The 57447-nt window shown below is 59.1% G+C and carries 54 protein-coding genes (2 of these 54 running past the window's edge); 20 read left to right on the top strand and 34 right to left on the bottom strand.

Annotation, left to right across the window (positions count from 1 at the left end; translation table 11 throughout):
- The 5 genes from ACI77D_RS11230 to ACI77D_RS11250 form a co-directional block, all read left to right on the top strand.
- Nucleotides 1-1129, top strand: partial view of an RNA polymerase factor sigma-54 gene (locus ACI77D_RS11230; RefSeq protein WP_064450721.1) — the 3' portion only. 365 nt of this gene lie to the left of the window's left edge; the window shows 1129 of its 1494 coding nt (coding positions 366-1494); its start codon lies beyond the left edge, outside the window; its stop codon occupies nt 1127-1129.
- A gap of 75 nt (nt 1130-1204) precedes the next feature.
- Nucleotides 1205-1510: a ribosome hibernation-promoting factor, HPF/YfiA family gene (hpf, locus tag ACI77D_RS11235; protein ID WP_017138237.1), complete on the top strand. Its 306-nt coding sequence runs from the start codon at nt 1205-1207 to the stop codon at nt 1508-1510.
- 12 nt (nt 1511-1522) lie between these two features.
- Nucleotides 1523-1987 (top strand): PTS IIA-like nitrogen regulatory protein PtsN, encoded by a 465-nt coding sequence (gene ptsN / locus ACI77D_RS11240; RefSeq protein ID WP_407016576.1) that lies wholly within the window; start codon nt 1523-1525, stop codon nt 1985-1987.
- A gap of 2 nt (nt 1988-1989) precedes the next feature.
- A complete protein-coding gene (gene rapZ, locus ACI77D_RS11245) occupies nt 1990-2847 on the top strand; it encodes an RNase adapter RapZ (protein WP_053254418.1) in 858 nt (285 codons plus the stop codon).
- A gap of 16 nt (nt 2848-2863) precedes the next feature.
- Entirely contained in the window at nt 2864-3136 is a 273-nt protein-coding gene (locus ACI77D_RS11250) for an HPr family phosphocarrier protein (protein WP_221293958.1), read from the top strand.
- Nucleotides 3137-3173: 37 nt separating this feature from the next.
- Here the strand turns inward: ACI77D_RS11250 and ACI77D_RS11255 are convergent, their stop codons facing one another.
- From ACI77D_RS11255 to pmbA, 6 genes are all read right to left on the bottom strand, one after another.
- Nucleotides 3174-4067, bottom strand: coding sequence for a ZIP family metal transporter (locus tag ACI77D_RS11255; protein ID WP_262667034.1), 894 nt, complete (start codon nt 4065-4067; stop codon nt 3174-3176).
- Nucleotides 4068-4098: 31 nt separating this feature from the next.
- The gene (locus tag ACI77D_RS11260) at nt 4099-4710 is read right to left on the bottom strand and encodes a superoxide dismutase (protein ID WP_064450718.1); all 612 of its coding nucleotides are present in this window, start codon (nt 4708-4710) and stop codon (nt 4099-4101) included.
- A 1-nt stretch (nt 4711) separates the two neighbouring features.
- Nucleotides 4712-5155 (bottom strand): hypothetical protein, encoded by a 444-nt coding sequence (locus ACI77D_RS11265; RefSeq protein ID WP_128588501.1) that lies wholly within the window; start codon nt 5153-5155, stop codon nt 4712-4714.
- A 27-nt stretch (nt 5156-5182) separates the two neighbouring features.
- Complete coding sequence (locus tag ACI77D_RS11270; RefSeq protein WP_064450716.1) at nt 5183-6559, bottom strand: lyase family protein; 1377 nt, start codon at nt 6557-6559, stop codon at nt 5183-5185.
- Nucleotides 6552-6947, bottom strand: coding sequence for a FagA protein (locus ACI77D_RS11275; RefSeq protein WP_262667031.1), 396 nt, complete (start codon nt 6945-6947; stop codon nt 6552-6554). The genes ACI77D_RS11270 and ACI77D_RS11275 overlap by 8 nt, the downstream gene beginning before the upstream one ends.
- Nucleotides 6948-7094: 147 nt before the next feature.
- Complete coding sequence (gene pmbA / locus ACI77D_RS11280) at nt 7095-8441, bottom strand: metalloprotease PmbA (RefSeq protein WP_064450714.1); 1347 nt, start codon at nt 8439-8441, stop codon at nt 7095-7097.
- Between the two features lie 108 nt (nt 8442-8549).
- Here pmbA and yjgA point away from each other — a divergent pair, with 108 nt between their 5' ends.
- Complete coding sequence (gene yjgA, locus ACI77D_RS11285) at nt 8550-9071, top strand: ribosome biogenesis factor YjgA (protein ID WP_064450713.1); 522 nt, start codon at nt 8550-8552, stop codon at nt 9069-9071.
- 45 nt (nt 9072-9116) lie between these two features.
- On the opposite strand, the gene tldD is transcribed toward yjgA, so the two are convergent.
- From tldD to mreB, 8 genes are all read right to left on the bottom strand, one after another.
- A complete protein-coding gene (tldD, locus tag ACI77D_RS11290) occupies nt 9117-10559 on the bottom strand; it encodes a metalloprotease TldD (RefSeq protein ID WP_064450712.1) in 1443 nt (480 codons plus the stop codon).
- 16 nt (nt 10560-10575) lie between these two features.
- Entirely contained in the window at nt 10576-11424 is an 849-nt protein-coding gene (locus ACI77D_RS11295; protein ID WP_407016577.1) for a carbon-nitrogen hydrolase family protein, read from the bottom strand.
- Nucleotides 11425-11472: 48 nt separating this feature from the next.
- Nucleotides 11473-15288: a YhdP family protein gene (locus tag ACI77D_RS11300; RefSeq protein WP_407016578.1), complete on the bottom strand. Its 3816-nt coding sequence runs from the start codon at nt 15286-15288 to the stop codon at nt 11473-11475.
- Nucleotides 15289-15364: 76 nt separating this feature from the next.
- Nucleotides 15365-16822, bottom strand: coding sequence for a ribonuclease G (gene rng, locus ACI77D_RS11305; protein ID WP_053254407.1), 1458 nt, complete (start codon nt 16820-16822; stop codon nt 15365-15367).
- Between the two features lie 70 nt (nt 16823-16892).
- The gene (locus ACI77D_RS11310; protein ID WP_064450709.1) at nt 16893-17489 is read right to left on the bottom strand and encodes a nucleoside triphosphate pyrophosphatase; all 597 of its coding nucleotides are present in this window, start codon (nt 17487-17489) and stop codon (nt 16893-16895) included.
- Between the two features lie 51 nt (nt 17490-17540).
- Nucleotides 17541-18029: a rod shape-determining protein MreD gene (mreD, locus tag ACI77D_RS11315; RefSeq protein WP_017138250.1), complete on the bottom strand. Its 489-nt coding sequence runs from the start codon at nt 18027-18029 to the stop codon at nt 17541-17543.
- Complete coding sequence (gene mreC, locus ACI77D_RS11320) at nt 18029-19174, bottom strand: rod shape-determining protein MreC (protein ID WP_082895824.1); 1146 nt, start codon at nt 19172-19174, stop codon at nt 18029-18031. The genes mreD and mreC overlap by 1 nt, the downstream gene beginning before the upstream one ends.
- Nucleotides 19175-19313: 139 nt before the next feature.
- Nucleotides 19314-20351, bottom strand: a complete 1038-nt coding sequence (gene mreB / locus ACI77D_RS11325; protein ID WP_002555108.1) for a rod shape-determining protein MreB — start codon at nt 20349-20351, stop codon at nt 19314-19316.
- A 210-nt stretch (nt 20352-20561) separates the two neighbouring features.
- On the opposite strand from mreB, the gene gatC reads away from it, so the two are divergent.
- The 6 genes from gatC (at nt 20562) to ACI77D_RS11355 (ending at nt 25787) form a co-directional block, all read left to right on the top strand.
- A complete protein-coding gene (gene gatC / locus ACI77D_RS11330) occupies nt 20562-20849 on the top strand; it encodes an Asp-tRNA(Asn)/Glu-tRNA(Gln) amidotransferase subunit GatC (protein WP_053254404.1) in 288 nt (95 codons plus the stop codon).
- A gap of 16 nt (nt 20850-20865) precedes the next feature.
- Nucleotides 20866-22317, top strand: a complete 1452-nt coding sequence (gene gatA, locus ACI77D_RS11335) for an Asp-tRNA(Asn)/Glu-tRNA(Gln) amidotransferase subunit GatA (protein WP_053254403.1) — start codon at nt 20866-20868, stop codon at nt 22315-22317.
- Between the two features lie 10 nt (nt 22318-22327).
- Nucleotides 22328-23773 carry an Asp-tRNA(Asn)/Glu-tRNA(Gln) amidotransferase subunit GatB gene (gatB, locus tag ACI77D_RS11340; protein ID WP_407016579.1) on the top strand — a complete coding sequence of 482 codons (1446 nt, stop codon included), beginning with the start codon at nt 22328-22330 and terminating at the stop codon, nt 23771-23773.
- A gap of 159 nt (nt 23774-23932) precedes the next feature.
- Entirely contained in the window at nt 23933-24304 is a 372-nt protein-coding gene (locus tag ACI77D_RS11345) for a septal ring lytic transglycosylase RlpA family protein (RefSeq protein WP_407016580.1), read from the top strand.
- 56 nt (nt 24305-24360) lie between these two features.
- Nucleotides 24361-25407 carry a calcium/sodium antiporter gene (locus ACI77D_RS11350; RefSeq protein ID WP_407016581.1) on the top strand — a complete coding sequence of 349 codons (1047 nt, stop codon included), beginning with the start codon at nt 24361-24363 and terminating at the stop codon, nt 25405-25407.
- The gene (locus tag ACI77D_RS11355; RefSeq protein WP_064450704.1) at nt 25404-25787 is read left to right on the top strand and encodes a carboxymuconolactone decarboxylase family protein; all 384 of its coding nucleotides are present in this window, start codon (nt 25404-25406) and stop codon (nt 25785-25787) included. The genes ACI77D_RS11350 and ACI77D_RS11355 overlap by 4 nt, the downstream gene beginning before the upstream one ends.
- A 109-nt stretch (nt 25788-25896) precedes the next feature.
- Here ACI77D_RS11355 and ACI77D_RS11360 read toward each other — a convergent pair whose 3' ends face one another.
- The 5 genes from ACI77D_RS11360 to kdgD all read right to left on the bottom strand — a co-directional run bounded on the left by ACI77D_RS11360 (nt 25897) and on the right by kdgD (nt 32547).
- Nucleotides 25897-26838 (bottom strand): AEC family transporter, encoded by a 942-nt coding sequence (locus ACI77D_RS11360; protein ID WP_064450703.1) that lies wholly within the window; start codon nt 26836-26838, stop codon nt 25897-25899.
- A gap of 186 nt (nt 26839-27024) precedes the next feature.
- Nucleotides 27025-28578: a galactarate dehydratase gene (gene garD / locus ACI77D_RS11365; protein WP_262667027.1), complete on the bottom strand. Its 1554-nt coding sequence runs from the start codon at nt 28576-28578 to the stop codon at nt 27025-27027.
- Between the two features lie 11 nt (nt 28579-28589).
- Complete coding sequence (locus ACI77D_RS11370; protein WP_407016582.1) at nt 28590-29954, bottom strand: MFS transporter; 1365 nt, start codon at nt 29952-29954, stop codon at nt 28590-28592.
- Nucleotides 29955-30135: 181 nt separating this feature from the next.
- On the bottom strand, nt 30136-31581 hold the full coding sequence (locus tag ACI77D_RS11375; protein WP_064450700.1) for an aldehyde dehydrogenase family protein: 1446 nt from the start codon (nt 31579-31581) through the stop codon (nt 30136-30138).
- A gap of 54 nt (nt 31582-31635) precedes the next feature.
- Nucleotides 31636-32547, bottom strand: coding sequence for a 5-dehydro-4-deoxyglucarate dehydratase (gene kdgD, locus ACI77D_RS11380; RefSeq protein WP_064450699.1), 912 nt, complete (start codon nt 32545-32547; stop codon nt 31636-31638).
- A 235-nt stretch (nt 32548-32782) separates the two neighbouring features.
- Here kdgD and ACI77D_RS11385 point away from each other — a divergent pair, with 235 nt between their 5' ends.
- Complete coding sequence (locus ACI77D_RS11385) at nt 32783-33940, top strand: phospholipase (protein ID WP_407016583.1); 1158 nt, start codon at nt 32783-32785, stop codon at nt 33938-33940.
- 139 nt (nt 33941-34079) lie between these two features.
- Here the strand turns inward: ACI77D_RS11385 and ACI77D_RS11390 are convergent, their stop codons facing one another.
- The 8 genes from ACI77D_RS11390 to rplM form a co-directional block, all read right to left on the bottom strand.
- The gene (locus ACI77D_RS11390) at nt 34080-34829 is read right to left on the bottom strand and encodes a FadR/GntR family transcriptional regulator (protein WP_407016584.1); all 750 of its coding nucleotides are present in this window, start codon (nt 34827-34829) and stop codon (nt 34080-34082) included.
- Between the two features lie 158 nt (nt 34830-34987).
- Nucleotides 34988-35407: a ClpXP protease specificity-enhancing factor gene (locus ACI77D_RS11395; RefSeq protein WP_064450696.1), complete on the bottom strand. Its 420-nt coding sequence runs from the start codon at nt 35405-35407 to the stop codon at nt 34988-34990.
- A gap of 17 nt (nt 35408-35424) precedes the next feature.
- Complete coding sequence (locus tag ACI77D_RS11400; RefSeq protein ID WP_017138266.1) at nt 35425-36042, bottom strand: glutathione S-transferase N-terminal domain-containing protein; 618 nt, start codon at nt 36040-36042, stop codon at nt 35425-35427.
- A 149-nt stretch (nt 36043-36191) separates the two neighbouring features.
- Nucleotides 36192-36971, bottom strand: a complete 780-nt coding sequence (locus ACI77D_RS11405; protein ID WP_064450695.1) for a cytochrome c1 — start codon at nt 36969-36971, stop codon at nt 36192-36194.
- Nucleotides 36971-38182: a cytochrome bc complex cytochrome b subunit gene (locus ACI77D_RS11410; RefSeq protein WP_053254390.1), complete on the bottom strand. Its 1212-nt coding sequence runs from the start codon at nt 38180-38182 to the stop codon at nt 36971-36973. Before ACI77D_RS11410 ends, ACI77D_RS11405 begins: the two co-directional genes overlap by 1 nt.
- Nucleotides 38182-38778: a ubiquinol-cytochrome c reductase iron-sulfur subunit gene (gene petA, locus ACI77D_RS11415; protein WP_003216040.1), complete on the bottom strand. Its 597-nt coding sequence runs from the start codon at nt 38776-38778 to the stop codon at nt 38182-38184. The genes ACI77D_RS11410 and petA overlap by 1 nt, the downstream gene beginning before the upstream one ends.
- Nucleotides 38779-39043: 265 nt before the next feature.
- The gene (gene rpsI, locus ACI77D_RS11420) at nt 39044-39436 is read right to left on the bottom strand and encodes a 30S ribosomal protein S9 (RefSeq protein WP_003216038.1); all 393 of its coding nucleotides are present in this window, start codon (nt 39434-39436) and stop codon (nt 39044-39046) included.
- 14 nt (nt 39437-39450) lie between these two features.
- Nucleotides 39451-39879: a 50S ribosomal protein L13 gene (rplM, locus tag ACI77D_RS11425; protein WP_003171742.1), complete on the bottom strand. Its 429-nt coding sequence runs from the start codon at nt 39877-39879 to the stop codon at nt 39451-39453.
- 248 nt (nt 39880-40127) lie between these two features.
- Here rplM and ACI77D_RS11430 point away from each other — a divergent pair, with 248 nt between their 5' ends.
- Complete coding sequence (locus ACI77D_RS11430; RefSeq protein ID WP_064450694.1) at nt 40128-41168, top strand: NADP(H)-dependent aldo-keto reductase; 1041 nt, start codon at nt 40128-40130, stop codon at nt 41166-41168.
- A gap of 116 nt (nt 41169-41284) precedes the next feature.
- On the opposite strand, the gene ACI77D_RS11435 is transcribed toward ACI77D_RS11430, so the two are convergent.
- Nucleotides 41285-42421 carry an acyl-CoA dehydrogenase family protein gene (locus tag ACI77D_RS11435; protein WP_407016585.1) on the bottom strand — a complete coding sequence of 379 codons (1137 nt, stop codon included), beginning with the start codon at nt 42419-42421 and terminating at the stop codon, nt 41285-41287.
- Nucleotides 42422-42641: 220 nt separating this feature from the next.
- On the opposite strand from ACI77D_RS11435, the gene ACI77D_RS11440 reads away from it, so the two are divergent.
- The gene (locus ACI77D_RS11440) at nt 42642-43562 is read left to right on the top strand and encodes a GlxA family transcriptional regulator (RefSeq protein WP_208604459.1); all 921 of its coding nucleotides are present in this window, start codon (nt 42642-42644) and stop codon (nt 43560-43562) included.
- 270 nt (nt 43563-43832) lie between these two features.
- A complete protein-coding gene (locus ACI77D_RS11445) occupies nt 43833-44084 on the top strand; it encodes a hypothetical protein (RefSeq protein ID WP_064450691.1) in 252 nt (83 codons plus the stop codon).
- Nucleotides 44085-44147: 63 nt separating this feature from the next.
- Here the strand turns inward: ACI77D_RS11445 and zapE are convergent, their stop codons facing one another.
- The 3 genes from zapE to ACI77D_RS11460 form a co-directional block, all read right to left on the bottom strand.
- Entirely contained in the window at nt 44148-45242 is a 1095-nt protein-coding gene (gene zapE, locus ACI77D_RS11450; protein ID WP_012722199.1) for a cell division protein ZapE, read from the bottom strand.
- 79 nt (nt 45243-45321) lie between these two features.
- Nucleotides 45322-46677 (bottom strand): tryptophan--tRNA ligase, encoded by a 1356-nt coding sequence (locus ACI77D_RS11455; protein ID WP_221293943.1) that lies wholly within the window; start codon nt 46675-46677, stop codon nt 45322-45324.
- 24 nt (nt 46678-46701) lie between these two features.
- The gene (locus tag ACI77D_RS11460) at nt 46702-47331 is read right to left on the bottom strand and encodes an alpha/beta hydrolase (protein WP_064450689.1); all 630 of its coding nucleotides are present in this window, start codon (nt 47329-47331) and stop codon (nt 46702-46704) included.
- A gap of 147 nt (nt 47332-47478) precedes the next feature.
- On the opposite strand from ACI77D_RS11460, the gene ACI77D_RS11465 reads away from it, so the two are divergent.
- On the top strand, nt 47479-47916 hold the full coding sequence (locus tag ACI77D_RS11465) for a YhcB family protein (RefSeq protein ID WP_064450688.1): 438 nt from the start codon (nt 47479-47481) through the stop codon (nt 47914-47916).
- Nucleotides 47917-48110: 194 nt separating this feature from the next.
- On the opposite strand, the gene ACI77D_RS11470 is transcribed toward ACI77D_RS11465, so the two are convergent.
- From ACI77D_RS11470 to ACI77D_RS11480, 3 genes are all read right to left on the bottom strand, one after another.
- On the bottom strand, nt 48111-49835 hold the full coding sequence (locus ACI77D_RS11470; protein WP_064450687.1) for an ABC transporter ATP-binding protein/permease: 1725 nt from the start codon (nt 49833-49835) through the stop codon (nt 48111-48113).
- A 99-nt stretch (nt 49836-49934) separates the two neighbouring features.
- A complete protein-coding gene (locus tag ACI77D_RS11475) occupies nt 49935-50495 on the bottom strand; it encodes a response regulator transcription factor (RefSeq protein ID WP_003171731.1) in 561 nt (186 codons plus the stop codon).
- Nucleotides 50488-51750, bottom strand: a complete 1263-nt coding sequence (locus ACI77D_RS11480; RefSeq protein ID WP_407016586.1) for an ATP-binding protein — start codon at nt 51748-51750, stop codon at nt 50488-50490. The genes ACI77D_RS11475 and ACI77D_RS11480 overlap by 8 nt, the downstream gene beginning before the upstream one ends.
- A gap of 205 nt (nt 51751-51955) precedes the next feature.
- On the opposite strand from ACI77D_RS11480, the gene ACI77D_RS11485 reads away from it, so the two are divergent.
- From ACI77D_RS11485 to ACI77D_RS11495, 3 genes are all read left to right on the top strand, one after another.
- Nucleotides 51956-52669, top strand: coding sequence for an SIMPL domain-containing protein (locus ACI77D_RS11485; protein ID WP_064450685.1), 714 nt, complete (start codon nt 51956-51958; stop codon nt 52667-52669).
- A 189-nt stretch (nt 52670-52858) separates the two neighbouring features.
- Nucleotides 52859-56191, top strand: a complete 3333-nt coding sequence (locus ACI77D_RS11490) for a dermonecrotic toxin domain-containing protein (RefSeq protein WP_407016587.1) — start codon at nt 52859-52861, stop codon at nt 56189-56191.
- A 116-nt stretch (nt 56192-56307) separates the two neighbouring features.
- Nucleotides 56308-57447, top strand: partial view of an ABC transporter substrate-binding protein gene (locus ACI77D_RS11495; RefSeq protein ID WP_064450684.1) — the 5' portion only. 462 nt of this gene lie beyond the right edge of the window; only the first 1140 of its 1602 coding nucleotides appear in the window; the start codon lies at nt 56308-56310; its stop codon lies beyond the right edge, outside the window.

Genomic DNA, 57447 nt, shown 5'->3' on the forward strand with positions numbered 1-57447 from the left:
TGATGATGACGAGTGGGATTTCACCACCCGCACCTCCGTCGGCGAGAGCTTGCAGAGCCATTTGCTGTGGCAATTGAACCTGGCGCCGATGTCCGACACCGATCGCCTGATCGCGGTGACCCTGATCGACTGCATCAATAACCAGGGTTATCTGGACGAGACTCTCGAAGAGATCCTTGAGGCTTTCGATCCGGAACTGGACATCGAACTGGACGAAATCGAAGCCGTCCTGCACCGCATCCAGCAGTTCGAGCCCGCCGGTATCGGCGCGCGCACGCTGAGTGAGTGCCTGTTGCTGCAACTGCGCCAACTGCCTGCCAAGACCCCGTGGCTCGCCGAAGCCCAGCGCCTGGTCACCGACTACATCGACCTGCTGGGCAGCCGCGACTACAGCCAGCTGATGCGCCGTATGAAGCTCAAGGAAGACGACCTGCGCCAGGTCATCGAGCTGGTGCAGAGCCTTAACCCTCGCCCGGGCTCGCAGATCGAGTCCAGCGAAGCCGAATATGTCGTTCCCGATGTGATCGTGCGCAAAGACAACGAACGTTGGCTGGTGGAGCTGAACCAGGAGTCGGTGCCTCGTCTGCGGGTCAACCCGCAATACGCAGGTTTTGTGCGCCGTGCCGATACCAGCGCCGATAACACCTTCATGCGCAACCAGTTGCAGGAAGCGCGCTGGTTCATCAAGAGCCTGCAAAGCCGCAACGAAACCCTGATGAAAGTGGCCACTCAGATCGTCGAACATCAACGCGGCTTCCTGGAATACGGCGACGAGGCCATGAAACCCCTGGTCCTGCACGATATCGCCGAAGCGGTAGGCATGCATGAATCGACAATTTCCAGGGTGACCACACAGAAATTCATGCATACCCCACGGGGTATTTATGAGCTGAAATACTTTTTCTCCAGCCACGTAAGCACCTCCGAAGGCGGCGAATGCTCGTCCACGGCGATCCGCGCGATCATCAAAAAACTGGTTGCCGCGGAAAATCAGAAAAAGCCGTTGAGTGACAGCAAGATCGCTGGTTTACTGGAGGCACAAGGCATTCAGGTCGCCCGTCGAACCGTCGCCAAGTACCGCGAGTCCCTCGGGATCGCGCCTTCCAGCGAGCGTAAGCGTTTGATGTGACGGGCGGGCCATAGCGTTCCAGTGGCAGGCGCTTTTGCCTGTCGCTTTATGCACTGGCAACGAAGGAGAAGCTGTATGCAAGTCAACATCAGTGGACACCATGTAGAAGTCACCCCTCCATTGCGCGAATATGTCGAGCAGAAGCTGAAACGACTCGAGGGTCATTTCGACAAGATCACCAATGTGCAGGTCATCATGAAGGTCGATAAGCTTCAGCAGAAAATTGAAGCGACCTTGCAGATACCCGGTGGCGAAGTGGTCGCCAATGCCGAGCATGAAGACATGTATGCATCGATCGATGCCTTGACTGACAAGCTTGACCGCCAACTTAAAAAGCATAAGGAAAAGCAGCAGAGCCTTCTTCAAGGCACTGGCCGCTAACACTCCCCACCCATGATTCGACTTGAAACCATCCTGACCCCCGGCCGTTCCCTCGTGAACGTGCCGGGCGGCAGCAAAAAGAAAGCCCTCGAACAAATTGCCAACCTGATCAGCCGTGAAGTGCCTGAGCTGGATGAGCAAGTTGTCTATGAGGCGCTGATTGCCCGTGAAAAACTGGGTTCAACCGGTTTTGGTAACGGCATCGCCATTCCCCATTGCCGCCTGCAAGGCTGTGAGTCTCCAGTCAGCGCCCTGCTGCACATGGAAAAACCTATTGATTTCGACGCCATCGACGGCGCCCCGGTCGACCTGCTGTTCGTCCTGCTGGTCCCGCAAGCCGCCACCGATGCGCACCTGGAACTGCTCCGGCAGATCGCCAGCATGCTCGACCGCAAGGAAGTACGCGACAAACTGCGCAGTGCCAACAGCAATGAGGCGCTCTATCAGGTTGTCCTGGATGAACAAAACGGGCAGTAATCATGCGTTTGATCATCGTCAGCGGCCGCTCCGGCTCGGGTAAAAGCACCGCCCTCAACGTCCTTGAGGACAACGGATTTTATTGCATCGACAACCTGCCCGCCGGTTTGCTGCCCGAGTTGGCGGAACGTGCACTGATCCACACCGAACTGGCGCAGCCTCTGGTTGCCGTCTCGATTGACGCCCGAAACCTGCCCAGCCATCTTCAGCGCTTCCCGCAATTGCTTGAGGAAGTACGCGCCAAGCATATTAATTGCGATGTGCTGTACCTGGACGCCGATGAGGAGACGCTGCTCAAGCGCTTCTCCGAAACCCGTCGACGCCACCCCCTCAGCAGCCCTCACCGCTCGCTGGCCGAAGCCATCGAGGACGAGACCACGCTGCTGGGACCGATCATTGACCTCGCCGATCTCAAGATCAACACCACCGGCCTGAACCTGTATCAATTGCGTGATGCGATCAAGCTGCGTTTGCTGAATCAGCCGGAGCCTGGCACCGCATTTCTGGTCGAGTCATTTGGCTTCAAGCGTGGGATGCCGGTGGATGCCGACCTGGTGTTTGATGTGCGCTGCCTGCCCAATCCTTACTGGAAGCCGGAGTTGCGTGATCAGTCAGGCCTTGATCAACCGGTGGCCGAGTACCTGGCTGCACAGCCGGATGTCGAGGAGATGTTCCAGGACATCTCCAGCTACCTGCTCAAATGGTTGCCGCGCTTTGCGGCAAGCAATCGGGCCTATGTCACCATTGCCATCGGCTGCACCGGCGGCCACCATCGCTCGGTCTACCTGACCGAACGCCTGGGCCAGGTGCTGCAACAAACCCTCAAGAACGTTCAGGTTCGCCACCGCGACCTTAGCTGAAAGGAACACCCCCGCGATGCCCGCTCTGGAAATTGAAATCATCAACAAGCTGGGCCTGCACGCCCGCGCTTCAGCTAAATTTGTCGGTGTTGCCGGGCAGTTTCCTTGCCAGATCCGCGCCGGGCGCACTCCGGATTCCATGGTCGACGGTAAAAGTATTATGGCCATGATGATGCTGGCCGCCGGCAAGGGCACCAGGATTCATTTAAAGACGGAAGGCGAACAAGAGCAGGAAGCGATGGACGCGCTGGTGAAGCTGATCAATAACTTCTTTGATGAGGGTGAGTAAACTCACCCTTTGAGGCGGGTGTGAGGCTGCAATGGCCTCACCCTAAAGCAGTATCCATCACCATCATCAAACAGAACCCGACGCACAACCCCAGGCTGGCAAGCTTTTCGTGACCATTACGGCGCGACTCGGGGATCACTTCGTGCGTCACCACCAGCAACATCGCCCCAGCCGCCAACGCGAGCCCCAGCGGTAACAAAACCTCCGCCAGGCTCACCAACCACGCACACAGCACAGCAAATACCGGTTCAACCAGGCCCGACGCCGCGCCGATCAGGAACGCTTTGACTCGCGACATCCCCGCCCCGGCCAAGACCAGTGCGATCACTAAACCTTCCGGCACGTCCTGCAGGGCAATCCCCATGGCCAAGCTGTCGGCATCCGGCATTCCTCCACCTGCCGAAACGCCTACCGCCATGCCTTCGGGAATGTTGTGGGCAATGATGGCAAATACGAATAGCCAGATGCGTGGGGGAATCACCGGTTTATCCGGCGTGCCCACCAGCATCTCCGGGCTAGCGCCTGATACCTTGCGGTCGACCAGATAAAGACCGAACGCCCCGAGCATGATCCCGAAGCTGATCAAACCACTCGCGCCCCAAGGCGAAAGCCCAAGGCTTTGGGCTGCTGCAATGCCCGGCACGATCAGCGAAAAGGCCGTCGCCGCCAACATTACCCCGGCACCAAAGCCCAGCAAGGTATCGCTCAGCGCCACCGGCATCCGGCGAATCACCAACACCGGCACCGCGCCCAGTGCCGTGCCGAGCGCGCAGATCGCGCCGCCCTGCAAGGCGCGCAAGATACGCGGTTCAAGGTCCAGCCAGGTCAGCCCGTGTGCCACCAGCAACGCAGTCCCTGCCAATAGCAGCAGCGAGCCAAACGCGTAACGAAACATTCGCCCACTGCTGATCGCCAGTGTTTCAGTGCCCATAGTCGGCCTTAGATCTTGCTATAAATAAATGTCAGGCCACGGCGGCCTGGTAGCGTGCAGCGACTTCCGGCCAATGGATGACGCTGTAGAAGGCATTGATGTATTCCGGGCGACGGTTCTGGTAGCGCAGGTAGTAAGCGTGCTCCCACACGTCCAGACCCAGGATCGGCGTGTTGCCGCTCATCAGCGGGCTGTCCTGGTTACCGCTGCTTTCCACCACCAGGGTCTTTTGCGGGGTAACGCTCAGCCAGGCCCAGCCGCTGCCAAACCGGGTCAAGGCCGCTTTGGTAAAGGCCTCCTTGAAACTGTCGAAGCCACCCAATTGCTCGTCGATGGCTTTGGCTAACGCACCTTCTGGTTTGCCACCGCCCTTCGGCGACATCACCGCCCAGAACAACGAGTGGTTAGCATGACCGCCGCCCTGGTTGATGACTGCAGCACGCAATTTTTCCGGCAATTGCTGAACGCTGGACACCAGTTTCTCAACCGGCCAGCCGGCGAACTCGGTACCTTCGACCGCTGCATTCAGGTTATTGATGTAGGTCTGGTGATGCTTGGTGTAGTGAATTTCCATGGTTTGCGCATCAATATGCGGCTCCAGGGCATCGTAGGCATAAGGCAAGGCCGGCAAGGTGTAGGACATATCAATGTGCTCCGTAATAGGGGCTGTTGCGGGTCGACGTACCCGGTTGCGCAGCAGTGCCACCCAGCAAGCGATGGGTACGCGGGTACTCGCCGTGATCGCTGATGAAATTCAACAGCTCGACATAAGTTTTGCTGCTCTGGCGCAGCGCCGCCTCGCGTAATTGCGGGCTCATGCGCGGGTCTTGCAGGGTCTGCAGGAGGCGCTGGTGGATAGCACAAAGGTATTCCGCGCTTTCTTCAGGCTGGTTCAGGCGCAGGTGCAGGTCCGCCAGGTTGTGATGGGAAATGACGCAGGCCGCCACTGCTTCGTCGGCATCCGCCCAACGCTCGAATAACACTTGAGCCAGGGCCAGGGCTTGCAAATAGGCTTCGCGAGCGTCGACCAGCTCGCCTTGCATAAAGCAGCGATTGGCCCGTTCGATCGTGCGTTTCCAATGCTCCATGGTGAACCTCCAAAGCAGAGTCGGTGATTACACGCCGCCGGCCGTGAGCTTTTCCGGATCCAACAGGATTTCCAGTTGGCTACGTGGCAAGTCGGTGTGCTCGAGGGCGACATCAATCACCGGGCGGCCTTGCTGATAAGCCTTCTTGGCAATTTCAGCGGCTTTTTGGTAACCAATGATCGGGTTGAGTGCAGTGACCAGGATCGGGTTACGCGACAGCGCTTCCTTGAGCTTGGCCTCATTGACCTTGAAGCTGGCGATCGCCTTGTCCGCCAGCAGCCGGCTGGAGTTGGCCAGTAGTTCAAGGCTGCTCAGCAGGTTCTGGGCAATGATCGGCAACATCACGTTCAGTTCGAAGTTACCGGACTGGCCGGCGACGGTAATGACCGTGTCATTGCCAATAACTTGGGCGGCGACCATGGCGGTCGCTTCCGGGATCACCGGGTTGACCTTGCCCGGCATGATCGAAGAGCCTGGCTGCAGGCCTTCCAGCTCGATTTCACCCAACCCGGCCAATGGTCCGGAGTTCATCCAGCGCAGGTCGTTGGCGATTTTCATCAGCGACACGGCGGTGGCTTTCAGTTGGCCGGAGACAGCGACGGCGGTGTCCTGGGAGCCGATCAATGCGAACAGGTTTTTGCCCGGCGTGAATTTCACGCCGGTGAGGCTGCTCAGTTGTTGGCTGAAACGGGCCGCAAATTCCGGGTGTGCGTTGACCCCGGTGCCGACCGCCGTGCCGCCCTGGGCCAACGCCTGCAAGCTCGGCAGCAGATCCTGCAAGTGACCGATATTGGCCTTGAGCTGTTGCGCCCAGCCATTGAGCACCTGGCTCATGCGCACGGGCATCGCGTCCATCAGGTGCGTGCGGCCGGTCTTGATGAAGGGGTGGACTTGTTCAGCCTTGTGTTCAATCACCTGAACCAAGTGCAGCAGGGCCGGCAAGGTTTGCTCATGCAGAACCAGCGCTGCGCTGACGTGAATGGTGGTGGGAATGATGTCGTTGCTGCTTTGGCCGCAGTTCACGTGGTCATTGGGGTTGACCGGCTCGCCCAGCAGGCGTGTGGCCAGGGTCGCAATGACTTCGTTGGCGTTCATATTGGAACTGGTGCCGGAGCCGGTCTGGAAGATATCCACCGGGAAGTGCGGCATGAAATCGCCTTCGAGCAAGCCTTGGGCAGCGTCGACAATGGCCTTGCCCTGCCCTTCGCTGATTTGCTTAAGGTCGACGTTAGCCTTGGCAGCGGCAGCTTTGGCCAGGATCAGTGCGCGAATGAATTGCGCCGGCATGCGTTGGTTGCTGATCGGAAAATTATTCACCGCACGCTGGGTTTGCGCACCATACAAGGCCTCGGCAGGTACTTGCAGTTCGCCCATGCTGTCGCGTTCGATACGGGTGTTACTCATCGGAAGATCCTTGCACCAGGTCAGAAACAGAAAGGGAAGGCAGTAATTCACAGGTCGCCAATTGCCAGGCAAAGGTCTGCCAGCGCTTGAGGCGGCAGGCGCAGTGGGAAAGTTTTTCCAGGTCGCGTAATGGACGCCACGCCTGGTCCAGACACATGGATCGCCAGTGCCAGGGCAAGGCAATATCGCTGGCGGTGTCGATCAGCAGGTGGAAGGAGGTTTCAGCGATCGTCCACGGATGGGTCGCGGTGCAGCACGCCAGGTATCGACCTTCATTGAGGTAATGTTCAATCAGGCGAGGTTCGTTTGGATCGAGGCCGCAGCGAATCTGACGACTCATCCAGCGCCAGCTCTCCAGGTAAGGATCCTCATGCAGGACAGAACTCATGGTCCACACTCATTCGATAATGAGATTTATTATTAAATGATATTAAGAATCAAAACAAGAGCGGCACGTCAATCCGCTAATGGCTCAGCCACAAAAAAGGCGCGCCATCGATAAGATGGCGCGCCTTTTTCGTTAACTTCCGAGGGGTTAGCTGCCAGCGACAGTCATCCGCTCGATCAATACAGAACCCGTGCGAATGTTACTGCGCAGTTCCAGGTCATTACCCACCGCGACGATCTGCTTGAACATATCGCGCATGTTGCCAGCGATGGTCACTTCCTGAACGGCGAATTGAATTTCACCGTTTTCCACCCAGAAACCTGCCGCGCCGCGTGAATAATCACCGGTAACCATATTCAGGCCACTGCCCATCAATTCGGTCACCAGCAAGCCGCGACCCATGCGACGCAACAGCGCCGCCTGATCTTCGTCGCCATGGGTGACGAACAGGTTGTGCACGCCACCGGAGTTGGCTGTGCTTGGCAGGCCAAGCTTGCGGCCGGCGTAAGTGCCCAGTACGTACGACACCAACTCACCCTTCTCGACAAACGGCTTGGCATAAGTGGCCAGGCCATCACCGTCGAACGCTGAGCTGCCCATGGCACGCATCAGGTGCGGGCGTTCATCGATGGTCAACCACTCAGGGAACAGTTTCTGGCCGATAGCGCCTTCAAGAAACGAAGACTTGCGGTACAGGTTGCCGCCGGAAATCGCGCCCAGGAAACTGCCGAACAAGCCACCGGCCAGTTCAGCCGAAAACAGCACCGGCACTTCGCAAGTCGGTACCGGGCGGGCGCCCAGACGGCTTGCTGCACGTTGCGCCGCGCGCTGGCCGATGCTGGCTGGGTCGGCCAACAATTCGCCCTGGCGGCTTACGTCATACCAATAGTCGCGCTGCATCTGGCCGTTGGCTTCGGCGATCATCACACAGCTCAAGCTATGGCGAGTGGAGGCGTAACCGCCGATAAAGCCATGGCTGTTGCCATATACGCGACAGCCTTGATGCGTGCTCAACGTAGTGCCGTCAGCGTTTTTAATGCGGGGATCGGCATCAAATGCCGCCGCTTCGCAAGTCAACGCCAGTTCGATTGCCTGTTCGGGCGTGATATCCCAGGCGTGAAAAAGATCGAAATCCTTTAAGTCCTTGGCCATCAGCGCCTTATCTGCCAGGCCCGAGCTTTCATCTTCGGAGGTGTGCTTGGCAATTGCCAACGCCGCGGCGACAGTCTCGCGAATCGCTTCCGGCCCACTGGCCGAGGTACTGGCCGACCCTTTGCGCTGCCCCACATACAATGTGATGCCAAACCCCTGGTCGCGGTTGAATTCGACGGTTTCCACTTCCCGCTGGCGTACCGACGTCGACAGCCCCTGCTCCAGCGAGACCGCCACTTCACAGGCACTGGCCCCCTGGCGCTTGGCCTCGGCAAGGATCTGCTCGACTTGTTCCTGCAGTGCCGGTAACGCTTGCGGACCGACGCTTTGGGCTGCACTCATGGTTTTCTCCACTCAAATTCTGCTTTCGGTTAAGGCCATCGAGCGACCGGGCCGGACAAGCGGCCCCCGACTGGTTATCATGGCGGCGTTTCTTTGCGGACTGCCACCATGGTTGATTCTTACGACGACTCCCTCGATGGGGAGAAAAGCAAAACCCAGGTCAAACGCGAGCTGCATGCTCTGGTTGATCTTGGCGAGCGCCTTACAACGCTCAAGCCTGACTTGGTTGCAAAACTGCCACTGACCGACGAAATGCGCCGGGCCCTGGCTGATGCGCCTAAGCACACCGCGAATATCGCGCGTAAACGGCACATCATGTTTATCGGCAAACTGATGCGCGATCAGGACACTGACGCCATTCTGACCTTGCTCGATCAACTCGATGCCTCCACTCGCCAGTACAACGAACGCTTCCACAACCTGGAACGTTGGCGTGACCGCCTGATTTCGGGCGATGACGCTGTGCTGGAGAAGTTCGTGTTGGACTACCCGGACGCGGACCGCCAGCAACTGCGCTCCCTGATCCGTCAGGCCCAGCACGAACTGGCGCAAAACAAGGCTCCGGCCACCAGCCGTAAAATTTTCAAATACATCCGTGAGCTGGACGAGACTCAACGCGGCCTGCGTTGATCCTCTTCCCCGGGTGGCGTTCTGCGCCACCCGAAGCTCCGGCTCTTACGAGCCCGTGCCACCCACGGTGATCGCATCAATCTTCAAGGTTGGCTGGCCAACGCCGACTGGCACTGATTGCCCATCTTTGCCGCATGTGCCCACGCCACTGTCCAGCGACAGGTCGTTACCGACCATCGACACCTTGCTCATGGCTTCCGGCCCGTTACCAATCAACGTTGCCCCTTTGACGGGCGCGGTAATCTTGCCGTCTTCGATCAGGTACGCTTCGCTGGTGGAGAACACGAACTTACCGCTGGTGATGTCCACCTGACCACCGCCGAGGTTGGCGCAGTAGATCCCGCGTTTTACCGAAGCGATGATTTCCGCCGGATCGCTTTCGCCACCGAGCATGTAGGTGTTGGTCATACGCGGCATCGGCAGGTGCGCGTAGGACTCGCGGCGGCCGTTACCGGTACGCGCCACGCCCATCAGGCGAGCGTTGAGCTTGTCTTGCATGTAACCCTTGAGCACGCCGTTTTCAATCAGCGTGGTGCACTCGGTCGGTGTACCTTCGTCGTCGACGCTCAGCGAGCCACGGCGACCGGCCAGGGTGCCATCATCGACAATGGTGCACAGCTTGGATGCGACCATCTCGCCCATGCGCCCACTGTAGGCCGAACTGCCCTTGCGGTTGAAGTCGCCTTCCAGGCCATGGCCAACGGCTTCGTGGAGCAACACACCGGACCAGCCCGAGCCCAACACCACCGGCAATGTACCGGCCGGCGCCGGAATCGCTTCGAGGTTGACCAGTGCCTGACGCAGCGCTTCACGGGCATAGCCCATGGCACGGTCTTCAGCGAGGAAATAACGGTAGTCGGTGCGCCCACCACCACCATGACCACCACGCTCACGGCGACCGTTCTGCTCCACAATCACGCTGACATTGAAACGCACCAGCGGCCGTACATCCGCCGCCAGGCCGCCGTCAGTGGACGCCACAAGGATGCGCTCCCACACACCGGCCATGCTCACGGTGACTTGCTGGATACGCGGGTCGAGGGCACGGGTGGCAGCGTCGATACGCTTGAGCAAGTCGACCTTCTCCGCACGGCTGATCACTTCCAGGGGGTTATCCGGAGCGTACAACTGGGCTACGTCCTGGGTGCTGAACGCCTGCACCGTGCCGTTCTGGCCTGCCCGGGAAATCGAGCGCGCCGCACGGGCAGCCAGGCCAAGGGCTTCAAGGGTGATAGCGTTGCTGTAGGCAAAGCCGGTCTTTTCACCGGATTGCGCCCGCACGCCCACGCCTTGGTCAAGGTTGAAACTGCCTTCCTTGACAATGCCGTCTTCGAGAGCCCATGACTCCGAAATCTGGCCTTGGAAATACAGATCGGCCGCGTCGATGCCCGGCCCGGCCAGATCACCGAGCACGGTTTGCAAACTTTCGATGGTCACGCCACCGGGTGCCAGGAGGTGTTCACTGACTGAGGACAACAACTCGCTCATAGGTTTGGCCTTAAATTCATCGTTCCGAAGCAGGTCGCTGTGCGCCCTGCGAGAAAAAGCGCCGATGGTTGACCACCGGCATGCGCGCCCGTATCGACGCCTGTTCACTGCTGTCGCGTTCGGCCAACAACACCGCCTCGCCTTGATCCTGTTGGGTCAGCACTCGCCCCCAAGGGTCGACAATTGCCGCGTGGCCAAAGGTTTCCCGTTGGCCTGGATGCACACCGCCTTGAGCGGCCGCCAGCAGGTAGCACTGGGTTTCAATGGCGCGCGCGCGGATCAGTACATCCCAATGCGCGGCACCGGTCACCGCCGTGAAGGCCGAAGGCGCGGTAATCAATTCCGCCCCCGCCGCGCGCAATTCGCTGTACAGCTCCGGGAACCGCAAGTCATAACACACCGTCAGGCCCAAGCGGCCCACCGGCGTATCCGCCACCACCACATTGCTCCCGAAAGCATAGTCGTCGGATTCACGATAACGACCTCGCGCGTCCGCTACGTCCACATCGAACAGGTGCAGCTTGTCGTAACGGGCAACGATTTCACCCCGATCATCGATCAGCAGCGAACAGGCGTTGGACTTGGCGTCAGGTTGGTCCTTGGGCGGCAGCGGCAAAGTGCCGGCCACTATCCATAAGGTGAGGTCGCGGGCGGTCTGTTTCAACCATGGGAGGATCGGGCCTTCGCCCAACGCTTCAGCGCGGCCAATATCGGCCACGTCACGACGCCCCATGGCAGCGAAGTTCTCAGGCAGAACTGCCAGCTTCGCACCACCTGCCGCCGCCTGCTCCAGCAAGCGCCGGGCCTGTGCCAGGTTGGCCAGCACATCACTCTGGCTGACCATTTGAATTACCGCAAAGGACATAGGCCGACACTCCGTAAAAGGCATGCGGCCATGCTACTCCACAGGCTCTCAGTTTGGCTTTTCAAATGGCTTGTCGAAGGTGATTTTGGGATCCTTCCAAGGGCCTTCCACTTTGTATTGCACACTGGCGAAGCGCGAAACACGATCACCGATCAGCTTGTCGATCAGGAACAATGCGCCACCAATGGCCGGCGCACCCACGATCAGCGCGGCAATCGGCAGGTTATTGGTGACCGGCAATGTGACCAGCAACTTGGCGTCGACACGGTCAGCCACCAGATCCAAGGTGCCATTGAGCTCCAGGTTGGTAGAAGGCCCCGTCATGGTGATCGGCTCACGGGTCACAAACACACCATTACTGGCGGCCAGCAAACCTTTGACCCGGTCATAACTCAAGCCTTTGCCGAGCAAGTCGGAAAAGTCCAGGCGTAAACGGCGGCCAATGGAGTTGAAGTTCAACAACCCAAACACCCGCAAGGCCTGGGCGCCACCATCCACCTCAACGAACTGACCTTTGCGGAATGCGGCATCCAGACTACCGGAGAAACGCTTGGGCCCGACCCACGCCGGCGAACCCGGCCAACGACCATCCACGTCCAGGTGGAATTCATCGCTGGTCACCGTCGGCGCAAAGCCCCAGCCCTTGAGCACATCGGCGATATTCTTGCCATCCAGGCGGCCCTTGTACCAACTGCTGCTGGCACCGGGTGCACCTTCCCAGCCACCGGCGCCTTTGAGCTGCATCCCCTTGAGGCCCAAGTCCAGGTTGTTGAAGGCCAGGCCTTTGGCGGTCGGTCGAATCTTCAGCGACCAGGCGCCCACCAAGTCAGGCCCCTGGAACAGTTGGTTGATAGCGATATCCAGTGCCGGGATGTCTTTGGGGTCGATATCCGCCAACGGATCCGGCGCATTTTCGTCCGCCTGAACGGTAGGGTCTACGGCCGGCAATTTCACATACTGCAGGTTGATCGCAATGGGTGCGCCCTTGGCGTCCGGCAAATTTACCGCGCCTTTGGCCTGCTGACTGTCCAGCTGCAAGCCCCAGGCTGCCGGCTTACGGTCAAGCTGCAAGTTGACCTGGTCAAACTGAGTACCAAAGCCGGTCAGCTTGCCCACCTTGAAGTCCGCACCACTGAGCAGCTGCTTGGCACTCCCGCCGGGGTCATTACCCGCGTAGCGGTCGACCAGTTTTTTCCACGGGTCGATGTCCAGTTCAGAAAGCACACCGCGAATACGCAAGCCTTTGGCGGCAGGCAGCACGGCGTCACCATTGCCGAGGAACAGCTCCCCGCGACCGTCATTGAATTTATCCGCCGGCGCAGCAAAGGTAAAACTCGCCAGCTCGCCGTAACTGAACCAGTAACGCCGCTCGGCACCCTGCAAGGTCATGCGGAATACGCTGTCGCGGCCCTGGCTGGCGGGCATACCGAAAGGCGCCGGCAGGTCCACCGCTACGCCTTTCATATTGGAGCTGACCATCAGTTGGCTGTCCGCGCCGTCCAGGGTCAGTTGCAATTGGTAAGGAATATCGCCGGACACCGGCAACGGTTGGCTGATTTTCAACCAATCCGTCAGCCGCTTGACCGTGACCTGGCCCTTGGCAGTGACCCGCGTACTGATACTGCCCGGCTTGCCATCGGCAAGGATCTGCGCTGTGATGGGGCGATCGAACGCCTTGGCCGAGATGTTCTGGCCGCTCAGGCCTTTGGCGCTGTCGAAGCGGAAATCGCCCTTGAGCTGGGTCAGATCCAGGGTCGGCTCCGCCAATTGCAGGCGAGCCTTGTCAGTCTGGAAGTCCACGACAATATTGGGCTCCGTGCCCTTGGCCAAAGGAATGTCCAGATCCAGCTTGCCTTGCAGGTCACCTTCGCCTTTCCAACCGGCGAAAGTCGAGCCAGTGCCTATCGGCGCGTCCTGAAGGATTTTCAGGCCATCGCCCAAACCACCCGCAAACCCGCCGGTGATCAGCAGATGGCTGTCCTTGCCGGCCGGCGCGTGAGGGATGTTGACATAGACGTCCTTGACCTTGGTGTCGAGCAATTGGCCCTTGCTGGCCAGGATGCGCACACCGCTCTCCTCGACAAACACTTCGCCATTAACCTTGCTCACATGGGGCCAACCCGGCTGGAACGCCAGTTCGGCGTCATGCACCTTGAAGAACAGGCTGATATTGCGCGCAGCGGGCAACGCGTCGTGGTTCAACGACCCCTGGTACTGGAAGAAACCTTGGTCCACCGCACCTTTGAGAATCGCCGTGCGCAACCATTCATCCAGTGAAGGGCTCAATACCGCCGGCAGATATTTGGGTGTGAAACGCCCATCGCCATCGACCATGCCGACCCGCAGGTCCATATAGTCTTCTTGGGCATGGTCGAAATGCAGGCGAATCAAAAAGTCTGCGGCGACCTTGCCCTCTTCGCCCAGCACCTTGATATACGGGGCGATCAGGGTGAAGCCTTCCTTATCCAGCGTCCATGTCAGGCGCGCGTTGGCCTGCATGTACTGCCAGGGCTTGGCGAAGATCGGGTACAAGTGCAAGGAAAAATCCTTGCTGTCCATGCGCAACTCGCCATGGCCAAGGTTGCCGCTGATGCTGCCGGAAACATTACGCGCGGCCGGCGCGCCGAAGTACGCATCAAAGCCGATGCGCTCAAGGTTGGCGGCGAAGCTGACTTTCTGATCGGTCGTGTCCTGCGGGCGGAAATCCACCAGCACATTGCGCAGCAGGCCCGTGGCTTTCAGGTGTTCGACCGCTTTGGCAAACCCTTCCGGCAACGGCGCAAGGGCATTCAGCAGCGGGGTAATCGGGGTCAGGTCCAAACGATCGGCCTGAAGCTTCCAGGTTTCCTGTTCTTTATCGGTGGCCAGGCTTTGCTGCAATTGCAGCTGCGACTCCCAACGGGTCTCGCCGATGTTCATCGCCAGCGAATCGAACAGCACCTTCAGGCCGCTATCACTGCGCTGCAGGTAAGCGGTAAGGGCGAGGTTTTCGATATGTACCGGCTTACGGTCCGCGTAGCTGCCCTTCACCTGGGGTGAGTTGAGGTGCACCACGGCGCTTTGCACGTTGCCCTTGGCCCACGTCAGCCAGAACTCCCCGCCCGCCTTCAATTGCGTGAGCTTCCATTGCTGGGTCAGCTCTGCGGGAATCCATTTGGCCCAGTCGCTTTGAGGCAGGCTGAGGTAGGCCTCGACTTCGCCTTCCTTCCATTGGCTTGCGCGAATTCGGCTACGCAGGCTCAAGGCAAGCGGCTGGCCGTCGGGCAGGGTCAAGCGTGCGTCCAGGCGTTGGCGCGAATCACCGGTGTGCAGGCTCAGGCCCACGTAGGTCAGGGTCAGCGGCGCCTCGCCGAACGGTTGCAAGGTGACTTGGCTATCCAGCAACGACACGCGCTCGACGATCTGCATGCGTGTCAGCAACTGCTCCGGGTCCAACGGCTGGTCGTCCTGCACCGGCAGACCTTGCAGTGCCCAGTGGCCGTCCTTGTCTTCCTTGACGCTCAACTGCAACCCGCTGACTTCCAGGTGAGCAATACGCACTTCACGGGCCATGAGGCTGGCCCAGATATCCGGCACCACTTCGACCTGATCCAGGCGCAAGGCGCTGTTGCCTTCGCCGACCATCACGTCGTGGGCCAGCAATACTGGCGCAAAGCCGCTCCAGCGCCCTTCCAGGCTGCCGATTTGCAGGGGCACATCCACCGCAGCCTGGGCCTTGGCTTGGATTTCGGCGCGATATTCGGCCACCAGCGGGACCAACTCACGACCCAGGCTCACGTACACCGCCGCCAACACCAGCAGTAAGGCGCACACGCCCAGGCTCCAACGGGTCAAAGCGGCAAAAAAGCGTTTCAGACGCTCCATGTCAGGCGACCCTCAAGGCAATTAGCGGACGGAAGATCAAGGTCTGCCGGTCTCGAAGAAAGAAAGCGATTGGGGATCAGAGCAGCACCACGTCGTATTGTTCCTGGGAATACATGGTTTCGACCTGGAAGCGAATCGTGCGCCCGATAAACCCCTCCAGTTCAGCAACGTTGCCCGACTCCTCATCCAGCAATCGATCGACCACTTTCTGGTTGGCGAGCACTCTATAACCTTCGGCCTGGTAAGCACGCGCCTCCCGTAAGATTTCCCGGAAAATCTCGTAGCAAACAGTTTCCGGGGTCTTCAACTTGCCGCGCCCCTGACAACTGCTGCAAGGTTCGCACAGCACTTGCTCAAGGCTTTCGCGGGTGCGTTTGCGGGTCATCTGCACCAGGCCCAACTCGGTAATACCGATGATATTGGTCTTGGCGTGATCGCGCTCAAGCTGCTTCTCGAGCGTGCGCAGCACCTGGCGCTGGTGTTCTTCGTCTTCCATGTCGATGAAGTCGATGATGATGATGCCGCCCAGGTTGCGCAGGCGCATCTGACGCGCGATAGCGGTGGCTGCTTCGAGGTTGGTCTTGAAAATGGTTTCTTCGAGGTTGCGATGGCCAACAAATGCACCGGTGTTGACGTCGATGGTGGTCATGGCTTCCGCCGGGTCCACCACCAGGTAGCCGCCGGACTTGAGTGGCACTTTGCGTTCCAGGGCTTTCTGGATTTCGTCTTCAACGCCATACAGGTCGAAGATCGGCCGCTCACCTGGATAGTGCTCCAGGCGGTCGGCAATTTCCGGCATCAGTTCGGCAACAAACTGCGTGGTGCGCTGGAAGGTTTCCCGCGAGTCGATGCGGATTTTCTCAATCTTCGGGCTGACCAGGTCACGCAGCGTGCGCAGGGCCAGGCCCAGGTCTTCATAGATGACGCTCGGAGCACCAATGGTTTTGATCTGTGCACCGATCTGGTCCCACAAGCGCCGCAGGTAGCGAATGTCCATCAGGATTTCATCGGCGCCGGCGCCTTCTGCGGCGGTGCGCAAGATAAAACCGCCGGCTTCCTTGATGCCCTCAGCGGCCACGCAGTCGCTGACCACCTTTTTCAGGCGTTCACGCTCGGCTTCGTCTTCGATTTTCAAGGAAATGCCGACGTGGGCAGTCCGCGGCATGTACACCAGATAACGCGACGGAATTGACAGTTGCGTCGTCAAGCGAGCGCCTTTGGAACCGATAGGGTCCTTGGTGACTTGCACCACCAGGCTCTGCCCTTCATGCACCAATGCGCTGATGCTCTCGACCGCAGGGCCTTCGCGCAGGGAGATTTCCGAAGCGTGGATAAACGCGGCACGGTCCAGGCCGATGTCAACGAACGCGGCCTGCATCCCTGGCAGTACGCGCACAACCTTGCCTTTATAGATGTTGCCAACGATCCCGCGCTTCTGGGTGCGCTCGACGTGCACTTCTTGCAGAACACCGTTTTCTACCACCGCCACGCGCGATTCCATCGGCGTGATATTGATCAGAATCTCTTCACTCATGGCTGGGTCTCGTTCAGGCGTTTTCACAATAGTGACCGATCGCTTAAGGCTTGGCGCGCAAGTAAGGCGTTCAGCGCGCGGTAAGGTTTTGCCAACAGGGTATGCCGAATTGGCCAAGCAGTTGCGCGGTTTCGCACACCGGCAGGCCAACCACAGCGGAATAGCTGCCATTGAGTCCGGCAACAAACACAGACCCAAGCCCTTGGATAGCATAGCCGCCAGCTTTGTCCTGTGGCTCACCACTGTGCCAGTAGGTTGTAGCCTCCTCGACAGAAATCCCACGAAACCGTACGCGGCTGCTTACACACCGAGTATCGCAGCGCTGGCCGTCGGTGACGGCGATGGCAGTGAGCACTTCATGTTCTCGATCGGAAAGAGCCAGCAACATCGCCAGGGCATCAGCCTGGTCCACGGGCTTGCCCAAAATCTGACCATCAACGATTACGGCCGTGTCGGCGCCCAGTACACAGACGCCGGAGGTTTGTTCAAGCGCAGAAAACCCCGCCGACGCCTTACCCCGAGCAAGGCGCTCGACGTAGGCAACGGCGGATTCGTTTGTAAGAGGAGTTTCGTCAATAGCGGCGCTGACCACGGTAAATGGCACACCGATCTGGGTCAGCAGTTCACGCCGCCTTGGGGAGCCCGAGGCCAGATAAAGCGAATTCATTCCAGACTCTCCCTGTAGGGTTCGATAACCAGGCAGAGCCTCGCAATCCATTCAATTGATTTTATAGCGACGACGTAACCCACGCAGACCGAAACTGACCCAAGGCCACAGCAGTGCGCTGACCAGGGCAGGCAAGACCAACGCCAAGGTTGGCTGACGGTTACCGGTCAAGGCGCTGAGCCACAGTTGCACCAACTGCGCCAGGCCGAAGATCACCAGGATCACCAGGCACTGCTGCCACATCGGGAACATCCGCAGGCGCTGTTGCAGTGACAGCACCAGGAACGTAATCAAGGTGAGGATCAACGCGTTCTGGCCCAGCAAGGTGCCATAGAGCACGTCTTCCGCCAAGCCCAGGCACATCGCCGTGACCATCCCGACTTTATGCGGCAAGGTCAGCGACCAGAAGGCAAGCAACAACGCGAGCCAGAGCGGTCGCAGGATTTCCATGAATTGCGGCAGCGGCGAAACGCTTAGCAGCAAGCCGATGGCGAAGGTCAGCCAGACGATCCAGCCATTACGCGAATGAGTACCGGCCATTATTCCTCCCTCTGCCGCGTGGTTGCCGGGGCGGCGGCCGGTGACCGGGTTGCCGGGGTCGCAGCCGCAGGCGGTTTAGCCGCCGGGGTTGTGGCGGCGGGCGCCGACACAGGTGGTTTGGTTGCAACCGGCTTGGCCGCGCGCGCGCTGTGAGCCGCTGGCTTGACCGGCGTCGCCACGGGGGCTGCCGGGGTTGCTGCGGGCGCAGGCGGCCCCACGAACGCCGGTTTCGGCACCGTGGCAGGAATGACCGGCGCAGTACCGTTCTGTTTGTCTTCCGCCTCCTGGGCCTGGGCGGCGTCGTTGGCGCGCTCTTCCGGGGTACGGTTGTCGCTGAATACCAGCAGCAGGTAGCGGCTGCGGTTCAGGGCGGCAGTCGGTACGGCGCGGACGATCGCAAACGGCTGGCCGGAATCGTGGATCACTTCCTTGACCGTCGCGACCGGGTAACCCGCCGGGAAACGCTGACCCAGGCCGGAGCTGACCAGCAGGTCGCCTTCCTTGATGTCGGCAGTGTCCGCCACATGACGCAACTCAAGACGCTCCGGGTTGCCTGTACCGCTGGCAATCGCACGCAAGCCGTTACGGTTGACCTGCACTGGAATGCTGTGGGTTGTGTCCGTGAGCAGCAACACCCGTGAGGTGTAAGGCATCAGCTCAACCACCTGGCCCATCAGGCCACGGGCGTCGAGCACCGGCTGACCGAGGACCACACCGTCGCGTTCACCCTTGTTGATGATGATGCGATGGGTAAACGGATTGGGGTCCATGCCGATCAACTCGGCCACCTCGACCTTTTCGTTGACCAGCGCGGAAGAATTGAGCAACTCGCGCAGCCGAACGTTCTGCTCGGTGAGGGCCGCCAGCTTTTGCATGCGCCCCTGCAACAGCAGGTTTTCAGTCTTGAGTTTTTCGTTCTCGGCGACCAGCTCGGTGCGGCTGCCGAATTGGCTGGCCACGCCCTGGTAGAGACGTTGCGGCAGGTCGGTGATCCAGTAAGTCTGCATCAACACCAGCGACATCTGGCTACGCACGGGCTTGAGCAGTGCAAAGCGGGCATCGACCACCATCAGCGCGACCGAAAGCACGACCAGCACCAATAAGCGCACGCCCAATGAGGGGCCTTTGGCGAAAAGCGGTTTAATAAGCCGCTCCTCCCAGGCAAATGTTCTCTTTATTCATACGGCATCAAACCGGCCTGGATGCAGATTGAAGAAGATAAACGCCAACAGGCAGCACTGCAAAGTGCTGCCTGCGGGCGAAGCATGAACTAACCAAGCAATCTTATTCGCTGGAGAGCAGGTCCATGGTGTGTTTATCCATCATTTCCAGTGCACGGCCACCGCCACGGGCGACGCAGGTCAGCGGGTCTTCGGCAACGATCACCGGCAGGCCGGTTTCCTGTGCCAGCAGCTTGTCGAGGTCGCGCAACAAGGCACCACCACCAGTCAGCACCAGGCCACGCTCGGCGATGTCGGAAGCCAGTTCCGGCGGCGATTGCTCCAGGGCGCTCTTCACAGCCTGAACGATAGTGGCCAGGGACTCTTGCAGAGCTTCCAGCACTTCGTTGGAATTCAGGGTGAAGGCACGTGGAACGCCTTCGGCCAGGTTGCGACCGCGAACATCGACTTCGCGAACTTCGCCGCCCGGGTAAGCGGTGCCGATTTCCTGCTTGATGCGCTCAGCAGTGGATTCACCGATCAGGCTGCCGTAGTTACGACGCACATAAGTGATGATCGCTTCGTCGAAGCGGTCGCCGCCTACACGGACGGATTCGGCATACACCACACCGTTCAGGGAAATCAGGGCGATTTCAGTGGTACCACCACCGATATCGACCACCATCGAACCGCGCGCTTCCTCAACCGGCAAACCAGCGCCGATAGCGGCAGCCATGGGTTCTTCGATCAGGAACACTTCGCGAGCACCGGCACCAAGGGCCGATTCACGGATGGCACGACGCTCCACCTGGGTGGACTTGCATGGAACGCAGATCAGCACACGAGGGCTGGGCTGCAGAAAACTGTTTTCGTGAACTTTATTGATGAAGTACTGCAGCATCTTCTCGCAGACGCTGAAGTCGGCGATCACGCCGTCTTTCATCGGACGAATGGCAGCGATGTTGCCTGGTGTTCGGCCGAGCATGCGCTTGGCCTCGGTGCCAACGGCAACGACACTTTTCTGATTACCATGGGTCCGAATGGCCACAACCGATGGCTCATTCAGAACGATACCGCGCTCGCGCACGTAAATAAGGGTGTTGGCAGTGCCCAGGTCAATGGAAAGATCGCTGGAAAACATGCCACGCAGTTTCTTGAACATGGGGAAAGGACCCTAGGCAACGCGTGGGTAAAAAAGTGCGGCAAACTCTAACAACGACAGGGATTTTGGGCAAGGCGCCAATGTGCTAAATTGGCCGACTTTCTGTGCACCAACCCCCACAATCGCGGCCTTATGACCGTAGAAATGCGGTAGTGTTCCGACAATCTAACACACGGACGCCCTCCGTTCTGTTTTCCACTGGAGAATCCCATGGCGCTTGAACGCTCCGACGTGGAAAAAATCGCTCATCTGGCCTCGCTTGGCCTGAATGAAGCCGATCTTCCACAGACCACCGCAGCCTTGAACAGCATTCTCGGGCTGGCTGACCAAATGCAGGCCGTCAATACCGACGGCATCGAGCCCCTGGCTCACCCACTGGAAGCCAGCCAGCGCCTGCGTGCAGACGTTGTGACCGAGCGAAATAATCGCGAGGCCTACCAGTCCATCGCGCCAGCGGTCGAAAACGGCCTGTACCTGGTTCCGAAAGTCATCGACTAAAGGGAAAGAGCCTGCAATGCATCACATGACTCTGGCCGAGATCGCCCGCGGTCTCGCCGACAAAAAGTTTTCTTCCGAAGAGCTGACCAAGACCCTGCTTGCGCGTATCGCCGAGCTCGACCCCAAGGTCAACAGCTTCATCAGCCTCACCGAAGAGCTGGCCCTGAGCCAGGCCAAGGCCGCCGACGTGCGTCGCGCCAACGGTGAAAACGGCGCACTGCTGGGCGCACCGATCGCCCACAAAGACCTGTTCTGCACCCAGGGCATTCGCACCAGCTGCGGCTCGAAGATGCTCGACAACTTCAAGGCGCCCTACGACGCCACCGTGGTGTCCAAGCTGGCTACCGCCGGGGCCGTGACCCTGGGCAAGACCAACATGGACGAATTCGCCATGGGTTCGGCCAACGAGTCGAGCTACTACGGCGCGGTGAAAAACCCGTGGAACCTGGAACACGTGCCCGGCGGTTCGTCGGGTGGTTCGGCTGCCGCCGTTGCCGCGCGCTTCCTGCCGGCCGCCACGGCAACCGACACCGGCGGCTCGATCCGTCAGCCTGCCGCGTTCACCAACCTCACCGGCCTGAAGCCGACCTACGGTCGTGTTTCCCGTTGGGGCATGATCGCCTACGCCTCCAGCCTGGATCAGGGCGGCCCGTTGGCACGCACTGCCGAAGACTGCGCAATATTGTTACAAGGTATGGCCGGGTTCGATAAACAGGACTCCACCAGCATCGATGAGCCAGTGCCGGACTACAGCGCCAGCCTGAATACGTCGATCAAAGGCCTGCGTATCGGCGTGCCGAAAGAGTATTTCAGCGCCGGCCTCGACCCGCGCATCGCCGAACTGGTGCACAACAGTGTCAAAGAGCTGGAAAAGCTCGGCGCCGTGATCAAGGAAGTCAGCCTGCCGAACAACCAGCACGCGATTCCTGCGTACTACGTGATCGCGCCGGCAGAAGCCTCCTCCAACCTGTCGCGTTTCGACGGCGTACGTTTCGGCTACCGCTGTGAAAACCCGAAAGACCTGACCGACCTGTACAAACGCTCCCGGGGCGAAGGCTTCGGTGCCGAAGTACAACGCCGCATTATGGTCGGTGCCTACGCACTGTCGGCCGGCTACTACGACGCGTACTACCTCAAGGCGCAAAAAATCCGTCGCCTGATCAAGAACGACTTCATGGCTGCTTTTGAAGAAGTCGATGTGATCCTCGGCCCAACCACGCCGAACCCGGCCTGGAAGATTGGCGCCAAGACCGGCGACCCGATCGCCGAGTACCTGGAAGACCTGTACACCATCACCGCCAACCTCGCGGGCTTGCCGGGCTTGTCCATGCCAGCCGGTTTCGTCGATGGCCTGCCGGTCGGCGTGCAATTGCTCGCCCCGTATTTCCAGGAAGGCCGCCTGCTCAATGTGGCGCACCAGTACCAGTTGAACACCGACTGGCACACTCGCACCCCTACCGGCTTCTGAGGAGAACACTATGCAATGGGAAGTTGTGATCGGGCTGGAGATTCATACCCAGCTCGCCACCCAATCGAAGATTTTCTCCGGTAGCGCCACCACGTTCGGCGCAGAGCCCAACACCCAGGCCAGCCTGGTCGACCTGGGCATGCCCGGCGTACTGCCGGTGTTGAACCAGGAAGCGGTGCGCATGGCGGTGATGTTCGGCCTGGCGATTGACGCCGAGATCGGCCAGCACAACGTGTTCGCGCGCAAGAACTACTTCTACCCGGACCTGCCCAAGGGCTACCAGATCAGCCAGATGGAATTGCCGATCGTCGGCAAAGGCTACCTGGACATCCCGCTGGAAGACGGCACCATCAAGCGTGTTGGCGTCACCCGCGCGCACCTGGAAGAAGATGCCGGCAAGAGCCTGCATGAAGAATTCCCGGGCGCTACCGGCATCGACCTGAACCGTGCCGGCACGCCGTTACTGGAAATCGTCTCCGAGCCGGACATGCGCAGCGCCAAGGAAGCCGTGGCTTACGTCAAGACGATCCACGCGCTGGTGCGCTACCTGGGCATCTGCGACGGCAACATGGCCGAAGGCTCGCTGCGTTGCGACTGTAACGTGTCGATCCGTCCAAAGGGCCAGGTCGAGTTCGGCACCCGCTGCGAGATCAAGAACGTCAACTCGTTCCGTTTTATCGAGAAGGCGATCAACAGCGAAGTGCGTCGCCAGATCGAACTGATCGAAGACGGCGGCAAGGTGATCCAGCAAACCCGCCTGTACGATCCGAACAAAGATGAAACCCGCGCCATGCGCAGCAAAGAGGAAGCCAACGACTACCGTTACTTCCCCGACCCGGACCTGTTGCCGGTGGTTCTTGAGGATTCGTTCCTCAATGACATCCGTGCCACCCTGCCGGAATTGCCGCAGCAAAAACGCGAGCGCTTTCAGGCGCAATTCGGCCTGTCGGTCTACGATGCCAGCGTATTGGCGTCCAGCCGTGAGCAAGCCAACTACTTCGAAAAAGTCGTGAGCATTGCCGGCGACGCCAAACTGGCGGCCAACTGGGTAATGGTTGAGCTGGGCAGCCTGTTGAACAAGCAGGGCCTGGAAATCGACGAAGCACCGGTTACCGCCGAACAACTGGGCGGCATGCTGCTGCGCATCAAGGACAACACCATCTCCGGCAAAATCGCCAAGACCGTGTTTGAAGCGATGGCGGCAGCCGAAGGCAATGCGGACGAAATCATCGACAAGCGTGGCCTGAAGCAAGTCACCGACAGCGGCGCGATCTCGGCCGTACTCGATGAAATGCTGGCGGCCAACGCCGAACAGGTCGAGCAATACCGCGCCGCAGACGAAGCCAAGCGCGGCAAGATGTTCGGCTTCTTTGTCGGTCAGGCGATGAAAGCCTCCAAAGGCAAGGCCAACCCGCAACAGGTGAACGAACTGCTGAAAAGCAAGCTCGAAGGCTGATTCGCGGTGAAATGGTCCGGGCGGGATTTCATGCCCAACTCGGACCCCATGTGGGAGCTGGCTTGCCTGCGATAGCAGCGCCTCGGTGCAACTGCGACACCGAGGTGCCTGTATCGCAGGCAAGCCAGCTCCCACATTTACAATGGGGACTTACTTAACGTGAAGCGTCTACTCGGCCTACTGGCCCTGTTCTCTCTGCTGGCCGGTTGCGCCAGCGGCCTCATCGACCCCAACGGCTACGACGAAGCCGGCACCGCCTCGTATTACGGCGCCAAGCACCATGGCAATAGAACCGCCAGCGGTGAACCCTTCAGCCAGAACGCCCTGACCGCCGCTCATCGGCGCCTGCCTTTCGGCACCCGGGTCAAGGTGACTAATCTCGACAACAACAAATCCGTGATCCTGCGCATCAATGATCGCGGCCCGCACACCCGTGGCCGCCTGATTGATGTTTCACGCAAGGCTGCCGAACAGCTCGGTATGCTGGGCAGCGGAACCGCACGGGTTCGCGTGCAAGCGCTGAACAACTGACAGGAGCCCTGGCCATCTTCGGACTAACCGCCCTCTCCCCCTTCAGCCTGCTCGAATTGATCAGTGGCCTGGTGTTGCTGATTATCGGCGCCGAAATCCTGGTGCGGGCCGCCGTGCGCCTGGCGGCCAGCCTCAAGGTGCGGCCGCTGATCATCGGTTTGAGCATCGTCGCCTTCGGCAGCAGTGCGCCGCAGATGACCGTCAGTTTGCAAGCCACCCTGGCCGGCAATACAGACATTGCCGTGGGCAGCGTGATCGGCAGCAGCATCTTCAACATCCTCGTCACCTTGGGCCTGTCCGCGCTGATCATCCCCCTGCGGGTGTCGCGGCAACTGGTGCGCCTGGACATTCCGGTGATGATTTTCGCCGCCCTGCTGGTGTTTACCCTGTCGGCCAATGAAGAACTGACGCCGGCTGACGGCCTGTTACTGCTCGCGGCCCTGATGGCCTACCTCGGTGTATTGCATTACCAGACCCGCCATTCCCGCCGGCCTCGCACATTGGACACCGTCGCCAGGGCGCCATGGCTGAGCAGCGTATTGCTGATGCTGGGCGGGCTGTTGATCCTGGTGCTGGCCGGGCATTTGCTGCTGGGCGCGGCGGTGGATGTGGCGAGCGACTTGGGCCTCTCGGAGCGCATCATCGGCCTGACGCTCATCGGTGTCGGCACCTCGCTGCCGTGCCTGGCCACCTCGCTGATTGCCGCCCTGCGCGGCCAACGCGAGATTGCCGTGGGCAATGTGATCGGCAGCAGCCTGTTCAATCTGCTGGGCGTGCTGGGGTTTACGGCCCTGGTGGCGCCCTCTCCGCTGTCGGTGTCGCCCAACGCCCTGGACTTCGACCTGCCGGTGATGCTCGGCGTGGTGGTGCTGTGCCTGCCGGTGTTCTACACCGGCTACCGGGTCACTCGCGCCGAAGGCCTGGTGTTTCTGGGTCTGTACCTGGTGTATGGGCTGCACGTAGTGTCGTTCACGTTCGGCACGCCCCTGGCCAACAAACTTGAACACTTGATGCTGTATTACATCCTGCCGGCGCTGGTGGCTTTTCTGATATTCAGCACGCTGCGAGCCTGGCGCCGCCAACGCAAGAGGGAATCGCAATGACCGATCAGAAAAAGCCCGGGGTTGAAGTGCGTCGCCAGGTGATGGGCGATGTGTTCGTCGATCGCGCCCTGGGCAATGCCACCGAGTTCACCCAGCCGCTGCAGGATTTCGTCAACGAACATGCCTGGGGCAGCGTGTGGAACCGCGAAGGTCTGCCATTGAAGACCCGCAGCCTGATCACCCTCGCCGCCCTCACGGCGCTCAAATGCCCGCAGGAACTCAAGGGCCACGTACGTGGCGCGTTGAACAATGGCTGTACCGTGGAAGAGATTCGCGAGGCGCTGCTGCATTGCGCGGTGTATGCGGGTGTGCCAGCGGCGATTGACGCGTTTCGGGCGGCGCAGGAAGTGATTGAGGCGTATCAGGCAGATAAGCAGTGACTGTCAGATAGTCATCGCAGGCAGGCCAGCTCCCAAAGTTTGAACTGTGAATACATTCAAATGTGGGAGCTGGCTTGCCTGCTATTGGCCCTCAACCACACCGAAAAATTCAGATCCAGCCCCCCGCCTGCAACACGAAGATCCCGATATTGGTGGTCACCGCCGCCATCAACGTGGTGATCACGATAATCGCCGCCGCCAGTTCATGATTACCCTCCGCCGCCCTGGCCATGACGAAACTCGCCGCCGCAGTCGGCGCGCCGAAATACAGAAACAGAATCCCCAGTTCCGGCCCCCGAAAGCCCAGCAGCCAGGCGCCAAGTGTCGCCGCCAGCGGCAAGCCGATCATCTTCACCAGGCTGGCACTCAAGGCCATGCTCCCGCTTTTGCGCAAGGCCGCCAGTGACAAGGTGCCGCCGATGCAGATCAGTGCCAGCGGCAAGGTCATGTCCGCCAGATACTGGCCGGACGACTCCAGCCAGGCAGGCAGGCCGAGATTGAAAATAGCGAACGGCGCGGCCGCAATCACGCTGATGATCAGCGGGTTGGCTATCACACTTTTGAAGATGCTCCAGGGGTCGGACTTGATCACCGGGCTGTACACCGCCAGCACGATGGTCGACAGCGTGTTGTAGAACAGGATCACCAGCGCCGCGAGGATCGCGCCGAGGGAAATGCCGTAGTCGCCGTACATGCTGGCCGCCAGCGCCAGGCCGATCACGCCGTTATTGCCACGAAACGCGCCTTGGGTGTAGATGCCACGGTCTTCACGCGGGCAACGAAAGATCGCCCAACCCCAGGCCAGGGCAAAGCTCAGCAGCGTGGCGACGGCAAAGTAGATCAGCAACCCCGGCTTGAGCGCCGAGTGCAGGTCGGCATGCAGGATGCCCAGGAACAACAGCGCCGGCATGGTGACGTTGAATACCAGGGACGAGGCTGTGTGGATAAAGTTGTCGTTGATCCAGTGGATGCGCTTGAGCAGCACACCGAGGAACAGCATGGCAAACACCGGCGCGGTGATGGTGAGGGTGGTGAGGAAGATAGCCAGCATGCCGGGGAGAACCTTGGTGAGCGTTATCAGGGGGCTAATGATAAGCCATGCGGCCCGGCTCGTCTGGGTAAGCCCCATCAAATGTGGGAGCTGGCTTGCCTGCGATGGCAGAGTGTCAGTCGATACATCCGTTACTGATACATCCCCATCGCAGGCAAGCCAGCTCCCACAGGGTTCGACGCGGTCTCAGGTAATGGGCGCCGGGTTGAACAGCGTAATGTCGTTATGCAGCTTGTGCCGCTCCGCCCACGTCTGCTTCTTGCCGCTGGCCACGTCCAGGTAGAAGTGGAACAACTCCCACCCCAACTCCTCGATCGTCGCACGCCCGGTAGCAATGCGCCCGGCGTCAATATCGATCAGGTCCGGCCAGCGCTGAGCCAATTCCGTACGCGTCGAGACCTTCACCACCGGCGCCATCGCCAGCCCATAAGGCGTGCCACGCCCGGTGGTGAACACATGCAGGTTCATCCCGGCCGCCAGTTGCAAAGTGCCGCACACAAAGTCGCTGGCCGGCGTCGCGCAGAAGATCAGGCCTTTGCTCTTGACGCGCTCGCCCGGGCCGAGCACGCCATTGATCGCGCTGCTGCCGGATTTGACGATGGAGCCAAGGGACTTCTCGACAATATTCGACAACCCGCCCTTTTTGTTGCCCGGTGTGGTGTTGGCACTGCGATCGGCCTCGCCTTTGGCCAGGTAACGGTCGTACCAGTCCATTTCCCTGACCAGCTCTTCGGCAATTTCCTTGGTCTGCGCCCGAGAAGTCAGCAGATAGATGGCATCGCGGACCTCAGTCACTTCGGAAAACATCACCGTCGCCCCGGCCCGCAGCAGCAAGTCCGAGGCATAGCCCAGCGCCGGGTTGGCAGTGATGCCGGAAAATGCATCGCTGCCGCCACATTGCATGCCCAGGATCAGTTCCGACGCCGGCACGGTTTCACGGCGGCGCTGGTCGAGTTTTTTCAAACGGACCTCGGCCAGCGCCATGATCTGCTCGATCATCTCGGTAAAACCGTGGCTGGAATCCTGCAGCCGATACAGCCATGGCTCGCTCAGGTCGACGGAGCTGTCGTTGTCGTGCATCACCTGCCCGGCCTGCAATTTCTCGCATCCCAGGCTGATCACCAGCGCTTCGCCACCCAGGTTCGGGTTGCGCGCCAGATTGCGCACGGTGCGGATCGGGATGTAGGCATCCGTCGCGGTGATCGCCACGCCGCAGCCGTAACTGTGGGTCAGCGCCACCACGTCATCGACGTGAGGGTACTTGGGCAGCAACTCATCCTTGATGCGCTTGACCGCATGGTCCAGCACGCCGGTGACGCACTGCACCGTGGTGGTAATACCGAGGATATTGCGCGTGCCCACGGTGCCGTCGGCATTGCGATAACCCTCGAAGGTGAAGCCTTCCAATGGCGCCTGGGTGTCGGGCACTTCGGTGGACAGCGGCAAGCTGTCCAGCGGTGGCGCGGTGGGCATGCGCAGTTGGTCTTCCTGCACCCAACTGCCACGCGGAATCGGCGCCAGGGCGTAACCGATGGTCTGGCCATAGCGAATAATCTGACCGCCTTCGGGGATGTCTTCCAGGGTCACCTTGTGGCTCTGCGGGATGAAATCCACGGTCACCAGGCCGTCCGGAAACTCGGTCCCGGCCGGTACGCCTTGGTCGTTGACCACGATCACCACGTTGTCACGCTCGTGCAAACGGATCGAGCGCGGCGAGTCGGCATGTTCAATCAACTGCATTACATCGCCCCTCAAGAGTGCGCTTCGGTAAATTTAGTCAGCTCAGGCCCTTTGCTGGGTGGCTCTTTGAGCACCACGCGCTTGATCGGGCCGACAATTACCAGGTAACTGAACACCGCCACCAGCGCGTTGGCGCCGACGAACACCAATGCCCACTTGAACGAGCCGGTGGTGCTGATGATGTAACCGATCACGATAGGCGTACTGATAGACGCCAGGTTGCCAAACATATTGAACAAGCCGCCACTGAGGCCGGCGATTTGTTTCGGCGAGGTGTCGGACACCACCGCCCAACCCAGTGCGCCAACGCCTTTACCGAAGAAGGCCAGGGCCATGAAGCCCACCACCATCCATTCGATGTCGACATAGTTGCACGCCACGATGCTGCTGGAGATCAGCAACCCACCGATGATCGGCGCCTTGCGCGCAAACGTCAGCGAATGGCCCTTGCGCAACAGGTAGTCGGAAATCACGCCGCCCAACACCCCACCTATAAACCCGCAGATCGCCGGCAAAGACGCAATGAAACCAGCCTTGAGAATGGTCATGCCGCGATCCTGCACCAGGTACACCGGGAACCAGGTCAGGAAGAAGTAGGTAATGCCGTTGATGCAGTATTGGCCCAGGTACACGCCGAGCATCATGCGGTTGGTCAGCAGTTGGCGAATGTAATCCCACTTAGGCCCATCGGTTTTCTGCCCTTTGGTCTTGTCCTGGTCCATGTCGACCATCGCGCCATTTTCAGCGATGTGCTTGAGCTCAGCCTCGTTGATCATCGGGTGCTGGCGCGGGCTGTGGATAACTTTCAGCCAGATCAGCGAGAACAGCACGCCGATCCCCCCCATGACGATAAACACATGCTGCCAGCCAAAGGTGTAGACGATCCAACCCATCAGCGGTGCAAACAACACCGTGGCGAAGTACTGCGCGGAGTTGAAAATCGCCGACGCCGTGCCGCGCTCAGCGGTAGGAAACCATGCCGCAACAATACGGGCCTTTCCGGGAAACGAGGGCGCCTCAGCCAGGCCCACCAAAAAGCGCAGCATGAACAGCGCCACGATAGCGGTGGAAACCCCGAATTCACCGACATAGCCTTGCAGCACGGTGAACAGCGACCAGGTGAAGATGCTCAGGGCATAGACTTTTTTCGAGCCGAACCGGTCCAGCAGCCAGCCACCGGGAATTTGCCCGGCCACGTAGGCCCAACCGAATGCGGAGAAGATGTAACCGAGGGTGACCGCGTCGATGCCGAGGTCTTTTTGCAGGCTGGAGCCGGCGATGGCGATAGTAGCCCGGTCGGCGTAGTTGATCGTGGTCACCAGAAACAGCATGAGCAGGATCAAATAGCGGACGTGGGTCGGCTTGGTCGCTTGCATGAAGATGTACTCCCACTAATTATTTTTTTTTGCGGGTAATCATTTTTTGTGTGCGGGACCCGCTTTATGTGGGAGCTGGCGTGCCTGCGATAGCATCACCTCGGTCTAATTTACGCACCGAGGTGTCTGCATCGCAGGCAAGCCAGCTCCCACACAAGCCGCTGCCCACGGGTGCTGCGTGTTACGAACCGATGTAGCTGGTTTTCACCACGGTGTAGAACTCTTGCGCATAGCGACCTTGCTCACGCGAACCATAGGACGAGCCCTTACGCCCACCGAACGGCACGTGATAGTCCACACCGGCGGTCGGCAGGTTGACCATCACCATCCCGGCCTGGGAGTGGCGCTTGAAGTGGTTGGCGTACTTCAGCGACGTGGTGGCAATACCCGCCGACAAACCGAACTCGGTGTCATTGGCCATGGCCAGCGCCGCCTCGTAATCCGCCACGCGCACCACGTTGGCCACCGGGCCGAAGATCTCTTCACGGCTGATCCGCATCGCGGCTTCGCTGTCGGCAAACAGCGTCGGCGCCAGGTAGTAGCCCTCGGTGTCGCAGGTCACCAGGCCGCCACCGCTGACCAGCCGCGCCCCTTCGCTTTGGCCGATGTCGATGTACTTCAAGTCCTGATCCAGCTGGGCCTGGGAGACCACTGGGCCGATATCGGTGCCGCTTTTCAGGGCGTGGCCGACTTTGATCGACTTCATGCGCTCGGCCATGGCCGCGACGAACTGGTCGTGAATACCCGCCGTGACAATCAAGCGGCTTGAGGCGGTGCAGCGCTGGCCGGTTGAGTAGAACGCGCTCTGTACCGACAGCTCGACGGCCTGCTTGAGGTCGGCGTCATCGAGGATGATCTGCGGGTTTTTGCCACCCATTTCCAACTGCACTTTGGCCTGGCGCGACACACAGCTGACGGCGATCTGACGACCTACGCCGACCGAACCGGTAAAGCTGATGCCGTCGACTTTCGGGCTGTTGACCAATACATCGCCGACCACACGGCCACTGCCCATCACCAGGTTGAACACACCGGCGGGGAAGCCGGCGCGGGAGATGATTTCGGCCAGGGCCCAGGCGCAACCCGGAACCAATTCAGCCGGCTTGATCACCACGCAGTTGCCATAGGCCAGGGCTGGGGCGATTTTCCAGGCGGGAATCGCAATCGGGAAGTTCCACGGGGTAATCAAGCCGACCACACCGAGGGCTTCGCGGGTGACTTCAACGTTGACGCCCGGGCGCACCGACGGCACGTAGTCACCGGACAGGCGCAGGCATTCACCGGCGAAAAACTTGAAGATGTTACCGGCGCGCGTCACTTCGCCGATGGCTTCGGGCAGGGTCTTGCCTTCTTCCCGAGCCAGCAGGGTGCCGAGCTCTTCACGGCGGGCGAGGATTTCGCTGCCGACTTTGTCGAGGGCGTCGTGGCGAGCCTGGATGCCGGACGTCGACCAGGCCGGAAAGGCGGCACGGGCCGCGTCGATGGCCGCGTTGACTTGAGCTACGTCAGCCTTGGCGTATTCGCCGATGACATCGGACAACTCCGACGGGTTGATGTTGGTGCAGTAGTCGGAACCGGCCACCCACTCGCCGTTGATGTAGTTTTCAAAACGTTTGGCTTGGGACACAAATCTTCTCCTGACGCAAAAGGCCGCTGATTGCTCAGCGGCCTTGTTGATAAGTTACTGCGGACCTTGCTTGTCGATCAGCGCGGCCAGGGCTTCGTACTCTTCCGGCAGCAAATCGGTGAGCGGCGTGCGCACCGGGCCTGCGTCGTAGCCGGCGATTTTTGCGCCAGCCTTGACGATGCTTACGGCATAACCGGCTTTACGGTTACGGATATCGAGGTAAGGCAGGAAGAAGTTGTCGATGATCTTGCCGACAGTGGCGTGATCGTCCTTGGCAATCGCGTGGTAGAAGTCCATCGCGGTTTTCGGGATGAAGTTGAACACCGCCGAGGAGTACACCGGCACCCCCAGGGCCTTGTAGGCAGCAGCGTAAACCTCTGCAGTCGGCAGGCCGCCGAGGTAACTGAAACGGTCGCCAAGACGACGACGAATCGACACCATCAACTCGATATCACCCAGACCGTCCTTGTAGCCGATCAGGTTCGGGCAGCGCTCAGCCAGGCGTTCCAGCAATGGCGCGGTCAGGCGGCAGACGTTGCGGTTGTAGACCACCACGCCGATCTTGACCGACTTGCACACCGCTTCCACGTGGGCAGCAACACCATCCTGGCTGGCTTCGGTCAGGTAGTGCGGCAACAGCAGCAAGCCCTTGGCGCCAAGGCGTTCGGCTTCCTGGGCGTACTCGATAGCCTGGCGAGTCGAACCGCCGACACCGGCGAGGATTGGCACGCTGGTGGCGCAGGTATCAACAGCGGTCTTCACCACTTGGGAATATTCACTCGCGGCCAGGGAGAAAAACTCACCGGTGCCGCCGGCGGCGAACAATGCGGTAGCGCCGTAAGGGGCCAGCCACTCCAGACGCTTGATGTAGCCCGCCTGGTGAAAATCACCCTGCGCATTGAAATCGGTCACGGGGAAAGACAGCAGACCGTGGGAGAGGATGGACTTCAGTTCTTGTGGATTCATTATTCGAACACCCTGGGCAAAGACTTTCTGTCGAAAGGTTGTTGTTGGTTTTGATGATGTCGTACGTCATCGTACAACTATAAAAGGATTCGTCAACTGCAATTCATCGGCGGCTGCGACAGCTTCATGTTTAGACATGCCTTCTTGACGTAGGAAATTATTCCTCTATGCTTCGAATAGCTGTATATGCATACAGTTATTAAGGAAGATTCCTACGACATAGCAAGGAGCTAACATGTCAGGTCTTGAACTAGCAGCACCGGAAAAGAAACCACCTACCCTGCGCTTCGAAGGGGGTGAACACACCGCTATTGGCGATGACACCCTGTTGCGATTCGCCAAGGACGCTCCCGCGATTCCCGCGCGACAAGTCGAATTGCACCTGCCCAATGGCCTGGCTTTGACTTACGGCCAAGTGATCGCGCTGGGCGGTGACTTCTATGGCATTCCTGGCCAGCCGATCAGCGATGGCGCCTCCCCTGCGGATCGCGTGCAACGCTTCACGGCGGCGTTCAACTCATTGGCCGTGCTGCCGGCCTCCCGAGAAGAAGCACAGAAGATCCTCGCGGTGATGCAAAAGGAGATCAACGCAGTCAACCAGGCGATCAAGGACGGCAAACAACCCCACGAAGCCTATGACGCATTGGGCGATACGTTGTCTGAGGAGTGGAACCGAATCACCGGCGGCGGCAGTGCCGTTTCGGCACTCCTCCCTCTGGGTCGCTACTTGAAACTGGCAGCCGACAACGCTGACCACTTTGGCGAATGGGCATTGTCCGCCTACCTGGCTGGCCACACGGCGGCACTGCAACAGGCGGTCGTGGCCCATCAGACCGGCACCGACCAGGCACTGGAATTGGCCTATGCGATGAACAGCTTCGCTAATCACTTTTTGACTGACCTGTTTTCCGCCGGCCACCTGCGGGTGCCGCGTAAACAATTGGCGGCGGTGGTCACGCCAGGAGAACTGGGCTCGCTGATCAGCCGCTTCATGCACGATGAAGACAGCAAGTTCGGGCTCAAGGTGCGCAATGCCATGGGTGATCAATGGCATGCCTATGGTGACAAGCGTTATTTCGACGCCATCGACGCGGACAATCGGACGATGGTCAAACGTGCGGTGCAGGCGTCGGCCGATGAGATCTTCGAGACCTTCATCAGCGGTGTCCCGCCCTCTCCAGCCGTCTTCAAGGCGCCACTGCATGTGCCGGACCTGAATGCCGCGCAGAACCCGGCGAACAACTTCTCGCCGCTGTTCAAGATGGAAGGTGACAAGGTGCTGCGCCGCAAGGACGTGAATGACCTGAACGACAAGCACTGGACCAATGACTGGTGGGGTTGGAGCACCTACCTGTTGCTCAAGGACTACAAGCCCAATCAGCCGGCCAGCTAAGTAGACGCAAAACTCCAGGCCAAGGAGATCAAAATGTGGGAGCGGGCTTGCCCGCGATAGCGGTGTATCAGCCAGTAATGGTTGACTGACACTCCGTCATCGCAGGCAAGCCAGCTCCCACACTAAACCCCCGTGACCTTTAACCGCGCTGCGCTTCTGCCTCTTCGTGGGCATGGCGCAGCCGCTCACGGCTGTTGGTCAGATGCAAACGCATGGCCGCCCGTGCCGCGTCCGAATCCTGGCGGGCAATCGCCTCATAAATCTCTTCGTGTTCGCGGCTCAGGCGGCCCATGTAGTGCTGCTGGTCATCATGGGCCAGGCGCGCCGAATTCAGGCGGGTACGCGGAATGATGCTGGTGCCCAAGTGGGTCATGATGTCGGTGAAATAGCGGTTGCCGGTGGACAACGCAATTTCCAGGTGGAACGCAAAATCTGATGCCACTGCATCGCCTGCGTGGGCCGCGCTTTCATTCAGGGCGTCGAGTGCCGCACGCATGGCCGCCAGTTGCGCATCGCTGCGACGTAATGCAGCAAGACCGGCGGACTCCACTTCCAGGCTGATACGCAACTCCAGAATCGCCAGCACATCACGCAAGGTCACTACCGTGGCCGGATCAATCCGGAAGCCGCTCGGGCTTGGCGTGTCCAACACAAAGGTGCCGATACCGTGACGGGTTTCCACCTGCCCCGCCGCCTGCAAGCGCGAGATGGCTTCACGCACCACGGTACGGCTGACCCCGTGAGCGTCCATGATCGCCGACTCGGTAGGCAACTTATCGCCACGCTTGAGTTGGCCATCGCGGATTTGCTCGGACAACACCGTGACCAATTCCTGGGCAAGGCTGCGACGCTTGCGGGGAAGACGAGGAGCGGTATTGGCGTTTTCCATGATGAACCATCTTTCTCGGCGAACTTGAGCCCGCATCATAGCCCATGGCGGTTGTACGATCACCGTTCTGTCACGACTTTCATCCCTATCCTGCGCGCAAAAAAATGCCCCGACACAGGTCGAGGCATTTTTAAGGCTCACCCGAGGGTGAAAGCCGCTTACTTCACCACTTTCAAGCTCGGCCGGCCGCTTGGACGCGGAGGCTCGGCGTCCGGTGGAGGCAGATCGTCGCCGTCTTCACCTTCGATCGCTTCGTCCTCCTCGAAAGGCGACTCCAGATCGAACACCATGCCTTGGCCATTCTCACGGGCATAGATCCCGAGGATAGCGCCAATCGGCACGAACAGCGTATGCGGCACGCCGCCAAAACGCCCTTCGAAGCTGACCGCTTCGTTGTCCATGTGCAAGTGGCGCACAGCACTGGGTGATACGTTCAGCACAATCTGCCCGTCGCTGGCAAAACCCTGCGGCACGTCAACCTTGGGAAATTCAGAGTTGACCAGCATGTGCGGGGTGCAATCGTTGTCCACAATCCACTCATAGAGCGCGCGGACCAAATAGGGTCGACTGGAGTTCATCAGCGGCTCCTTAAGCCTTAGCGCATATCGCGTTCGACACCAGACAGACTTGCCTGGAAAGCCTCACGCGCAAACTGGCGCTCCATGTAATCAAGCAACGGCTTGGCCGGCCGTGGCAGTTCAATGCCCAGGATCGGCAAGCGCCAGAGTATGGGTAATAGGCAGCAATCCACCAAGCTTTGTTCCTCGCTGAGGAAAAAAGGTTTGTCGGCGAACAGCGGCGAAACACCCGTCAGGCTCTCGCGCAATTCCTTACGCGCCTGCACCCGAACGGCCTCTTTACTGCGTGTATCCAGAATCACATCCACCAGCCCACACCAGTCACGCTGGATCCGATGGATCAGCAGGCGACTGTTGGCACGCGCCACCGGATACACCGGCAACAAAGGTGGATGCGGGTAACGCTCATCCAGGTATTCCATCACCACGGTTGACTCCCACAACGCCAGGTCACGATCGACCAGGGTGGGCAAGCTGCCGTAAGGGTTCACTTCGATCAGTTTCGGCGGATGACGTCCTGCCTCCACACTGATGATCTCGGCGCTGACACCCTTCTCTGCGAGCACGATGCGTACTCGGTGGGAATAGTGGTCGGCGGGGTCGGAGTAACAGGCCAACCGATTGGTCACGCCCATGGCGGTCCTCCTCGCTTGTTGAAATTATCGAAAGCTCAAAAACGAGCGCGCCCAGAGAGCATCTCTGCAGTGCCTGGTTCAACCAGAGCGCTACGTATTCAGAGATGCCGCTGGGCGCGCAAGATTAACAGCAATTGCTTACGGTTGGATCAATGCACATCCTTCCAGTATTCGCGTTTGAGCAGATAGGCGAACACAAAGAAGAAGGCCAGGTACAGCAATACATAAGTACCAATGCGCTGATGTTGCAGTTTGACCGGGTTGGCCGAGTAGGCCAGGAAGGTCACCAGATTCTTGACCTTCTCGTCAAACTGCTCTTCGTTCAGCGTACCGGTCTTGGGCACGATGGTCAGTTGGTCACACGCTTCATGCGTCAGAGGCGTGCCAGTCAACGGATCATATTGCTTCTTGCCGTCTTCAACGACCTGAACCTGCTTGCATCCTACCACTTGGCGACCCTGCAGGCCGACCAGAACGTTAGGCATGCCGACGTTCGGGAAGACTTTGTTGTTTACGCCATAAGGACGCGCCGGGTCTTCGTAGAAGGATTTCAGGTAACCGTAGAGCCAATCGGTACCGCGCACACGCGCCACCAGGGTCAGGTCGGGCGGTGCTGCGCCGAACCAGACCTTGGCGTCGGCGGGTTGCATACCGATGCTCATGTGGTCGCCGATTTTCGCGCCCGTGAACACCGAGTGGCTGAGCATCACGTCATGTGGGATGCCCAGGTCATCGGCAACACGCTCGTAACGCTGGAACTTGGCGCTGTGGCAGCCCATGCAGTAGTTGGTGAAGGTACGCAGCCCATCCTGCATGGCGGCCTTGTCGGACACGTCGATATCGACTTTTTCCAGTTCCGGGCCGTGCTCGGCCGCGAAGGACATTAGCGGCAGCGCCGCAAGCATCAAAGCAACAAATAACTTTTTCATCAGCCAGTCACCCTTTCCGGAACCGGTTTGGTCTTCTCGAGCCGGGTATAGAACGGCATCAGAATGAAGTAGGCGAAGTACAGGAAGGTGCAGACCTGCGACAGCAACGTACGCTCAGGCGTTGGCGCCAATACGCCCAGTACCCCCAGGATCACGAACGCAATGCAGAACACCCACAGCCAGATCTTGCTCAGCCAGCCCTTGTAGCGCATGGACTTGACCGGGCTCCGGTCGAGCCACGGCAAGACGAAGAGCATCGCGATCGAGGCACCCATTGCCATCACGCCCATGAGCTTGTCAGGGATCGCGCGCAAAATCGCGTAGAACGGCGTGAAGTACCAGACCGGGGCAATGTGCTCAGGTGTCTTGAAGGCGTTGGCCTGTTCAAAGTTCGGCTTTTCCAGGAAATAACCACCCATTTCCGGGAAAAAGAACACGATCGAGCAGAAGATAAACAGGAAGACGACTACGCCGACAATGTCTTTCACCGTGTAGTACGGGTGGAAAGGAATGCCATCCAGCGGGATGCCGTTTTCGTCTTTATGCTTCTTGATGTCCACGCCGTCCGGGTTGTTCGAACCCACTTCGTGCAGTGCCAGGATGTGCAACACCACCAGGCCCAGAATCACAATCGGCAGGGCTACGACGTGCAAGGCAAAGAAGCGGTTCAGGGTGATGCCGGAGATCAGGTAGTCACCCCGGATCCACTGGGTAAGGTCGTTGCCGATCACCGGAATCGCACCAAACAGCGAGATGATCACCTGGGCGCCCCAATACGACATCTGCCCCCACGGCAACAGGTAGCCCATGAAGGCCTCGGCCATCAGCGCCAGGTAGATCAACATGCCGAAGACCCACACCAGCTCGCGAGGCTTCTGGTAAGAGCCGTAGAGCAGGCCGCGGAACATGTGCATATAGACGACGATGAAGAACGCCGAAGCGCCGGTGGAGTGCAGCAGGCGCAGGATCGAGCCGTACTCGACATCACGCATGATGTACTCGACGGAGGCGAACGCCTCTTCCGCCGACGGGGTGTAGCTCATCGTCAGCCAGACACCCGTGACAATCTGGTTAACCAGCACCAACAGTGCCAGCGAGCCGAAGAAGTAGAAGAAGTTGAAGTTTTTTGGCGCGTAATATTTGCTGAGATGGTCTTCCCACATTTTAGTCGCGGGGAAGCGCGCATCCACCCAATCCATGAACTTGCTCATCAGGCTTTCTCCCCCTCGTCGACACCAATGACAATGACACTGTCAGTCTCGTAGTGATGTGGCGGAACTGGCAGGTTCAGCGGTGCGGGTTGTGACTTGTAGACGCGGCCAGCCAGGTCGTAGTGGGAACCGTGGCAAGGGCAGAAGTAGCCACCCACCCAGTCTTTGCCCAGGTCGGCAGGAGCAACTTCAGGACGGAAAGTAGGCGAGCAACCCAGGTGGGTGCAAATACCGATCAGCAGCAGAATCTCTGGCTTGATCGAACGAATTTCCTTATCGACGTAGGCGGGTTGGTCGGAATTCTTCGAGTCGGGATCAGACAGCTGACCTTCGATTTTCTTCAGATTCCCAAGGATTTCCTCAGTACGACGAACGATGAAGACCGGCTGACCGCGCCATTCAGCAATCATTTGCTGGCCTGGGTCGATCTTGCTGACATTCACCTTCACCGGTGCACCTGCGGCTTTCGCCTTGGCACTGGGAAACCATGACCCCACGAACGGGACCGCAGCCCCCACCGCTCCTGCAGCACCCACCACGGACGTGGCTGCTACCAAGAAGCGACGCCGGCCTGCATTCACGCCGTCATTGCTCATTCAGTCCTCTCCCATCAGCTTTTTGGCCTGTTAAATCAGGCGTCTACTAAGTGTTGTATCTTTACTTATAAAAATTTTGCCGAATGGTAATGAAAAGCCCCACGTATGACAAGGGAATTGCCCGGGCCTCCCTCTCCAGGCCTTGTAGTATAGGGGGTCTACGGATGTGGCAAGTTGTCACGGCGAAATTTATGCATAAATCGCAGGCAATAAAAAACGCCCAGCTCCGTGAGGAGTTGGGCGTTTTTGTGGAACGTAAAGCGAATTAACGCTTCGAGTACTGCGGACGCTTACGCGCTTTACGCAGACCGACTTTCTTACGTTCAACTTCACGAGCATCGCGAGTTACGAAGCCAGCTTTGCGCAGAGCGCCACGCAGGGTTTCGTCGTACTGCATCAGAGCGCGAGTGATACCGTGGCGGATTGCGCCAGCTTGACCACTTACACCGCCACCGATAACGGTGACGTAGATGTCGAACTTTTCAACTGTCTCGGTCAATTCCAGCGGCTGACGAACTACCATGCGGGCAGTTTCGCGACCGAAGAAGTTTTCCAGAGTGCGGTTGTTGATCGAGATGTTACCAGTGCCCGGACGCAGGAAAACGCGTGCGGTTGCGGTTTTGCGACGGCCAGTGCCGTAATTTTGAGTCGCCGACATAATGAACTATTCCGTTAAAACTTCAGTTCTTGGGGCTGCTGAGCAGCATGAGGGTGTACAGCGCCCGCATAGACTTTCAGCTTGCGAAACATATCGCGACCCAGTGGGCCCTTCGGCAGCATGCCTTTGACCGCGATTTCGATCGGGGCTTCAGGCTTCTTGGAAATCAGACCTTCGAAGTTCGAAGACTTGATACCGCCTGGGAAACCGGAGTGACGGTAGTACATTTTGTCTTGCGCTTTGTTGCCGGTAACACGTACCTGCTCAGCGTTGATGATCACGATGTAGTCACCGGTGTCAACGTGAGGGGTGTACTCAGGCTTGTGCTTGCCACGCAGACGGCTGGCGACTTCAGTGGCCAGACGACCCAGGGTCTGACCAGCGGCGTCGACGACAAACCAGTCGCGCTGAACTGTTTCCGGTTTTGCAGTAAAAGTTGTCATTCTTTAATAGCCTCAGGGGCCGCCCTGTAAATTAGACGGCGGATCTTACTGAATAGTGCGTACTTTGACAAGTCAAAGGCAGCCGGATACAGACGCTATCGGGGGCTCGGGTCGGCGCGTCCGTTCAACGGCAAGATTCTTCGGCAGGCGGCGCATCACTTCCACTGCAGAAAGAGGTGGGCAATTATGCAGATTGCGAAAAAAAATTCAACCTGCTTTTATGATTGTTTTCCCCGAAGGAGTACCCGATGGATTATCGACAGCTGGGCCGCACCGATCTGAATGTAAGCGCGATAGCCTTGGGCACCATGACCTGGGGCGAGCAAAACAGCGAGGCAGAGGCCTTTGCACAGATCGAACGGGCCAAGGCCGCGGGGATCAACTTCCTCGACACAGCAGAAATGTACCCGGTGCCGCCGAAGGCCGACACCTATGCCACCACCGAGCGCTATATCGGTAATTACTTCAAAAGCCGTGGCGACCGGGCCGACTGGATCCTCGCCAGCAAGATCGCCGGCCCCGGCAACACCATTGATTACATCCGTGACGGCCACTTGCGCCACAACCGCAAGCACATCGTCGACGCCCTGGATGCCAGCCTCAAGCGCCTGCAAACCGACTGGATCGACCTCTACCAGTTGCACTGGCCCGAGCGCAGCACCAACTTTTTCGGCCAACTGAGCTACAAGCACAAGGACGAAGACGACCTGACCCCGCTGGAGGAAACCCTCGAAGCACTGGACGAACAGGTGAAGGCCGGCAAGATCCGCCACATCGGCCTGTCCAACGAAACCCCGTGGGGCACCATGAAGTTCCTGGCCCTGGCCGAAGCCCGTGGCTGGACCCGCGCGGTGTCGATCCAGAACCCCTACAACCTGCTCAACCGCAGCTTTGAAGTGGGCCTGGCGGAAGTCGCTATTCGTGAGCAATGCGGCCTGCTGGCCTACTCGCCGCTGGCTTTCGGCATGCTCAGCGGCAAATACGAAGGCGGCGCCCGCCCGGCAAAAGCCCGCCTGACCGAATACAGCCGCTTCAGTCGTTACTTCAACCCGCAGTCAGAAGCAGCCTGCAGCCGTTATGTGGCACTGGCGCGGGAACATGGCCTGGACCCTGCGCAGATGGCGCTGGCGTTCGTGACGCAACAGCCGTTCGTGACCAGCAACATTATTGGCGCCACGAGCCTGGAGCAACTGGACAGCAACATTGCCAGTGCCGACCTGAAGCTGTCGAAAGAGGTTTTGGAAGGGATTGAGGCGATTCAGAAGGACCATCCGAATCCAGCGCCTTGATTGATCCTTAAGCCGCTATCGCGGGCAAGCCAGCTCCCACTCATTGAACTGTGAACACATTCAATGTGGGAGCCGGGCTTGCCCGCGATGAGGCCCGGAGCAGCACTACCAATCCATCAAAGCGCCCGCGCAATAATCTCTTTCATGATCTCATTGGTCCCCGCATAAATCCGCTGCACCCGCGAATCGGCCCAGGCCCGGGCAATCGGGTATTCCCACATAAAGCCGTAGCCACCGTGCAGCTGCACGCACTCGTCGAGCACCTTGCATTGAAGGTCCGTGGCCCAATACTTGGCCATCGCCGCCGTGGGCACATCGAGCTTGCCCTCCAGATGCAACGCCATGCATTTATCCACAAACACGCGGCCGATCTGAATCTCGGTGGCCATCTCCGCCAGCTTGAACCGGGTGTTCTGGAAGTCGGCAATTGCCTTGCCGAACGCTTTGCGCTCACGGGTGTATTCAAGGGTCCATTGCAACGCCGCCTCGGCTGACGACAGCGCGCCAATCGCCACGGTCAGGCGCTCCTGGGGCAACTCCTGCATCAAATACGCGAAGCCCATGCCGGCCTGGCCCAACAGGTTTTGCTTGGGCACGCGCACGTCCTGGAAAAACAGCTCCGAGGTGTCCTGGGCCTTCATGCCCACCTTCTCCAGGCGCTTGCCCTTGTCGAAGCCCGGCGTATCAGCCTCCACCAGAAACAGGCTGGTGCCCTTTGCACCGGCCATGGGGTCGGTCTTGGCCACGACGATCACCAGCTCAGCGAGAAAGCCGTTGGTGATAAAGGTCTTGGAACCGTTGATCACATACTCATCACCGTCCAATACCGCAGTGGTCTTGACGCCTTGCAGATCGGAACCCGCGCCTGGCTCAGTCATGGCGATGGCCGTGACCATCTCGCCGGAGATCAATTTGGGCAAGTACTTCTGTTTCAGCGCTTCACTGCCGTAATGCAGGATGTAGGGCGCCACAATGTCCGAATGCAGGGAAAACCCGATGCCGGTCAGCCCCAGTCGGCTGATTTCCTCAATCACCACTGCACTGTAGAGAAAGTCCGCACCCAGGCCGCCATATTCCTCCGGCAGATGAGAACACAGCATCCCCGCCTCCCCCGCCTTGCTCCACAGACTACGGTCGATATAGCCCTGCTTCTCCCATTGCCCATGGAACGGCGCGGCGTGTTTTTCGAGGAAGGTGCGCACGCTCTCGCGGAAGAGTTCGTGCTCCGAGCTGAACAAGGTTCTGGGGATCATGGGTCACCTGCGTGGATTGTCGGACAAGGACGAGCCCACAGAGACTAAGCCGCGAAGGCGTCACGGGACACTGGACACATGCGACAAAAAATAAGACGATCCAGCCGTCTGGTGACCACTTTCCCCTATAAGAATAAATGAAATTATGTCTAACCAAATCTCCACGCCCCTGCGGCGCGTCAGCATTTTGGCCATTGATCGGGTATTCGCTTCAACCCTCATGCAAGCCAAGGATTTCTTCCATCTCGCCAGCCTGCGTTATGGCAAACAGCAAGGCCTGGGCCTGACCCCAGCGTTTGAAACACGCCTGGTCAGCCCCGACGGGCAATCGGTACGCAGCTTCAGCGATGTGATCATGCCGGTGGACGGCGGCCTGGAAAACGCCGACATCATCGTGTTGCCGGCCTTCTGGGATGACTTCGACGCGCTGTGCACCCGTTACCCCCAAGTGCTGCCCTGGCTGCGCGAGCAACACGCCCGCGGCGCGGTGCTTTGCGGCGAGGCCACCGGCGTGTTCTGGCTGGCCGAAGCCGGCCTGCTCGATGGCAAGGAAGCGACCACCTACTGGCGTTTCTTCAATGCTTTCAGCGAACGCTTCCCCCAGGTGCAGCTCAACCAGGACAAGCACCTCACCGATGCCGACAACCTGTATTGCGCCGGCGGCACGACCTCGGCGTGCGACCTCTACATCTACCTGATCGAACGTTTCTGTGGCGCCAACATCGCGCAGGCCGTGGCCCGCGACATCCTCTACGAAGTGCAGCGCAGCTACGCGCCTGGGCGTATCGGCTTTGGTGGGCAGAAGCTGCACCAGGACGTGATCATCCTGCAGATCCAGCACTGGCTCGAAGAGCATTTCGCCGACAAGTTCCGCTTCGAAGACGTCGCCCGGGAACACGGCATGAGCATCCGCAACTTCATGCGCCGTTTTCAGACTGCCACCGGCGACAAGCCGCTGCATTACCTGCAACGGCTGCGTATCGAGACGGCCAAAGGCCTGCTCTCGGGAAGCCGCAAGAGCATCAAGACCATCAGTTATGAGGTGGGTTACGACGATGCGAGCTTCTTTGCGCGGCTGTTTCGTCAACACACGGAGTTGTCGCCGAACCAATACCGGCAGCAATTTCAGCAAGCCGCGTAGGTACGGCACCTGACGATGCAAGCGACCCTGTCATACCGCAATGGTGCAGGGTCGAACTGAAAGCCCTATGCAGCCTTACCAGGGCCTTAAGCAATACCTGCCTGCAAGACCTCCAATTCCTACAGCTAGACAGGACGAAGACGACCCGCTGCTCCCTGGGCGTCTGGCATTTTAAGCGAGGTAAAAGTCGTCTATTTATGCCGGACTTCTCTCCGGATCATAAAGGGCTTTTCTAAATCCACTGGCTCAAACTAGGACGGAGACTCAATCATGTCATCCATAGGAAGCATCTCTTTCAGCCCGGCGGTACAGCCGAACGAGACAGGCGCAAGTCAATCAAAAGAGAAACAGACTGAACTGTTGAATAAAAAAATGGAGGAGCTGAAGAAAAAGAAGAAGGACGAGGAAGAGGAGGATTCCACGTTAGTCAAGGGTCCGGACGGCGCGATCTACAAGATAGAGGGTAGCAAAAAGATCCTCGTACAACCGGCGCCGCCCTCTGAAGACCAGATCACTTTTTAACCAGCACCAAAAAATACAAAAGGCCCGCAATCGCAGCGGGCCTTTTATATGGATCACATCGGCTTAAGGCTTATGCCCACGCGACAGGAACTCGTGGGATTGCATTTCGAGCAAGCGGCTCAGCGTCCGCTGAAATTCGAAGTTCAAGCGACCGCCGGTGTAGAGGTCCTTGAGTTCGACCTCGGCCGAGATGATCAGCTTGACGTTACGGTCGTAGAATTCGTCGACCATGTTGATAAACCGGCGCGCGATGTCGTCGGTGGTGACGCTCATCTGTTCCACGCCGCTCAGGATCACCGCGTGGAAGATTTTGCCCAGCTCGATGTAATCGTTCTGGCTACGCGGCCCGTCGCACAATTGGCGGAATTCGAACCAGGCCACGTCGTCGCAGGTACGCAGCGCGATGATTTCGCGGTTTTCGATCATCAACTTGTCGTTTTCCACCGCCTGGGTGCATTCCGGCGTCAGCGCGCGGAAGCTTTTTTTCAGGCTTTCGTGCGCCGCTTCGTTCAGCGGGAAGTGGAACAGCTCCGCTTGCTCAAGGTGGCGCAGGCGGTAATCAACGCCACTGTCGACGTTGACGATCTCGGTGTTCTGCTTGATCAGCGCGATGGCCGGCAGGAAGCGCGCACGTTGCAGGCCGTCCTTGTACAAGCCGTCAGGCACGATGTTCGACGTGGCGACCAGCGTCACGCCGTTCTTGAACAGTTCTTCCATCAGCGTGCCAAGGATCATGGCGTCGGTGATGTCGGAAACGAAGAACTCATCGAAGCAGATGACCCGCGCTTCGTCGGAGAAACGCTTGGCGATGATGGTCAGCGGGTTTTTCTCACCCGGCAGGGTCTTCATTTCTTCGTGCACACGCTTCATGAAGCGGTGAAAGTGCGTACGCACCTTTTCCTTGAACGGCAGCGCTTCAAAGAAGGTGTCGACCAGGTACGTCTTGCCCCGGCCCACGCCACCCCAGAAATACAGGCCTTTGACCGGCGTGTGGTCTTTCTTGCCAAACAGCTTGCTGAACATCCCTGGCTTGCTTTGCGAGGCCGCGACCAGGTCGTCGTACAGGCGCTGCAAATGACGCACCGCCGTTTCCTGGGCCGCGTCATGGAAGAATTCAGGGCGTTTCAGATCAGCTTGATATCGTTCTAGGGGCGTCATAATTTCGTTAGCAAGGCAACAAAAACGGGCCGTCACTGTAACGACGGCCCTGGATAATGGCAATCAACCCTTGGTCGGGTTAATCCTCGATAGGCGTCAACGCAACGCGCAAGGCGGCGATGGCAGCATCGCGCAACGTTTCGTCGGCGAACTCGGCGCTGTCGGCCACCGCAGCGCCGTCCAGCCATACGCTGAAGCTCAGGGCTTCGGTGCGCACGTCCAACGCGTCGCCGCTTTGCAATTGCTTGGTCACGGCGCCAGCCGCTTTGCCGTCGGCAAAATTGCGCGACAGCAGCAGTTGCTCGCCGTCAGCGGCCAACAGGCGGAAGCGGAAACTGCCGTCGTCTTCGCGAAAGCTTACGAAGCGTGCAGCTTTGGAGGCTTTCTTCTTGGCCACAACTGGCGCGGCGGCCTGATTGACGAATGAACGCAGGCCCACCGCCTCACGCAGCTCGGCCAGGAACGGCGCCGCTACGGCACGGGCCTTCTTGGCGCCGATCAACAGCAGGTCTTCCATGTCCGAGGGGCGCGACATCAACTGGTGGTAACGCTCGCGCGCCTCGCCCAATTGATTGTCCAGCAGTTGGAACAGACGGCTCTTCGCCTCGCCCCAGCCCAGGCCTTCCAGCAATGCGTTGCGCAATTCCGCTTCCTGGGCCTTGGTGGCAAACGCCTGGAACAGGGTGAACAGGTGCGAGTTGTCCGGGTCCTTGGCTTCGCCGGGCGCGCGGGAGTCGGTGACGATCCGCGAGATCGCGTCTTTCATGTCCTTGGCGCTGGTGAACAACGGGATAGTGTTGTCGTAGCTCTTGGACATCTTGCGGCCATCAAGGCCCGGCAAGGTGGCGACGCTTTCTTCGATCAACGCCTCGGGCATGGTGAAGAATTCTTTACCGTTGCCGAACAGGTGGTTGAAACGCTGGCCGATGTCGCGGGCCATTTCCACGTGCTGAATCTGGTCACGGCCGACCGGCACCTTGTGTGCGTTGAACATCAGGATGTCCGCCGCCATCAGCACCGGGTAGCTGTACAAGCCCATGGTGATGCCCGCATCCGGGTCTTCGCCGCTTTCGACGTTCTTGTCCACCGACGCTTTATAGGCGTGGGCACGGTTGAGCAGGCCCTTGGCGGCAACACAGGTCAGCAGCCAGGTCAGCTCGGGGATTTCCGGGATGTCGGACTGGCGGTAGAAGGTCACCCGGTTCACATCCAGGCCACCGGCCAGCCAGGTCGCGGCAATTTCCATACGCGAGCGCTGGATGCGCTGCGGGTCATCGCATTTGATCAGGGCGTGGTAATCGGCCAGGAAGTAGAAAGAGTCGGCATTGGCGTCCTGGCTGGCGAGAATCGCCGGGCGGATCGCACCGGCGTAGTTGCCCAGGTGTGGCGTGCCGGTGGTGGTGATGCCGGTGAGGATACGGGTACGAGTCGTCATGGGTAATCGCTTATCAGACTGCTATCAATTCGAGAGGCGCGGCAGCACCAGATCCTTGAGATCGGTGAGCTTGCCATGAAAAAAGTGCCCGCATTCTGCCACTTTCAGCAGCTCATGGGGGCGTTTCAAGGCAGCGGACCACTCGTAGACGACCTGCGGGTCGACCACTTCGTCGGTTTCCGGCTGGATCAGGGTCAATGGGCAGCCTTGGGGCAGCACGTCGGTATCGCGCAGGCGCATCACGGCAGCGGCGACCATGAACAGGTGCGCGAGTTTTTCGCCCTTGGCTTCCAGGCGCCCGCCGAGGCTGGCGGCCACATAACCGCCAAACGAGAAACCGAGCAAGGTGATCGGCAGTTCGGGGTGCTTTTCCCGCAGCCAGTTGGCAGCAGCTTCGGCATCGTCCACTTCACCGGTGGCCATATCGTGGGTACCGGCGCTGGCACCGACACCGCGGTAATTGAAACGTAAAGTAATCAAACCGGCGTCGCGGGCGGTGCGTTGCAGGGTCGATACGACTTTATTGAGCATGGTCCCACCCTGCACCGGGTTAGGGTGGCAGATCAGCGCCAGGCCACGTGGCTCGGGGTGATCAAGGTACAGGGCTTCCAATTGGCCAACCGGGCCATCGATCAAAACGGGGGTTTCACGCATGAGCAAGGAATGAACTCCGTGACCTCTCAAAGGGTCGACTCGTCTAGCTAAAAGTCTGTGCATGGCATGATTGCGAGCTTAATCGCGGTATACAGCGCAGGTCCGAGCCGTTAACGTAAAGCAAAGCCGTTTATAGAGGAAGGACTCGTGGAACACTCGCTCTTAGTTTGGTTGTTGCCGACTCTCGCCTTGGTTGCCGGTGTCGCCATTGGATTCCTGGTTGCCCGCCTGCTGCCGAATGCCGCGCCTAACCGCACGCAGCGTCAGTTGGATGACATTCAGGAACGTTTTGACAGTTATCAGAACGAGGTTGTTACCCACTTCAACAGCACCGCGACCCTGGTCAAGAAGCTCACTCAGAGCTACCAGGAAGTACAGGATCACCTCGCCGATGGCGCTAACCGCCTGGCCCTCGACGACATCACCCGTCAGCGTCTGCTGGCCGCGTTGCATTCCGATGCACCGCAAACACCGCGGGAACGCCTGACCCCTCCGCGGGAAAACCAGGAGCCACCACGGGACTACGCGCCAAAAACGCCAAACGCCCCTGGCATGCTGGATGAGCAGTACGGCTTGAAGAAGTAAGTCATGTTCAAGCATTAAAAAAGCCCGGTTGATCGATGATCAACCGGGCTTTTTTGTGGGCTTCACTCGCCAGGACAATGGAGATCCACTGTGGGAGCGGGCTTGCTCGCGAAAGCGGTGGGTCAGTCTGAACATCTGTAACTGACAGACCGTATTCGCGAGCAAGCCCGCTCCCACATTGACCGCGTAAGACCTTAAGCCGATTGCTGCTCCTGCAACAACCCACTCTCGATCCGCACATGCCGCCCATGGAAGCGCTTGAGGCTGCTGCGATGACCGACGCTGACGATGCTCAGCCCCGGCAATTCATCGATCAGCGCTTGATACAACGTCGCCTCATCCTCTTCATCCATCGCCGAGGTGGCTTCGTCCATGTACAGCCACTGCGGCGCGAACAACAACGCGCGGGCAAAGGCCAAACGCTGCTGCTCACCCGGCGAGAGCATACGTTGCCAGTGGTTGGCCTCGTCCAGGCGCGCGACCAGGTGCGGCAAGCGGCAGGTTTCCAGGACCTGTGCATAACGTTGCGCCGGGTAGACGCTGTCGTCCTGTGGATAACTCAATACGGCCTTCAAGGTCCCAATCGGCAGGTAGGGTTTCTGCGGCAGGAACAGGTAACGCGCAGCCGGCAGGCGAATGCTGCCATGCCCCGCTGGCCACAAGTGCCCCATCGCACGCAGCAGCGTACTTTTACCACTGCCGGAACGCCCACTGAGCATCACACGCTGGCCCGGCTCTACGGTCATGTCGGCGTCGGTGAGCAAGTGGCGGCCGTCGGCCAGGTCCATGCCCAGATCCTGCACCACCAACCGCTCGCCTTCAGGGCGCACATCGATGGCTGGAGTACGCTGTTCGTTTTCACTCATAGCCTGGTGGAAGCTGAGCAGACGGTCACTGGTCGCACGCCAGCTGGCCAGGTCGGCATAGGCACTGATGAACCAACTGAAGTTGCCCTGCACATTGCCAAACGCGGAGTTGATTTGCATCAGCTCGCCCAGTTCGATCTTGCCGGCGAAATAGCGCGGCGCCGCAACCATGAAAGGGAAGATGATTGCGATCTGTTCGTAGCCGGCGGTGAAGAAGGTCAGGCGCTTGGACACTTTCATGATGTCCCAGAAGTTGTGCCAGACTTTACTGAAGCGTGTGCTCAAGCGCTGTCTTTCATTCGGCTCGCCGTTGTACAGGGCGATGCTCTCCGCGTTTTCACGCACACGCACCATGGAGAAACGCAGGTCTGCTTCGAAGCGTTGTTGTTGGTTGCTCAGGCCAATCAAGCGACGACCGATCAGGTGAGTCAACCAGCTGCCGACACCGGCGTAGACCAATGCGCACCAGAACATATAACCCGGGATGGTGAAGCCAAACACCTCGATACTGCCGGAAACACCCCACAAAATAATCGAGAACGACACGAGGCTGACGACATTGCGCAGCAGCCCGAGGCCCAGGCTCAACGTGTTCGAGGTGAAGTTATTGAGGTCTTCGGAAATCCGCTGGTCCGGGTTATCGGTGTACCCACCCTGCTCCAGCTGGTAGTAGTTCTTGTCGGCGAGCCAACGTGCAAAATGCTTTTCGGTGAGCCAGGCACGCCAGCGGATGGTCAGCATCTGGGTCAGGTAGAGGCGGTAGACAGCACCCAGAATGGCCACGGCCGCGATACCGCCGAAATAGCCAATCAGTTGCCAGAAAGCAGCCGTGTCCTTGTGCTCCAGAGCGTTGTAGAAATCCTTGTACCAGTGGTTGATCCACACGGAGATCGCCACGCTGAACAGCGACAAGCCAATCACCGCGCCCAGCAACAACCAGGCCTTGCCTTTCTCTTCACTGCGCCAATACGGCGTGATCATCGCCCAGGTTCGGCGAAAGAATTGCCCACGCACCGCGTCGTTGACCGCGGAATACTCAGCGTTCTGATTCATCGTTCAGGCTCGGTAGGGGAAAATGACAGGCGTTTGAACCGATCATAGACGATCGGTTCAGCGCTCCGTGCTGCCTGAAGCAGATTGTTCAGACTTTGTTCAGCGCCGTACCGGACGCTTCTGCAGCTTGCGTTGCAGGGTGCGGCGGTGCATGCCCAGGGCACGGGCAGTGGCGGAGATGTTGCCCTCATGTTCGGTCAGCACACGCTGGATGTGTTCCCACTGCAAGCGGTCCACCGACATCGGGTTTTCCGGCACCAGGGTATCGAGGTCGGCGTGTTCGGACAGCAAGGCTGCCAGCACGTCGTCGGCGTCCGCCGGTTTGCACAGGTAGTTGCAGGCGCCGCGCTTGATGGCCTCGACAGCGGTGGCAATGCTGGAATAACCGGTGAGGATCACCACGCGCATTTCCGGGTCGAGTTCCAGCAGCTTGGGCAGCAGCACCAGGCCGGAGTCGCCGTCCATTTTCAGGTCGAGCGCGGCGTAGTCCGGCAAGTCAGCCTGAGCGATGGTCAGGCCTTCTTCGGCGGAGCCTGCGGTGCTCACGCGAAAACCACGACGGCTCATGGCGCGCGCCATGACGCGGGTAAAGGTGGCGTCGTCATCTACCAGCAACAGGTGCGGCAGTTCTTCGCCTTCGACTTGGATCTCGTCACTCATCGATATCTCCTCGTGCGACACGGGGCAGGCGCAGCTCGGTGAGCGTGCCACCTTCCTCATGACTATAGAGCTTCACTGAGCCGCCCGCGCGGGTCACGCTGGCCTTGCTCAAAAACAGGCCCAGGCCGAAGCCTTTGCCCTTGGTGGTAAAGAACGGTTTGCCGATCTGCTCGGCAATAGCCAGCGGCACGCCCGCGCCGTGGTCACGAATGCTGATGGTCACGTTTTCCGCATCCCAGTCCAGCTGTACGCCCAGGCCTTCGGGGCAGGCGTCAGCAGCATTGTTCAACAGGTTGAGCAGCGCCTGGGTCAGGTCCGGTGGTGGCGCCATGCGTGGCACGCTGCCCTGGCCCAGCAGGTTGAAACGGTAACTGGCTTCGGGGCGCATCAGGTGCCAACGGTTCAGGGCTTCGTCGAGCCACTGGGTCACGTCCTGCATATCCACGGCCAGGCGGCGATTGGCTTCGGCGGCACGCACCAGTTGCTGCAAGGTCTGTTTACATTGCTTGACCTGTTCCTGCAGCACGCTCAGGTCATCCTGCAGGGCTGGGTCGTGATGGTCCTGGACCATCTCATTGAGCAGCACGCTCATGGTCGCCAGCGGCGTCCCCAATTCATGGGCGGCGCCGGCAGCCTGAGTGGCGACGGCCAGCAATTGCTGGTCGCGCAGGCCTTCTTCGCGGCGAATGGCGCGCAACTCTTCCTGGCGACGCAGTTCTTCGGCCATGCGTGCAGCGAAGAAGGTAATCACTGCAGCGGACAGGGCGAAACTCAGCCACATCCCGTAGATCTGCAGGTTTTCCCGCGCGATGGGGAAGGTCTGCAATGGATAAAACTGTGCCAGCAACAAGGTGTACAGGGTCAGCGCAATACCCGACAGCACCACCGAGTAGCGCCACGGCAAGGTCACCGCGGCGATGGTCAGTGGCACCAGGTAATAAGAAACAAACGGGTTGGTGGAACCACCGGAGAAATACAGCAACACACTGTGGATAAACAGGTCGCAGGCCAATTGCAGGGCGTATTCCAGCTCAGTCACCGGCCACGTGGTGCGCAGGCGGATGGCCGTAAACACACACAGCACGATGGAGAAGCCGAGGGTCACGGCCAGTTGCAGCCAGGGCAACGGCAGCAGGTCGAACCAATACGCGAGCCCGACGGAGCCAGCCTGTGCGGCCAGTACCAGGGTGCGAATGAACGTCAGGCGCCAGAGGTTCTGGCGTGTGGCGGAAGTCAGTTTTACGGCGGCGAGCATGAGCTCTCCCGGTGAGCGCTGCAGGCGGATCGGCAGGAGTATAAACGAAGCAGGCCGCCTGGCATGACGTGTGTGGCTCTTTGACGCAGGCCGCGTAAATGACCGTTCGTCGGCATCCCCACAACTTGTAGCGAATGTGTAAACCCGAAGAACCCGACATCACCGTCTACAGTCATACCGAACACGAATATCCCAAGGAGCTTCCATGTCTCGTTTCACTCGCAGTGCAGCCGTTATCACCCTCAGCGCCAGCGCCCTGGCCAGCCTTCCCGCCATGGCCGCCGATGCGCTGAATTACAACCAGATTTCCCTGCGCGCCGAGGTCAGCCAGGAAGTTGCCCGCGACAAGATGATCGTCACCCTCTACACCGAATCGCAAAACGCCGACCCGGCCAAGCTTGCCGCTGAAATCACCACGACCATGAACAAGGCCCTGGGCGAGGCTCGTGAAGTCAAAGGCGTGACCCTGCGTCAGGGCAGCCGCAACAGCTACCCGATCTACGACAACAAGAACCAGAAGATCACCGGCTGGCGTGAACGCGCTGAACTGCGCCTGGAAAGCGCCGACTTCCCGGCGCTGTCCAAGCTCACCGGCGATCTGCTGAACACCCTGAAAATGGAAAACATGGACTTCGCCATCGCCGACACCACACGTAAGGCCAGCGAAGATGCGTTGCTCAAAGACGCGGTTGCCGCCTTCAAGGCACGCGCTCAACTGGCCACCGACGCACTGGGCGGCAAGGGTTACAAGATCGTCAACTTGAACTTCAACACCAACGGTTATCCACAACCGTACGCCCGAAACGGCGGGATGATGATGAAAGCGGCCATGATGGATTCGGCGCCGACGCCGGAAGTGGAGGCAGGGACCAGTCAGGTGAACATGAGCGCCGACGGCGTGATTGAAGTCCTGCAGTAAGGCTTTTCGAAACAGAAAAACGGCGCGGCCTTAGGGGCTAGCGCCGTTTTTTTTGTAAGACCCAGCGACACCGTCTGTAGTCCCTCATATCCAGCCACAGACCCATATGGAATCAAATGCCCGGTTCTCACTACAGAGTTAATGCAACGGCGCACGCCGACATCCTCTTACTTCACGAGAACCGAATTCATGACCGTATATCTCAATCGGACACCTCCTCAGTTACAGGAAAACCTACCTGTCTATGCGCCGCCGAAAACCGAAGCGCAAACCACGCAAGCGCCCCAACGGTCAGCCGAAAAAACGGTTAACCCTCATGAAACACAGCTGCTCAAAGCTTACCTTGAGCAGGTGAATCGCCTGGCGCTGCACACCTCGCCCAGACTGGTCAGTGTTCCGAGACAGAGTACCTTGGGCCAATGGCTTGAATTATATGATGCCCACGTGCGACAACCCGCTCTCAATGGATGGCTGTTTAGACAAGGAATCCACGACATCGGCCAGTTTTCGGTCGCCCCCTCAACAGGCACCTTGTCCGCTGAAGTGGAGGGAAAAAAGAAAACTTTCAGCCTTACGGACACGTCGGGCTGGGGACAAATCTCAGCGGCATTGCTGGCGACCGCCAGCGTGATCGCACCCGGAAAAAGTGGTGATTTGCGGGTGGAACAACATGATGGCTTCCTTCAAGTCCATCCAAAGGTAGTGGCACACTTCCAAGGTGTTCCATTCCCGCAATCCGCCGCCTTTGCGCGGGCGCAATTCAACCAACTGGCCCCCAAAGATGCGTTCGACCCTATCCCGCCTGATGACCGATTACGCCCTGCCAGCCGCCGCTCAGAAGACGCGATGCAAGCGCAAATACAGAGTGCCGGCAAATTCTACAGCACCGCCCCCGCGGCACTGGATTACAAGCTTTTGGCGGTCGACGTCGCCAACAACCTGCCCAATACGCGGGCAGAAGCCAAGAAGTGGGCAGAAGCGCTGATTCTCAAGTTGACGGGCAACGTGGTCGATGCTGACACGATCTATTTGAACCGTTTCAGGAGCGCGAGCAGCGCGAACACCGTAACAGGCTGGGAGCACACTTTTGAGGAGCCCTACTCCTCATTACGCCTGCCGGATGCCCTGCTGAAAAACTTCTCCGAACACGACTGGATTCCCGGCACTCTGGATCAGGAAACGGGTTTATACACGGTCGGCGCCGGTCAAAGCACACAGGGCGGGTACGGCGCCCACAACCAATTCGCCCTCGCCCCCTCCGCGGTGATGCATGAGAGTTGGAAGACCGACTTCCAAACCGGGATGACCCAGAAAATCGATCATTTCTGGCGCGCTCATACCAGTGGCTATGAGACGGCGATCAAGGGCGAGTTCGTTTACCAGGCCCGCAAGCAATTGAAGGCGGCAGAAGCCCGTTCACCGGCTGAGCGCAAGCTGCAACCGCCCGAGCAACAATTCACGCGTGACGACTACCGCCTGGTGATGGGGGCAGTCTCCAACCTTTCCCTCGACGAAAATGCACCGCTCAGCGTCGAACAACTCATGGCCATGGCGCCGGTGAAGGGCATCGTTCAGGCCAATGCCCTTAGCATCCATGGCTTTACGTCCAACGATATTGTGCGCTTCAGCGCTGCCGATGGCCGGCAGGTGGTTTCCATACCTGGAAACGTGCCGGCCTATCTGAGGTTCGACTCCCTGGCAAAGCTGGAGAAATGGGTGATTGACCAAAGCAAGCATCCTAAAAAGCGGGAAGCCTTGCTCTCACATTTTCCGTTGATCTACCGTCAGGACCATGAAGCCAGTTTTGGCACACGGGCAGCATCCGGAGTGGTGCCATTTCTGTGGCTCACGCATATAGCCGACAAGAAAGAGGGCCTGAATACCCTTTTCGATAAAATGGCCACCGGGGCACTGAAAGATACTGTGATCAATGACAGCCACTCGAACATTGAGGGGGATGTGTTCGCCGCGCTGGCATTCGCCACCAAAGAGCGCATGCAGAGTGATGCTGACGTTGTCATCAAGTCCAACAGCGAAGTGATCCGCGACACTTGGCTGAACGACATCACCGTGGCCGCCGGCTTGTTGGCCAAACTTGCCCCCATCGCTGCACCGGTTGCCGCTGCGGCCGTGCTCGCAGGGTTAACCGAACTGGCGTTAGGAGCAGAAAAAGCCTCGTCCGGCGACACGCAGGCGGAACGCAAGGACGGTGCCTCCAAGGCATTCGATGGTTTGTTGAATACCCTGTTCTCAGTCGGGGCGAGCGCAGTCCCTGAAGACCCGTTTGCCCTGCCTCCCGAGACAAAATTACCGCCCGCGGAGCCGCTGATTCCACCGACCGCCAATGAAATCCAGGAGCCACGGCCAGGACCGTCCTCCGGTAACAGTTCTGTCGTCAACGCGCCTGTGCCGCAACCCTTGCCGAGATCCGAGTCACTTATCCGCGTGGCGCAACATGCAGTCCCTGACGGTGAGGCATTGATAAAGAATGCTACTCGAGACGCACTCGGTGTTTATCGAATGACTGACAGTGAGGGGACATTCCGCCAATTCGTGCGCTTTACCGATGAAACAGAAACGAGCCGTATATTTGAAATATCGGGTCGTTACCGGTCCGGCGACGCCTTTGCCAGAATCATTAATCCGGATAACGGCGCGGGGCTGATGGTGATAACACCGGGTCGCGATGCTCAATGGGAGCGCGCACCTGCCGATGGAGGCCTTCGACTGTGGCCATGGACAGGTACGCCTTCGCCAACGCCGAGTGAAAACCTGACGCCGAAATTCTCTGACTTGTTCGCAGACTTCGATGAGCCGGCGGTAAAGCAATCGGAGAGATTTGACGCACTGCTAAAAGTTGATGAAGCAAAACCCTTCTTGCCGTCGACAAAAGGATATGAAGAAAATGGCGAACTCAAAAGAAAGTTGGTGCTTACCTGGAGCGCCCCCAAACAGGAATTCACACTGCTTGAATCTGAGAAGGCTATCGCTACGCCTTACAGCGACAGCAACTATTCGCACAACTTCATTCTTGACCTTAACCGCTCTGACTACTCAGTCACTAAACTGACAGAACACGGCGAGCTTCACTTCAGTCTGGATGCCCACGGCGACTCTGCAGAAACGATCCGACTCAATAGGCTTAAACAGTTCGAGAGTGCGATTCCCGATGCGGCTATGCGCTCGCGAATTTCCGAGGTCGCCCATCAAGGCTCGGTCGAGCCCGCCACTATCGAGTTGATCAGTACTTTAAAAGACGGCTATAGCCCGAAAGTGAGCACCGCTACTTACTCGGTAGAATATGACCCCGTCAAAAACGAAGCCCGCGTCAAAGTCGCCGCCCAATGGGATGTGAATGATTTGAGCGGTGACGAGATGAAGCCTGTTTCAGATATGAAAATGACCAGCAGCCGAACCTTTCTCGTCAGCTTGGGCAACGAAGTATCAGACAACCCCTACATCATCCAGGAGATGGCCCCGACTCAGCTCGAGGCAACGCTACCAGGAGGCCCGGCCCAATAAGCTACTCACAGCAATTGAGACGCTAATCTCTACCTGAGTCACAAGAACGGCGGTAACCTCGGTGACCGCCGTTTTCGTTTGGGCAGTTTTATACGCCTGCCACTTCAGGGGTCTCCATGGAAAGAATCGCCTTAAAACCGCTCCTCCTCGCTGCTGGCCTCTTGGCCTTCATGCCGCTGGCCCAGGCGGCCAGCACCCTGGTCTACTGCTCCGAAGCCAGCCCCGCCGGCTTCGACCCCAGCCAGTACACCAGCGGTACCGACTTTGATGCCTCCGCCGAAACCGTGTTCAACCGCCTGACCCAGTTCAAGCGTGGCGGCACCGAAGTCGAACCTGGCCTGGCAACCAGCTGGGATGTGTCCAACGATGGCCTGAGCTACACCTTCCACCTGCGCGATGGCGTCAAGTTCCACACCACCGACTACTTCACCCCTACCCGCGACTTCAACGCGGATGATGTGCTGTTCACCTTCAACCGGCTTTTGGATGCCCAAAGCCCATTCCGCAAGGCTTACCCGTCCGAGTCGCCCTACTTCACCGACATGGGCTTGAACACCACGATCAAAAGCGTCGACAAACTCGACGAGCACACCGTGCGTTTCAGCCTGAACAATGTCGATGCCTCGTTTGTGCAGAACCTGGCCATGAGCTTTGCCTCGGTGCAATCGGCCGAATATGCGGCCCAGCTGTTGAAAGAAGGCAAGGCAGAGGACATCAACCAAAAACCGGTGGGCACCGGGCCATTTGTGTTCAAGCGCTACCAGAAGGACTCGCAGATCCGCTACGTCGCCAATAAACAGTATTGGAAGCCCGAGGACGTGAAGCTCGACAACCTGGTGTTCGCGATCACCCCGGACGCGGCGTCGCGGTTGCAGAAACTCAAGGCCGGCGAATGCCAGGTCAGCGGTTACCCACGGCCTGCCGACATTGAAGTGATGAAACAGGACCCGAACCTGCGCGTGCTGCAACAAGCCGGTTTCAACCTGGGCTTCCTGGCCTACAACGTGACTCACCCGCCGCTGGACCAGCTAAAAGTGCGCCAGGCCCTCGACATGGCCATCGACAAGCCAGCAATCATCAAGGCTGTTTACCAAAGCGCCGGACAATTGGCGCAGAACGCACTGCCACCGGCGCAGTGGTCTTACGACCCAAATATCAAGGACGCGCCCTACGACCCGACCAAGGCTCGGGCGCTACTAAAAGAAGCAGGGGTTGCACCAGGTACCACCATCAATTTGTGGGCGATGACTGTGCAG

It is taken from the genome of Pseudomonas sp. O39 (assembly GCF_045447295.1).
GTDB lineage: Bacteria > Pseudomonadota > Gammaproteobacteria > Pseudomonadales > Pseudomonadaceae > Aquipseudomonas > Aquipseudomonas antarctica_A.

Bases quoted from the DNA above. Each gene is read 5' to 3' on its own strand.
- hpf (WP_017138237.1), top strand. From the start codon at position 1,205: ATGCAAGTCAACATCAGTGGACACCATGTAGAAGTCACCCCTCCATTG.
- ptsN (WP_407016576.1), top strand. From the start codon at position 1,523: ATGATTCGACTTGAAACCATCCTGACCCCCGGCCGTTCCCTCGTGAAC.
- rapZ (WP_053254418.1), top strand. From the start codon at position 1,990: ATGCGTTTGATCATCGTCAGCGGCCGCTCCGGCTCGGGTAAAAGCACC.
- ACI77D_RS11250 (WP_221293958.1), top strand. From the start codon at position 2,864: ATGCCCGCTCTGGAAATTGAAATCATCAACAAGCTGGGCCTGCACGCC.
- ACI77D_RS11255 (WP_262667034.1), bottom strand. From the start codon at position 4,067: ATGGGCACTGAAACACTGGCGATCAGCAGTGGGCGAATGTTTCGTTAC.
- ACI77D_RS11260 (WP_064450718.1), bottom strand. From the start codon at position 4,710: ATGTCCTACACCTTGCCGGCCTTGCCTTATGCCTACGATGCCCTGGAG.
- ACI77D_RS11265 (WP_128588501.1), bottom strand. From the start codon at position 5,155: ATGGAGCATTGGAAACGCACGATCGAACGGGCCAATCGCTGCTTTATG.
- ACI77D_RS11270 (WP_064450716.1), bottom strand. From the start codon at position 6,559: ATGAGTAACACCCGTATCGAACGCGACAGCATGGGCGAACTGCAAGTA.
- ACI77D_RS11275 (WP_262667031.1), bottom strand. From the start codon at position 6,947: ATGAGTTCTGTCCTGCATGAGGATCCTTACCTGGAGAGCTGGCGCTGG.
- pmbA (WP_064450714.1), bottom strand. From the start codon at position 8,441: ATGAGTGCAGCCCAAAGCGTCGGTCCGCAAGCGTTACCGGCACTGCAG.
- yjgA (WP_064450713.1), top strand. From the start codon at position 8,550: ATGGTTGATTCTTACGACGACTCCCTCGATGGGGAGAAAAGCAAAACC.
- tldD (WP_064450712.1), bottom strand. From the start codon at position 10,559: ATGAGCGAGTTGTTGTCCTCAGTCAGTGAACACCTCCTGGCACCCGGT.
- ACI77D_RS11295 (WP_407016577.1), bottom strand. From the start codon at position 11,424: ATGTCCTTTGCGGTAATTCAAATGGTCAGCCAGAGTGATGTGCTGGCC.
- ACI77D_RS11300 (WP_407016578.1), bottom strand. From the start codon at position 15,288: ATGGAGCGTCTGAAACGCTTTTTTGCCGCTTTGACCCGTTGGAGCCTG.
- rng (WP_053254407.1), bottom strand. From the start codon at position 16,822: ATGAGTGAAGAGATTCTGATCAATATCACGCCGATGGAATCGCGCGTG.
- ACI77D_RS11310 (WP_064450709.1), bottom strand. From the start codon at position 17,489: ATGAATTCGCTTTATCTGGCCTCGGGCTCCCCAAGGCGGCGTGAACTG.
- mreD (WP_017138250.1), bottom strand. From the start codon at position 18,029: ATGGCCGGTACTCATTCGCGTAATGGCTGGATCGTCTGGCTGACCTTC.
- mreB (WP_002555108.1), bottom strand. From the start codon at position 20,351: ATGTTCAAGAAACTGCGTGGCATGTTTTCCAGCGATCTTTCCATTGAC.
- gatC (WP_053254404.1), top strand. From the start codon at position 20,562: ATGGCGCTTGAACGCTCCGACGTGGAAAAAATCGCTCATCTGGCCTCG.
- gatA (WP_053254403.1), top strand. From the start codon at position 20,866: ATGCATCACATGACTCTGGCCGAGATCGCCCGCGGTCTCGCCGACAAA.
- gatB (WP_407016579.1), top strand. From the start codon at position 22,328: ATGCAATGGGAAGTTGTGATCGGGCTGGAGATTCATACCCAGCTCGCC.
- ACI77D_RS11355 (WP_064450704.1), top strand. From the start codon at position 25,404: ATGACCGATCAGAAAAAGCCCGGGGTTGAAGTGCGTCGCCAGGTGATG.
- ACI77D_RS11360 (WP_064450703.1), bottom strand. From the start codon at position 26,838: ATGCTGGCTATCTTCCTCACCACCCTCACCATCACCGCGCCGGTGTTT.
- garD (WP_262667027.1), bottom strand. From the start codon at position 28,578: ATGCAGTTGATTGAACATGCCGACTCGCCGCGCTCGATCCGTTTGCAC.
- ACI77D_RS11370 (WP_407016582.1), bottom strand. From the start codon at position 29,954: ATGCAAGCGACCAAGCCGACCCACGTCCGCTATTTGATCCTGCTCATG.
- kdgD (WP_064450699.1), bottom strand. From the start codon at position 32,547: ATGAATCCACAAGAACTGAAGTCCATCCTCTCCCACGGTCTGCTGTCT.
- ACI77D_RS11385 (WP_407016583.1), top strand. From the start codon at position 32,783: ATGTCAGGTCTTGAACTAGCAGCACCGGAAAAGAAACCACCTACCCTG.
- ACI77D_RS11390 (WP_407016584.1), bottom strand. From the start codon at position 34,829: ATGGAAAACGCCAATACCGCTCCTCGTCTTCCCCGCAAGCGTCGCAGC.
- ACI77D_RS11395 (WP_064450696.1), bottom strand. From the start codon at position 35,407: ATGAACTCCAGTCGACCCTATTTGGTCCGCGCGCTCTATGAGTGGATT.
- ACI77D_RS11400 (WP_017138266.1), bottom strand. From the start codon at position 36,042: ATGGGCGTGACCAATCGGTTGGCCTGTTACTCCGACCCCGCCGACCAC.
- ACI77D_RS11405 (WP_064450695.1), bottom strand. From the start codon at position 36,971: ATGAAAAAGTTATTTGTTGCTTTGATGCTTGCGGCGCTGCCGCTAATG.
- ACI77D_RS11410 (WP_053254390.1), bottom strand. From the start codon at position 38,182: ATGAGCAAGTTCATGGATTGGGTGGATGCGCGCTTCCCCGCGACTAAA.
- petA (WP_003216040.1), bottom strand. From the start codon at position 38,778: ATGAGCAATGACGGCGTGAATGCAGGCCGGCGTCGCTTCTTGGTAGCA.
- rpsI (WP_003216038.1), bottom strand. From the start codon at position 39,436: ATGTCGGCGACTCAAAATTACGGCACTGGCCGTCGCAAAACCGCAACC.
- rplM (WP_003171742.1), bottom strand. From the start codon at position 39,879: ATGACAACTTTTACTGCAAAACCGGAAACAGTTCAGCGCGACTGGTTT.
- ACI77D_RS11430 (WP_064450694.1), top strand. From the start codon at position 40,128: ATGGATTATCGACAGCTGGGCCGCACCGATCTGAATGTAAGCGCGATA.
- ACI77D_RS11435 (WP_407016585.1), bottom strand. From the start codon at position 42,421: ATGATCCCCAGAACCTTGTTCAGCTCGGAGCACGAACTCTTCCGCGAG.
- ACI77D_RS11440 (WP_208604459.1), top strand. From the start codon at position 42,642: ATGCAAGCCAAGGATTTCTTCCATCTCGCCAGCCTGCGTTATGGCAAA.
- ACI77D_RS11445 (WP_064450691.1), top strand. From the start codon at position 43,833: ATGTCATCCATAGGAAGCATCTCTTTCAGCCCGGCGGTACAGCCGAAC.
- zapE (WP_012722199.1), bottom strand. From the start codon at position 45,242: ATGACGCCCCTAGAACGATATCAAGCTGATCTGAAACGCCCTGAATTC.
- ACI77D_RS11455 (WP_221293943.1), bottom strand. From the start codon at position 46,677: ATGACGACTCGTACCCGTATCCTCACCGGCATCACCACCACCGGCACG.
- ACI77D_RS11460 (WP_064450689.1), bottom strand. From the start codon at position 47,331: ATGCGTGAAACCCCCGTTTTGATCGATGGCCCGGTTGGCCAATTGGAA.
- ACI77D_RS11470 (WP_064450687.1), bottom strand. From the start codon at position 49,835: ATGAATCAGAACGCTGAGTATTCCGCGGTCAACGACGCGGTGCGTGGG.
- ACI77D_RS11475 (WP_003171731.1), bottom strand. From the start codon at position 50,495: ATGAGTGACGAGATCCAAGTCGAAGGCGAAGAACTGCCGCACCTGTTG.
- ACI77D_RS11480 (WP_407016586.1), bottom strand. From the start codon at position 51,750: ATGCTCGCCGCCGTAAAACTGACTTCCGCCACACGCCAGAACCTCTGG.
- ACI77D_RS11485 (WP_064450685.1), top strand. From the start codon at position 51,956: ATGTCTCGTTTCACTCGCAGTGCAGCCGTTATCACCCTCAGCGCCAGC.
- ACI77D_RS11490 (WP_407016587.1), top strand. From the start codon at position 52,859: ATGACCGTATATCTCAATCGGACACCTCCTCAGTTACAGGAAAACCTA.